The organism is Bacteroides sp. DH3716P (assembly GCF_025914115.1).
GTDB lineage: Bacteria > Bacteroidota > Bacteroidia > Bacteroidales > Bacteroidaceae > Bacteroides > Bacteroides ovatus.
Window position 1 is genome coordinate 4,405,064 of record NZ_CP083673.1, and the last position, 57,671, is coordinate 4,462,734.

Sequence of the window (57,671 nt, forward strand, 5' to 3'; positions counted from 1 at the left end):
CGATGGTACTGCGTAACAGTGGGAGAGTAGGTAGCCGCCGTTTTTAGAGAAGCCCCTTGATTCAGCAACGAATCAAGGGGCTTTCTGTTGTTTGGTACTTTGCAAAAAAAGTGTTATATTTGCGACCGACAATTATTTTATTAAACGTTTAAAGCAAATTTGAAAAGTATGAAAACTAAATTATTTTTGGCTGCTGTAGCAGTAACATTTTCTTTTGCAATGATGTCTTGTGCTGGTAACAAAACTACTAACGCTGCTTCTGAAGGTGAAGAAACAACCGTAGAAACTGTAGAAGCTGTTGTTGAATCTGATTCTTGCTGCCAGGCTAAAGATTCTTGTGCTACTGCTTGCGACAAAAAAGCAGATTGCGCAGAAAAGAAAGAATGTTGCGATAAGAAGTAATCTATTGATTTAGAACAATAAAGAAGAAGAGGGAGAGAATGCTGAAAAACATTCTGCTCCCTCTTTTCTTTTAATGAAATATAGACCTGTATTCGTGATATATTTTTGGTAAAAATCGGCTTTAACTTATGAAATGATATTTTTTTCGATAAAAAAGTAACGTATTATTTGGTGGAAAAGAAATAATCCATACCTTTGCACCGTCAAACTATAAAAGAGACAAGAAATGAACCAGATGTTTATACATATTCTACTATGCGGTATTATTATTCTACTATCAAAGGTTAGTGGAAGTGAGTGCTGCGCGTAAATGTGTATAAATGAAAATATACGAAAGCCTTTCTCACTTCCAAGTGTGAAAGGCTTTTTTAATGCTAATAATTATATAATATACATTGAATATGGACAATAGGTTATTTATTTTTGATACCACTCTTAGAGATGGTGAACAGGTTCCGGGATGCCAGTTGAATACAGTAGAGAAGATTCAGGTAGCAAAGGCATTGGAAGCGTTGGGAGTAGACGTGATTGAAGCCGGATTCCCCATTTCGAGCCCGGGAGATTTTAATTCAGTGATTGAGATTTCAAAAGCGGTGACTTGGCCTACTATCTGTGCTTTAACACGTGCAGTTCAAAAAGATATTGATGTTGCTGTAGATGCACTGAAATTTGCTAAACATAAACGTATTCATACCGGTATCGGTACTTCTGATTCGCACATTAAATATAAATTCAATTCGAATCGTGAAGAGATTATCGAACGTGCGGTAGCTGCCGTGAAATACGCCCGCCGTTTTGTGGACGATGTAGAGTTTTATGCAGAAGACGCAGGCCGTACGGATAACGAATATCTGGCACGTGTGGTGGAAGCCGTTATCAAAGCAGGAGCTACCGTAGTGAATATTCCTGATACAACGGGTTATTGCTTACCTTCAGAATATGGTGCTAAAATAAAATACCTGATCGACCATGTAGACGGCATCGATAATGCCATACTTTCTACTCACTGTCACAACGACTTGGGTATGGCTACTGCCAATACGATAGCCGGTGTTTTGAACGGCGCACGTCAGGTGGAAGTGACCATCAACGGTATCGGCGAACGTGCAGGAAATACTGCCCTCGAAGAAATCGCCATGATTATCAAAAGTCACCACGAAATAGATATTCAGACCAATATCAATACACAGAAGATTTATCCGACCAGCCGCATGGTATCCAGCTTAATGAATATGCCAGTACAGCCGAATAAAGCGATCGTTGGACGTAATGCTTTCGCACATTCTTCAGGTATCCATCAGGACGGTGTATTGAAGAATGTACAGACGTATGAGATTATTGATCCGCATGATGTGGGTATTGATGATAACTCTATCGTATTGACAGCCCGTAGCGGACGTGCCGCATTGAAAAATCGTCTTTCTATTTTGGGAGTTGACCTGGAGCAGGAAAAGCTGGATAAGGTATATGATGAGTTCTTGAAGTTGGCTGATAAGAAAAAAGATATTAATGATGACGATATTTTAGTATTGGCAGGCGCAGACCGTAGCCAGAATCATCGCATCAAACTGGATTATTTGCAGGTGACGAGTGGTGTCGGCGTTCGTTCGGTAGCTAGTTTGGGATTGAACATTGCCGGTGAGAAGTTTGAGGCTTGTGCTAGTGGTAACGGTCCGGTAGATGCAGCTATCAAGGCATTGAAGAAGATTGTAGAACGCCACATGACTTTGAAAGAGTTTACTATTCAGGCTATCAGCAAGGGAAGTGATGATGTAGGTAAAGTACACATGCAGGTAGAATACGATAACCAGATTTATTATGGTTTTGGAGCTAATACAGATATTATTGCCGCTTCCGTAGAAGCTTATATTGACTGTATTAATAAATTCAAATCATAAAAAAGAGACTGACAGTCGTATCGGCATTGTAGAGGTTGACTAAAATAGTAAATAGTAATTAGTAAAATAGTAAATAAACAGATGAATACATTATTTGATAAGATATGGGATGCCCACGTGGTGACTACTGTGGAAGATGGTCCTACACAGCTTTATATTGATCGCTTATATTGTCACGAAGTGACTAGTCCGCAAGCTTTTGCCGGATTGCGTGAACGTGGAATCGGAGTGTTGCGTCCGGAAAAGGTATTTTGTATGCCCGACCATAATACACCGACACACGATCAGGATAAGGAGATTGAGGATCCGATTTCTAAAACGCAGGTCGACACATTGACTAAGAATGCGAAGGATTTTGGTTTGACACACTACGGTATGATGCATCCGAAGAATGGAATTATCCATGTGGTAGGTCCCGAACGTGGTTTGACTTTGCCGGGAATGACGATTGTCTGCGGTGACTCTCACACTTCTACTCATGGTGCGATGGGAGCAATCGCTTTCGGCATCGGAACAAGTGAAGTGGAAATGGTATTGGCTTCGCAATGTATTCTTCAGTCAAGACCGAAAACAATGCGTATCACCGTAGACGGTGAACTGGGCAAAGGGGTGACTGCAAAAGATGTAGCTCTGTATATGATGTCCAAGATGACTACCAGCGGTGCTACCGGTTACTTCGTAGAATATGCAGGTTCGGCTATCCGCAATCTGACAATGGAGGGACGTCTTACCCTTTGTAACCTTTCTATCGAAATGGGTGCACGTGGAGGGATGGTTGCTCCGGACGAAGTGACTTTTGAATATATCAAGGGACGTGAAAGTGCTCCGCAAGGCGAAGCATGGGACAAGGCTTTGGCATATTGGAAGACATTGAAGAGTGATGACGATGCCGTATTCGACAAGGAAGTCCGTTTTGAAGCTGCTGATATTGAGCCGATGATTACTTACGGAACGAATCCGGGTATGGGTATGGGCATCACACAGCACATTCCTACGATGGAAGGAATGAGCGAAGCTGCACAGGTTTCATTCAAGAAATCAATGGACTACATGGGATTCCAACCGGGAGAATCTTTGTTGGGCAAAAAGATTGATTATGTATTCCTTGGAGCTTGTACAAACGGTCGTATCGAAGATTTCCGTGCATTTGCTTCCATCGTGAAAGGTCGCAAGAAAGCGGAAAATGTAATTGCATGGCTGGTTCCGGGTTCATGGATGGTAGACGCACAGATCCGTAAGGAAGGAATCGACAAGATTTTGACGGAAGCCGGATTTGCTATTCGTCAGCCGGGATGTTCTGCTTGTCTGGCGATGAACGATGATAAGATTCCTGCCGGAAAATATTCGGTATCTACCAGCAACCGTAACTTCGAAGGACGTCAGGGACCTGGTGCACGCACCTTGTTAGCTAGTCCTCTGGTGGCTGCTGCTGCTGCGGTGACAGGTGTGATTACCGATCCGAGAGAACTGATGTAATTTCAATCATAAATCATAATTTATAATTCATAAATAAGGCGATGGCTAAGACAAAATTTAATATAATCACAAGTACTTGTGTACCTCTTCCTTTAGAAAACGTAGATACCGACCAGATTATTCCGGCACGTTTCTTGAAAGCAACCACTCGTGAAGAGAAATTCTTCGGTGATAACCTTTTCCGTGACTGGCGTTACAATGCAGATGGTTCCCTGAACAAGGATTTTGTGTTGAACAACCCTACTTACAGCGGACAGATATTGGTGGCAGGTAAGAACTTCGGTTCGGGTTCCAGCCGTGAACACGCAGCCTGGGCAATTGCCGGCTATGGTTTCCGTGTGGTGGTATCCAGTTTTTTTGCCGATATTCATAAGAATAATGAGTTGAACAACTTTGTGCTTCCGGTGGTTGTAACCGAAGAGTTTCTGCAAGAATTGTTCGATTCGATAGAAGCAGACCCGAAGATGGAAGTGGAAGTGAATCTTCCCGAACAGACCATCACCAACAAGGCGACAGGTAAAAGTGAACATTTTGAAATCAATGCTTACAAGAAACTTTGTTTGATGAACGGATTGGACGATATCGATTTCTTGTTAAGCAATAAAGATAAAATAGAAGAATGGGAAAAGAAGGCGTGAAAATAGAAATCATGGACACAACGCTCCGTGATGGTGAACAAACCAGCGGAGTATCTTTCGTGCCTCATGAGAAACTAATGATCGCCCGTTTGCTGTTAGAAGATTTGAAGGTAGACCGGGTGGAGGTTGCTTCGGCGCGTGTGTCGGACGGTGAGTTTGAAGCCGTGAAGATGATTTGCGACTGGGCGGCCCGTCGTAATCTGCTCCATAAAGTGGAAGTGCTCGGCTTTGTTGACGGGCATACTTCTGTCGATTGGATTCAGCGTACTGGTTGTCGCGTGATTAATCTTCTTTGCAAAGGTTCACTGAAGCATTGTACGCAACAACTGAAAAAGACACCGGAAGAACATCTGGCAGATATCATTAATGTGGTGCATTATGCCGACGAGCAGGATATAACCGTCAATGTTTATCTGGAAGATTGGAGTAACGGTATCAAGGATTCTCCCGAATATGTATTCCAGTTGATGGATGGATTGCAAGAGACGAGTGTCAAGCGTTATATGTTGCCTGACACGTTGGGTATCTTGAATCCCTTGCAAGTGATAGAGTATATGCGGAAGATGAAGAAACGTTATCCGAATACTCATCTCGATTTCCATGCGCACAATGACTATGATTTGGCAGTGAGCAACGTTCTTGCAGCCGTATTAAGCGGTGTCAAAGGACTGCATACCACCATCAACGGACTGGGCGAACGGGCTGGAAATGCTCCCCTCGCAAGTGTGCAAGCCATCCTGAAAGATCATTTCAATGCGGCGACCAATATCGACGAGAGCCGTTTGAATGATGTCAGCCGGGTAGTGGAGTCTTATTCGGGCATTATGATACCTGCCAACAAACCGATTGTAGGTGAGAATGTCTTTACGCAAGTGGCAGGAGTACATGCCGACGGAGATAACAAAAATAATCTTTACTGTAATGATTTGCTTCCCGAACGCTTTGGCCGTAAACGTGAATATGCGTTGGGCAAGACAAGCGGCAAAGCCAATATCCGCAAAAATCTCGAAGACCTCGGATTGGAGCTGGATGAAGATGCTATGCGCAAGGTGACGGAGCGTATCATCGAACTGGGCGACAAGAAAGAATTGGTGACACAGGAAGATTTGCCGTACATCGTTTCTGATGTGTTGAAGCATGGAGCGATTGGTGAGAAGGTCAAACTGAAGAGCTATTTTGTGAATCTGGCTCATGGATTGAAACCGATGGCTACGTTGAAGATAGAAATCAACGGAAAAGAGTACGAAGAGAGTTCAGGCGGTGATGGCCAGTATGATGCTTTTGTTCGTGCATTGCGTAAGATATATAAGGTGACATTGGGACGCAAATTCCCGATGCTGACCAATTATGCGGTGACAATCCCTCCTGGTGGGCGCACGGATGCATTTGTGCAGACAGTAATCACATGGAGTTATGACGAGCAGGTGTTCCGTACCCGCGGACTTGATGCCGATCAGACGGAAGCTGCCATCAAAGCTACTATGAAGATGTTGAACCTCATCGAAGATGAATACGAGAAGAGCAAGTGAGAGATAACTTGCCCAAAGAATGTTTTTTATAAGAATATATAAATAGAAGAATAAACGATTATGGATTTTAAAATTGCTGTATTAGCAGGCGACGGCATCGGACCGGAGATCTCTGTGCAAGGTGTAGATGTGATGAGTGCTGTTTGCGAGAAGTTTGGCCACAAAGTAAGTTACGAATATGCAATCTGTGGAGCTGATGCGATTGATAAAGTAGGCGATCCGTTTCCGGAAGCAACCTATCAGGTTTGTAAAGATGCGGATGCTGTTTTATTCTCTGCCGTAGGCGATCCGAAATTTGATAACGACCCTACTGCTAAGGTACGTCCGGAACAAGGTTTGTTGGCGATGCGTAAGAAATTGGGACTTTTCGCTAATATCCGTCCGGTGCAGACATTCAAATGCCTGATTCACAAATCTCCGTTGCGTGCGGAACTGGTAGAGAACGCAGATTTTATCTGTATCCGTGAGTTGACCGGAGGTATGTATTTCGGTGAAAAGTATCAGGATAATGACAAAGCGTATGATACCAACTATTATACTCGCCCGGAAATCGAACGTATCTTGAAAGTGGCTTTTGAATATGCGATGAAGCGCAGAAAACACCTGACGGTGGTAGATAAGGCAAACGTGTTGGCTTCTTCCCGTCTGTGGCGTCAGATTGCACAGGAAATGGCTCCGAACTATCCGGAAGTGACAACAGATTATATGTTTGTGGACAATGCTGCAATGAAGATGATTCAGGAACCTGCTTTCTTCGATGTGATGGTAACGGAAAACACCTTCGGTGATATTCTGACTGACGAAGGTTCTGTAATCAGTGGTTCTATGGGCTTGCTTCCTTCTGCTTCCACAGGCGAGAGTACTCCGGTGTTTGAACCGATTCACGGTTCATGGCCGCAGGCTAAAGGATTGAATATTGCTAATCCGTTGGCACAAATTCTTTCCGTAGCTATGTTGTTCGAGTATTTCGATTGCAAAGAAGAAGGTGCGCTGATTCGTAAAGCAGTAGACGCTTCTTTGGATGAGAATGTACGTACACCGGAAATTCAGGTGGCTGACGGTGCTAAATACGGAACGAAAGAAGTAGGACAGTGGATTGTTGATTATATCAAGAAAGCTTGATATTCTACACCACAGATTACACCGATTCACACAGATTGCTGATGGAGCTGTATAACAGCCCTTTATAAATAATTTCACCCACGTTATAGCTATCTATAACGTGGGTGATTTTTAATATTCAGATTTTGTTTGATAACTCCACTTACTCTTCATTCTTCTTGTGGAATATCTTTTTTATCATTTGAAATCTGTGTGAATCTGTGCAATCTGTGGTGAACCTTACCAGCTTTTAATTATGGAATATATAATGATACCGAGCACTGTCAGCAATCCTACATAAATAGTGACTGGCCATTGTTTTATATCTTTTCTCTTCGTACGGGTGGAAGGTTCCAAATAAATGGCTATTTTGTGAGCGATAGTACAGAATAGCCAACCGCCGAATCCTCCGATAATACCTCCTACGAGTAAATCACCGGGATAATGTACACCCAAGTATATACGTGTATAGCAGTTAAGAATTGCCCAAGTTACGATGAAAATACTTAGCCAACGTTTACGGAACAGAAATACTACAAACATGGCAAGACCCAATGAATTGGCCGCATGGCACGATGGGAAACCATAACTTCCTCCACGATACCCGTTTACGATATATACCATATCCACAATAGGGTTGTCCGGATTGGCGGGACGCAGGCGTGCCACTACCGGGCGGATGATACTGCTGCACATTTGGTCGGCAAAGGTTATCGTGAGCGCGATAGCTGCCACATAACATACGACTACCTTCCAATGGAAATTTCTTAATAATATGTATAATATGGTGGCATACATGGGAACCCAGATTATTTTACCCGTAAAGGAACTCATGAAATAATCCCAGAAAGGGGAGTGTATACCATTGAAAGATAAGAAGATATTTGTATCTATCTCCGAAAGGAATTGCACGATTTCGCTATGTATCATCCGGCTTTATTGATCTATTTTTAACGTCGCAAATATACAATAAAGAATAGTAAATGTCCTATATTACCTTATAAATATTCCATATTTCTTAATAATTAGCGTTTGGCAAGATCATCGTAGAGCTTCTGTAAGAACGCTTTTCCTTTTTCCAGGTTAGCTCCTTTGGCGGTGCCTTCGTCCAGTTGTACGGTATTGGCGTCCAGATTGTACACCAATTGGTTATCGGCAGTAATCATTCCGAAATAATCCGGCCGGGTAAAGTATGCGAAATGAGGAGAACCCGGATTCAGGATATTCTTGCTGAAAGTAAATTCATCGTGCGGCAATCCTAATTGAGCGAGCAAAGTGGCGGCAATGTCAATTTGCGAAGCATAGGTATCTATTACGAGAGGTTGTTTAATTGCACCTCCGATTAAAATCAGCGGAATGGTTTGTCCGTCCAGCGGATTTTCTATCGGGTATGGGTATGCACCCTGATGATCGGGAACGAGAACAAACAGTGTGTTTTTCCATAACGGTGTTTCCTGATACTGTTTCACGAAATTTCCCACACAACTGTCGGCATACGCAAAGGAGTTGAGGACTTTATCATCCAGCCTGTGGAACGGAACTTCGAATGGTTCGTGGCTGCTTGATGTCTGAACCAGTTTCAGGAATGGCTCTTCTTGTTTTTCTTCTTTCAGGTCTTTCATCAGGCGTTGGAACAAAACGTGATCTTGTGCTCCCCATTTTCCGGTACGTTCGGACAGAGGGAAATCTTTATCGGAAATAATCTTCTCGATTCCGGAAGATACCAGGTAAGAGCGCATATTGGTGAAATCGGCATCTCCTCCATAGTAGTATTCGAGGCTGTATCCTGCATTTTTCAAGCTGCGGGGGATGGAAGGAAGTTTGTCCGTCTTTTCGGGATATTTCATGATGCTGGTGCTCGGCTGTCCGGGATATCCGCTGATGATAGATGCCAGTCCGCGGTCTGTGCGGAAACTGCTGCCGTAGAAGTTGCTGAATAATACGCCTTCTTTTGCGAATTTATCCATGTTGACAGCCACATTGGGTTGTCCTCCGAAAGTTTCCATCAAGTGTGTGGAGAAACTCTCAAGGATAATGAAAATAATGTTCGGGCGTTGTGTATTCAATAATTGGGGGATGCTGTCGGTTACTGCGACGGGTTTGTCTACCATCTCTGCAAATAATTCGTCGGCTATTTTCGGGTCCATGAAGCGATACTGCTTATCGAAATTATTCTGATGGGTGGCAGAATACATGAAGCTGAATGCCGGATTAATGGCTGCATGATTCATGCGTTGGTCCTGACTGAAATACACCTTGCTTAAATTCATGGTGGATACGCTGAATCCGCCCCGGATAGGGATGAAGAGTGCCGCTGTCAGCAAAAGCAGTGCAAGCGAGACATTCTGGCGTCGATAAGGTATTTTCAGAGGCTTTTTCTCCCGGATAAGGACACAATAGAAAATACAGTATAGAATTGCTGCATAGATCAATATAGCCAGAATTCCAAGTAGTACGAACCAAAAACTGACACTTGCCATGGCATCTTTGGGAGAAGAGAAAAAATAGAAAATAGGAGTGGCGTCCAGACGGAATCCCCAAAAGCCATACAATCCCAGGTCGATGATAAAAATGCAGGCCATGACAAAGGCTATTACTCCGAAATATCCTTGCCGGATGCGGCGGAGTATGGATGAATTTGTCCAGGCGGAAGCAATGAGCAGGATTCCGGGGATAGCGGTCAGGTAGCCCGCAAGAGATAAATCCAGTGGTAATCCGTGCCACATGACGCGGAAATAGTCACCCAAAGATACATTAGTATATAAGTCATGGTAGTAAACCATGAAGATTGGTTTCTGAAGAACGAATAAAAGAACAAATAAAAAATAGGTCGTGAGAAATTGTATAATTCTCTTTTTCATATATGTAAACTTAAAAAGATTGAACGGATACAAAGTTACTATACTTTTCCTTATCTTTCTCATGATGTGATGTAAAACATACCTTTTTTTCCATATCTTTGTCGTGTTTGTGACAAAAATGAAGTAATAAGATGGCAAAGATTGCAAAGAAACTAACAGATTTAGTGGGGAATACCCCTTTGATGGAACTTTCCGGTTATAGTGGAAAGTATGGTCTGGAACAAAATATTATTGCCAAACTGGAGGCTTTTAATCCGGCGGGAAGTGTAAAAGACAGAGTCGCTCTTTCGATGATTGAAGATGCGGAAGCTCGTGGAGCATTGAAACCCGGTGCAACGATTATTGAGCCGACAAGCGGAAATACAGGTGTAGGGTTGGCAATGGTGGCTACTATTAAAGGGTATCACCTGATATTGACCATGCCCGAAACGATGAGTCTGGAACGGCGGAATCTGTTGAAAGCGTTGGGTGCGCAGATTGTATTGACAGATGGGCTGGGAGGGATGGCAGCTTCCATTGCCAAAGCGCAGGAGTTGCGTGATAGTATTCCCGGTTCGGTGATTTTGCAACAATTTGAAAATCCCGCCAATGCTGCTGTTCATGAACGGACAACGGGTGAAGAAATTTGGAGGGATACAGACGGTGAAGTGGCCGTTTTTGTAGCCGGAGTTGGTACCGGGGGAACAGTCTGCGGGGTAGCTCGTGCTTTGAAGAAACATAATCCGAATATTTATATTGTTGCTGTGGAACCGGCATCGTCTCCAGTGTTGGCAGGCGGAGAGGCGGCCTCGCATCGTATTCAAGGTATTGGAGCGAATTTTATCCCGAAGCTTTATGATGCTTCGGTGGTGGATGAAGTAATAGGCGTGCCAGATGATGAAGCGATTCGTGCAGGACGTGAGTTAGCGGCAACAGAAGGTCTGTTGGCGGGTATTTCTTCGGGAGCAGCTGTGTATGCCGCCCGTCAACTGTCACAACGTCCGGAATTTAAGAACAAAAAAATAGTAGCGTTGTTACCTGATACGGGAGAGCGTTATTTGTCGACCGAACTGTTTGCTTTTGACGCATATCCATTGGATTAATTCATTCACTATAAAAAGATCTGAACCATGGTAAGAATAATTATAGCTTTGCTTTTTTGTTTTCCGGCTGTTACCTTTGCGCAAACCTATCAGCAATTGTCCGAGAGAGCCATTGAGTGTATCGAAAAAGACAGTCTTCCCCAGGCAGAGGAACTTTTGCTTCAGGCTTTGAAGTTGGAACCGAAAAACGCAAAGAATGCACTGCTTTTTTCTAACTTGGGATTGGTTCAGCGCCGTTTGGGCGAGTTTGATAAAGCATTGGAATCTTATTCTTTTGCACTGAACTTTGCTCCTTTGGCAGTCCCTATTTTGCTCGACCGTGCCGCCATTTATATGGAAATGGGAAAAACAGACCGTGCTTATACGGATTATTGCCAGGTGTTGGACGAGGATAAGCAGAACAAAGAAGCTTTGTTGATGCGTGCTTATATTTATGTGCTCCGCCGCGATTATCCGGCTGCGAGAATAGATTATAATCGTTTATTGGAACTCGATCCGCAGAGCTATAGCGGACGGCTGGGACTGGCTACTTTGGAGCAGAAAGAAGGAAAATTCCGGGAAGCTCTTGAAATATTGAATAAGATGCTTGCGGCCACTCCTGAAGATGCGACGCTCTATATTGCCCGTGCCGATGTGGAACGTGAGATGAAACATGAAGACTTGGCGTTGGTCGATTTGGAGGAAGCCATCCGGTTGGATGCTGCCTCGGCTGATGCTTATCTGTTGCGTGGAAATATCTACCTGGCACAGAAGAAGAAAGGATTGGCAAAAGCTGACTTTGAAAAAGCTATTTCATTGGGAGTGCCTCCGGCTGATTTGCACGAGCAATTGCGGCAATGCAAGTGAAGTTATTAATAAGCCAACTATATCTTTCCGGTTTACATAAGTGAGCGCCTTTTGCTATGGACATTAGTTCGTTCCACAGTTGTTTCCCTTTAGTTCTACCTATGTGGAACTAAAGGGAAACAACTGTGGAACGGAAAGATAACCTTAGTGGAACGAATAATCATTAGTCAGGTGACTCGTTAATATATACTATTCAAGAATTTCTTTTATTCTACGAACTGTCTAATCAGATTTACGAAATCCTTTCCATATTTCTTTTTCTTGTGTTCGCCGATACCACTGATTTCTCCAAACTCTTCGATGGTGGTGGGACGTGAGATGCAAAGCAGATGCAACACTTTGTCTGACAATACGATATAGGCGGGCAAAGCTTCCTGATCGGCAAGCTGTTTTCTTAATCCTCGCAATGCTTCGAACAAATCTTGGCTTTCGCCACCTGCCGCACCAAAGGGGAGTTCTTTGGCGATAACCACTTTTTTCTTTTTTCCTTTTCGGGTAACTGCTTCCTCATGCTGGATAACTACCAATGCCGCTTGTGTCCTTCCGAAGAGAACATCACTTCCGCTTGACGTTATTTTGAGATGATTATTCTCATTATAAGCTATTTCAAAGTAGCCGAGTTGCAGCATTTGAAGCAGATAGTCTTGCCAGTCACGAGGAGGAATGTCGCGTCCGGCACCGAACGTTTTAAGTTCCTGATACCCTTTTCCGGTTACTTCCGCAGAATAGTTTCCACGAAGAATATCAATCAACACTCCTGTGCTGATTTGTTGTTCTGTGCGTGCGATGGCACTTAATGCTTTTTGCACGATGACTGTACCGTCGAATCGTTGAGGGGGATTTTTACAAACATCGCAGTTACCGCAATCCTCTGTTGTTGTTTCTCCGAAGTAGCTTAATAAGATTCTTCGTCGGCAAATATCGGCCTCTGCGTATTGCTGCATACGTTGGAGCTTTTCCAGATTGATATTTTGCTGATTACTTTCCGAAGCGAATTTAGTTAGTAATATTAAGTCGCCTAATGAATAAAACAGGACAGTATTGCTGGGAAGCCCGTCACGTCCGGCACGTCCTATTTCCTGATAAAAGCTTTCTATACTTTTAGGCAGGTTATAATGTATCACCCAGCGGACATTTGATTTATCAATCCCCATTCCAAAAGCAATGGTGGCACATACCACTTGTATGCGGTCGTTAATAAAATCATTCTGTGTTTCGTCCCGGTGTTGAGTGGATAACCCGGCGTGATAAACACCGCAGCGGATACCCTGCTTCTGTAACATCTGTGCGACGGTTTCCGTCTTACTTCGACTCATGCAGTAAATAATCCCGCTTTCTTCCCCGTGGCGGTGGATAAATTCTAAGATAGCCTTGTTCTTTTCCTTCGCTTGAAATCCACGTTTCACAGTCAGGCTGATGTTGGGACGGTCGAACGAGGAAATGAAGGTACGCGGATGGTTCAGATGCAATTGCCGTACGATGTCTTCACGCGTGATTTTATCCGCGGTGGCAGTTAGTGCGACAATTGGTATTTGCGGAAATTGTTGGTGGAGCACTCCCATTTGTGTGTATTCCGGACGGAAATCATGTCCCCATTGCGAAATACAATGAGCTTCATCAATAGCAAACAGAGAGATGTTCATATCCCGCAACAAATAGTCCTTTTCAGCTAAAAGTTTTTCCGGTGAAATGTAAAGCAGCTTCAGGCGACCTTCAATGCATGCGCGGCGCAGATTAGCGTTTTCTGTTTCGTCATTACTGCTGTTCAGCGCTCCGGCAGCGATGCCGTTTGCCAGCAATGCTTCTACCTGATCTTTCATCAATGAGATGAGGGGAGAAACGACAACGGCAGTACCTTCGCAAAGCAGTGCGGGAAGTTGGTAACAGATTGATTTCCCCCCACCAGTGGGCATTAATACCAATGCATCCTGTTTGTTCAGGATGTGTCGGATGATTTCTTCTTGCAGAGGACGGAAATTATCGTACCCGAAATATGTCTTTAAAGTCTCTCTCATTGATGCTGATTTATCCATGCTGCAAAGGTACATTTTTCTTTGGCAATTTTTCATCATGTGTAGATTTCTGTTTCTGATATGAATTATAAATAAGTTAAAGTTTCTTATTATTCGGACTCATTCCTTCTTTTTCAAGGTTTTTGATTGTTTATTTAGAAAAAAAATGCACAAAATAATTGTGTGTTTAAAAAAAAAGTAAGACATTTGTAACATGTTACGTTGCAAATGAGCAATTATTAACAAATGAACAAACCCTAACCAGTTAATTCAATGAGCGATTTAGAGAACAAAAAAACGGAAGAAACTCCGAAAAAACGTCCCTACAATTTGAGGGAAAAGAAAGAAAAGAAGGCTGCATACAGGTCTTTGATTAGACCGGAATTGGCAGACGAGTTGTATGACAAGATCCTGAATATCATCGTTGTACAGAAGAAGTACAAGGATCCTGACTATTCAGCTAAGGACTTGGCGAAAGAATTGAAGACGAATACTCGTTACCTTTCTGCAGTAGTAAACTCACGCTTTGGCATGAACTATTCTTGCCTGTTGAATGAATACAGAGTAAAAGATGCTTTGCATTTATTGACTGACAAACGTTATGCCGACAAAAATGTGGAAGAAATTAGTGCCATGGTTGGCTTTGCAAATCGTCAATCTTTTTACGCTGCATTTTACAAAAACGTAGGTGAGACTCCTAATGGATATCGCAAAAAACATCTCGAAAATAAGAAATAATTGCGCGTTCCGAAATTAGTCAAAAGGAATTACCTCTAAATGAAAGATTTTGGAGATAATTCCTTTTCTCATTTTAATTAATCAATGCTAGCATTATGAAAAAACATCTGATTTTAATGACAGTGGCCGCTACGCTTTTAACATCGTGCGGAGGAAGTAAAACAACAACTGCTGAAGCAGACAAATTTGATTATACAGTGGAACAATTTGCTGATTTACAGATATTGCGTTATAAAGTTCCCGGATTTGAAGAACTGACGCTGAAACAGAAGGAACTGATTTATTACCTGACAGAGGCTGCTCTGGAGGGAAGGGATATTCTGTTTGACCAGAATGGAAAATATAATTTGAGAATCCGTCGGATGCTCGAAGCAGTATATACAAACTATCAGGGAGATAAAACAACGCCTGATTTTAAAAATATGGAGGTGTATCTGAAAAGGGTATGGTTCTCCAATGGTATTCATCACCACTATGGTACGGAGAAATTCGTGCCCAACTTCTCGCAGGAGTTCTTGAAACAGGCTGTACTCGGTATAGATGCCAAGTTGCTGCCGTTGGCGAAAGGACAGACTGCCGAACAACTTTGTGCCGAACTGTTTCCGGTGATTTTCGATCCGACTGTTATGCCGAAACGGGTAAACCAGGCAGATGGCGAAGATCTTGTGTTGACTTCTGCTTGTAACTATTATGACGGAGTGACGCAGAAAGAGGCAGAGAGTTTTTATAGCGCCCTGAAAGACCCGAAAGACGAAACACCGGTTTCTTACGGGCTGAACAGTCGGCTGGTCAAAGAAAACGGAAAGTTGGAGGAGAAAGTTTGGAAAGTAGGCGGACTCTATACACAGGCAATAGAGAAGATTGTTTATTGGCTGAAGAAAGCGGAAGGTGTAGCAGAGAATGAGGCACAAAAGGCCGTCATCACCAAACTGATTCAATTCTATGAAACAGGCAATCTGAAAGATTTCGATGAATATGCCATTCTTTGGGTGAAAGACCTTGATTCACGAATCGACTTTGTGAATGGATTTACTGAAAGTTACGGTGACCCGTTGGGTATGAAAGCGAGCTGGGAGTCTTTGGTGAATTTCAAAGATTTGGAATCAACGCACCGCACAGAGATAATCAGTAGCAATGCGCAGTGGTTTGAAGATCATTCTCCGGTAGATAAATCTTTCAAGAAAGAAAAGGTAAAAGGGGTATCGGCTAAAGTGATTACTGCCGCTATCCTTGCAGGTGATCTTTACCCGGCAACGGCTATCGGTATCAATCTGCCGAATGCAAACTGGATTCGTGCTCACCACGGCTCTAAATCGGTGACAATCGGAAATATAACAGATGCTTATAATAAAGCCGCTCACGGAAACGGATTCAACGAAGAATTTGTTTATAGCGATGCGGAAATACAACTGATCGATGCGTATTCTGATTTAACGGATGAGCTGCATACGGACTTGCACGAATGTTTAGGACACGGTTCCGGTAAGTTACTTCCGGAGGTAGATCCTGATGCTTTGAAAGCATACGGCTCTACCATCGAAGAGGCGCGTGCCGATTTGTTCGGATTGTATTATGTGGCTGACCCTAAGCTGGTGGAACTGGGACTTCTCTCTTCTCCCGATGCTTATAAAGCTCAATATTATACTTATCTGATGAACGGTCTGATGACGCAATTGGTACGTATCGAACCGGGAAATACTGTGGAAGAAGCTCACATGCGTAACCGCCAGTTGATAGCCCGTTGGGTATTTGAGAAGGGGGCTGCCGATAAAGTGGTGGAATTGGTGAAGAAAGACGGAAAGACTTATGTGGTTATCAATGACTATCAGAAAGTACGCGAGCTTTTCGGCGAATTGTTGGCTGAAATCCAGCGAATCAAATCGACAGGCGACTTTGAAGGTGCCCGTTCATTGGTAGAAAACTATGCCGTAAAAGTAGATCCGGCTTTACATGCAGAAGTTCTGGAACGTTATAAGAAGTTGAATCTGGCTCCTTATAAAGGTTTTGTGAATCCGAAATACGAACTGGTGACAGATGAAAACGGAAACGTTACGGATGTCACAGTTTCTTATGATGAAGGTTATGTAGAACAAATGTTGCGTTACAGCACTGATTATTCTCCGCTGCCTTCCATAAACAACTGATCTGAAATGGATATTAAAGAACAATTGAAAGATATCAAGACACAGCTCCGTCTCTCTATGAACGGGGCTGTGTCCCAAAGTATGCGCGAGAAAGGGCTGGTTTATAAACTCAATTTCGGAGTGGAACTGCCTCGTATCAAGATGATTGCCGAAGGTTACGAAAAGAATCATGACCTGGCGCAGGCTTTATGGAAAGAGGAAATTCGTGAGTGTAAGATTCTGGCGGGAATGCTTCAGCCGATCGAAACGTTTTATCCCGAGATAGCCGATATTTGGGTGGAAAACATCCGGAATATCGAAATAGCAGAACTGACTTGTATGAATCTCTTCCAGCATTTACCGTATGCTCCGGCCAAATCTTTTCACTGGATTGCCGACGAACAGGAGTACGTGCAGACTTGTGGTTTCCTGACTGCCGCCCGTCTTCTGATGAAGAAAGGGGATATGACCGAACGTGCCTCCGGCGAATTGCTCGACCAGGCGATTTGTGCGGTACATTCCGACAGCTATCATATTCGTAACGCAGCTTTGCTGGTTATCCGCAAATATATGCAGCATAGCGAGGAACATGCTTTTCAAGTATGCCGCCTGGTGGAAGGTATGGCTGATTCTACTTTGGAAGGAGAGCAGATGCTCTACAATATGGTGAAAGAAGAGCTTGCTGTAGACTAATCTTATTTTCATGGAGTAAGTCCTTTTATTAAATAACGGTTTAATTTTTTAGACGCGGATAACACGGATGACGCGTCTAAAAAATAAACCGTCTTGTTATTCGTTTATTATATAAGCCAATCTACAAAACGAATGATAGCCTCCATTTAATTTATAAAAAAACTGTCTAACTCTGTGATGAACTAAAAAAACTTCTCTTTATCATTTGCTTTCCGCAAAAAAGGCTTAACTTTGTTCGCGCTAATTTTGGCTGATGATGGAAACTCAAAACGTGAAAGATACAGTAAGGCAGATATTCACGGAATATCTCACGGCGAACGGGCATCGAAAGACTCCTGAACGCTACGCCATACTCGATACTATTTATTCTATCGACGGTCATTTCGATATTGACATGCTTTATTCACGAATGATGGACCAGGAGAATTTCCGGGTGAGCCGGGCGACTCTCTACAACACCATTATTCTTCTTATCAATGCACGGCTGGTCATTAAGCATCAGTTCGGTACTTCCTCCCAATACGAAAAATCATATAATCGCGAGACACATCATCATCAGATATGTACTCAATGTGGTAAAGTGACCGAGTTTCAGAACGAGGAACTGCAGCAAGCCATTGAAAATACGAAATTGAGCCGCTTCCAGCTTTCGCATTACTCCTTATATATATATGGAGTATGTAGTAAGTGCGACAGAGCTAACAAACGGAAAAAAGTAAATAACAACAATAAAAAAGAAAAATGAAAGTAGATGTTCTATTAGGATTACAATGGGGCGACGAAGGTAAAGGAAAAGTAGTCGACGTTTTAACACCTAAGTATGATGTGGTTGCTCGTTTTCAGGGCGGCCCGAATGCCGGTCACACGCTTGAGTTTGAAGGACAGAAATATGTGCTTCGCTCTATTCCTTCCGGTATTTTTCAAGGAAACAAGGTAAACATCATCGGTAACGGTGTGGTACTTGATCCGGCATTGTTTAAAGCAGAGGCAGAAGCACTTGAAGCATCGGGTCATCCGCTGAAAGAACGTTTGCACATTTCAAAGAAAGCTCATCTTATTCTTCCGACACACCGTATTCTGGATGCTGCATACGAAGCAGCCAAAGGTGATGCTAAAGTAGGAACTACTGGTAAGGGTATCGGCCCTACTTACACGGATAAAGTGAGCCGTAACGGTGTTCGTGTAGGTGATATTCTTCATAATTTCGATCAGAAGTATGCTGCCGCAAAAGCTCGTCACGAACAAATTCTGAAGAGCTTGAATTATGAATACGATCTTACTGAACTGGAAAAAGCATGGTTGGAAGGTATCGAATACCTGAAACAATTCCATTTCGTAGATAGCGAACATGAAGTGAATAACCTGTTGAAGGATGGTAAGAGCGTGCTTTGTGAAGGAGCGCAGGGTACTATGCTTGATATTGATTTCGGTTCATATCCGTTTGTGACTTCTTCCAATACCGTATGTGCGGGAGCCTGCACCGGACTTGGAGTGGCACCTAACCGTATCGGTGAAGTATATGGTATCTTCAAGGCATACTGTACTCGTGTAGGAGCAGGTCCGTTCCCATCAGAACTGTTTGACGAAACAGGCGACAAGATGTGTACGTTGGGACATGAATTCGGTTCTGTAACCGGTCGTAAACGTCGTTGCGGATGGATCGACCTGGTAGCGTTGAAGTATTCCGTTATGATAAACGGAGTTACCAAATTGATTATGATGAAGAGCGATGTACTCGATACTTTCGAAACAATCAAAGCGTGTGTTGCTTACAAAGTGAACGGTGAAGAGATCGACTACTTCCCGTATGACATCACAGAAGGCGTAGAACCTGTATATGCAGAGCTTCCGGGCTGGCAGACAGATATGACCAAGATGCAGAGCGAAGATGAATTCCCGGAAGAATTCAATGCTTACCTGACTTTCCTGGAAGAACAGCTTGGTGTAGAAATCAAGATTGTATCTGTAGGACCAGACAGAGCACAGACCATCGAGCGTTATACTGAAGAATAACAATTGATTTATTATATGGAGGAAAGGCGGAGATTGAAGAAAAACTCCGCCTTTCTTGTTCAATCCTTTGTATAGTCTATCCTAAACACACAAAAATAATGTATGCCTTATGAAAACACGTTTTATAACTTTCCTTTTGTTGTTCGTAATGAACTTGGGAGTATTTGCGCAATCCTCCTATCAGCCTACCGAAGAGAATCTGAAAGCACGGCAGGAATTTCAGGATAATAAGTTTGGTATTTTTCTTCATTGGGGGCTATACGCTATGCTCGCTACCGGTGAGTGGACTATGACAAACAATAATCTGAATTATAAAGAGTATGCCAAACTGGCAGGCGGATTTTATCCTTCCAAGTTTGACGCGGATAAATGGGTGGAGGCTATTAAAGCTTCGGGAGCCAAATATATCTGTTTTACTACCCGTCATCATGAAGGTTTTTCTATGTTTGACACTAAGTATTCGGATTATAACGTAGTCAAAGCTACTCCTTTTAAAAGAGATATTGTGAAAGAGCTGGCAGCAGCCTGTGCCAAGCAGGGCATCAAGCTCCATTTTTATTATTCACATCTTGACTGGGCGCGCGAGGACTATCCCTGGGGACGTACAGGACAGGGCACAGGTCGCTTGAACTCGAAAGGAGATTGGAAAAGTTATTATCAATTTATGAATAACCAGTTGACAGAATTGCTGACGAATTACGGTCCGATAGGTGCTATTTGGTTTGACGGATGGTGGGATCAGCCCAAAACTTTTAACTGGGAATTACCGGAACAGTATGCTCTGATTCACAAACTCCAACCGGGGTGTCTGGTGGGTAATAATCATCATCAGACGCCTTTTGATGGAGAAGATATTCAGATTTTCGAACGCGATCTGCCGGGTGAGAATGCTTCGGGACTTTCCGGACAGGAGGTGAGTCGTCTGCCGTTGGAAACTTGTGAAACAATGAATGGTATGTGGGGATATAAGATTACCGATCAGAATTATAAATCAACAAAGACATTGATTCACTATCTGGTGAAGGCAGCCGGTAAGAATGCCAATCTTTTGATGAATATCGGCCCTCAACCCGATGGGGAACTTCCTGCGGTAGCTGTACAACGCTTGGCAGAGATGGGAGAGTGGATGAAACAATATGGTGAAACGATTTATGGAACACGAAGCGGTGCAGTTGCTCCACATGATTGGGGAGTGACAACACAAAAAGGAAATAAACTCTATGTGCATATTCTCGACCTGAAAGATGCGGCTTTGTTCCTGCCGTTGTCAGATAAGAAGGTCAAGAAGGCAGTCTTGTTTAAAGACCAGTCTCCGGTTCGTTTCACAAAGACGAAAGCCGGTGTTTTGCTCGAATTCGCCGAGGTTCCGAAAGATATTGACTATGTGGTAGAACTGACAATTGACTAATTTTTAGCTAATTCTTCATAAAAGCAAGGGGAAACTATTCTGACATTGAACGTTTCCCCTTATTTTTGGCAAACAATTTGTTTATAAAGATATAGAGTAATAATTAAAATTGAAAAGTATATGATGTCTTATTGGGTATTATTTATAGGAATCGCTGTTGTAAGTTGGTTGGTACAGATGAATTTGCAAAACAAATTCAAGAAGTACTCTAAGATTCCTACAGGAAATGGAATGACAGGACGCGACGTTGCTTTAAAAATGTTGCATGACAATGGAATTTATGACGTACAGGTTACACATACGCCGGGACGGTTGACCGACCACTACAATCCTACTAACAAAACGGTGAATTTGAGTGAAGGGGTGTATGAAAGTAACAGTATAATGGCAGCTGCCGTAGCAGCCCATGAATGTGGACACGCTGTACAACATGCACGCATGTATGCTCCGTTGAAAATGCGTAGTGCGCTGGTTCCGGTGGTAAACTTTGCCTCTTCCATTATGACGTGGGTATTGTTGGGTGGTATCTTGTTGATAAACTCTTTCCCGCAGTTATTGCTGGCAGGTATTATCCTGTTTGCTATGACTACATTGTTCAGCTTTATCACGCTGCCGGTGGAAATCAATGCAAGTAAACGTGCGTTGGTCTGGTTGAGTTCATCCGGCATTACTAATTCGTACAATCATGCACAGGCTGAAGATGCTCTTCGTTCTGCTGCTTATACGTATGTAGTTGCTGCATTAGGCTCACTGGCTACATTGGTATACTACATCATGATCTTCATGGGTAGAAGAGACTAAGAAATGAAAAAGGGAGAAAAGTACGTTTATTAACTTCTCTCCATAGAATATAAAAAGATTCTCCGCAGTCTTTCCGAAGACTATGGAGGATTTTTTGTATTGTTTAGGGTCTTACTTGAGTGTTTCTTTACGATATTGATAGGGGATGGACACAATACGGGTGATTTTTTCAAATATATGTAAGTATTGCTCGGAAATTTGCAGTAAATTTGCGCAATTAAAATTATAAACAGTAATATTATGGCAGCAAAACCAAGTATTCCTAAAGGAACTCGTGACTTTTCGCCGGTAGAAATGGCGAAGCGTAATTATATATTCAATACGATTCGTGACGTATATCATTTGTATGGATTCCAGCAGATAGAGACTCCTTCGATGGAGATGCTTTCTACATTGATGGGAAAGTACGGCGATGAGGGAGATAAACTACTCTTTAAGATTCAGAACTCTGGAGATTACTTTTCCGGGATTACTGACGAAGAATTGTTAAGCCGTAATGCTGCCAAACTGGCAAGCAAATTCTGTGAGAAAGGTTTGCGTTACGACTTGACAGTGCCTTTTGCCCGTTATGTAGTGATGCATCGTGATGAGATCACTTTCCCGTTCAAACGCTATCAGATTCAACCGGTATGGCGTGCCGACCGCCCGCAGAAAGGACGTTATCGCGAATTTTATCAATGTGATGCCGATGTTGTAGGAAGCGATTCGTTATTGAACGAAGTGGAATTGATGCAGATTGTCGATACCGTTTTTAGTCGTTTCAATATTCGTGTATGTATTAAGATTAACAACCGCAAGATTCTTTCCGGTATTGCTGAAATTATAGGCGAATCGGATAAGATTGTAGATATTACCGTAGCAATTGACAAACTGGATAAAATCGGTCTGGATAATGTAAATGCCGAACTGAAAGAGAAGGGAATCAGTGATGAGGCTATTGCCAAGTTGCAGCCGATCATTCTTCTTAGTGGTACGAATGCGGAGAAATTGGCAACACTGAAGAATGTGTTATCAGCCAGTGAAGTAGGGCTGAAGGGAGTGGAAGAGAGTGAATTTATTCTGAATACATTGGAAACAATGGGCTTGAAGAATGAAATAGAGCTTGATCTTACTTTAGCTCGCGGACTGAACTATTATACAGGAGCTATCTTTGAAGTGAAAGCACTGGATGTACAGATTGGCAGTATCACTGGTGGTGGCCGTTATGATAACCTGACCGGAGTATTCGGTATGGCAGGAGTGTCCGGAGTGGGTATCTCTTTTGGTGCAGACCGTATCTTCGACGTATTGAACCAACTTGAACTTTATCCGAAAGAAGCTGTAAATGGAACAGAACTTCTATTCATCAACTTCGGCGAAAAGGAAGCTGCATTCTCTATGGGAATTCTGTCGAAAGTGCGTGCTGCCGGTATCCGTGCCGAGATTTTCCCGGATGCAGCCAAGATGAAGAAACAGATGAGCTATGCCAATACAAAGAATATTCCGTTTGTAGCTATTGTCGGTGAGAATGAAATGAACGAAGGCAAAGCAATGCTGAAGAATATGGAGACAGGAGAACAGAATCTTGTTTCAGCAGAGGAGCTGATTGCTACTGTGAAGAAATAAGCAGCGATGAATTGAAATTATAAAATTATTAACTGCATCCCAAAAGTTGAGCAGTTAATAATTTACTGTATATTGCGAGAGTTCGGTATTGCACCGGACTCTTTCTTTTTGACCGGGATTTAATACTTTATTTGATCTAGTATTCCATTGAGGAAAGCAATCGCTACTCCATAATTCGTCATAGGAATGTGTTGCTCCCGTGCACGTTCGATGCGGCTAAGTACGTATTTACGATTGAACATACATGCTCCGCAATGGATTACCAGCGAATAAGGAGTCAGATCTTGTGGAAAGTCAGTTCCGGCTACCATATCAATTTGCAGATTCTCTCCAATTCGTTTCCGTAACAAACGGGGGAGTTTCACTCTTCCTATATCTTCGGAAAGGGGAGCGTGCGTACAAGCCTCCGCTATCAGTACACGTGACGATTCCGTCAGCCTTTCAATCGCAGTTGCACTTTCTACATAATAGTGAATATCCCCCTTATAACCTGCGAAAAGTACAGAAAAAGAAGTCAGTTCACTTTCCTTTGGTTTCTGTTCATAGATCGCTTTGAAAACTTGTGAATCGGTGATGATTAACTTCGGAGGACGGGCAAGGGCTTGCAGGGTTGCCGGAAACTTGTCAGTGGTGCAAGTCACTACGAGACATTTTTTGTCCAACAATTCACGGATAGTCTGCACTTGTGGTAAAATCAGTCTGCCTTTTGGAGCTTGAATATCCTGCGGCATAACCAGAAGTACAAGGTCGTTTTCTGTCACAAGTTCCCCGGTGATACTCTGTTGACCGAAGTCCGAGGGTAGCTTTTCGAGAATGGCTTGCCGGATCTGTTCAATTCCTGTCTTTTCTTTGGCGCTGATAAGTAATGGGCGTATTTTACATTCTTCCTCAATATACGTGGCCAAGCTATCACTGTTCTCTCGTATATCTATTTTATTCAGTACCGGAATGACAGGGATATTCTTCTCTTTCAATAGTGCCAGCATCTCTTTTTCATGAGAAAAAGTATCTCCACATAGCAGCAATGCAATATCTGTTTTCTCAATAGCCTTTAAAGTCCGGCTGATACGCAGCTCTCCAAGTTCTCCCTCATCATCGAACCCCGGAGTATCTATAAACAAACACGGACCAATACCTTGAATTTCCATAGCTTTGGATACAAGGTCGGTAGTTGTTCCCGGAGTATCTGAAACGAGGGCGGTATCTTGTCCTGTCAATGCATTGATGAGAGAAGACTTACCACTGTTTCGTCTACCGAAAAAGGCTATATGAAGTCTGCTTGCACTTGGAGTATCTGTTAAGCTCATAATTACTAATTTATCAATTTGTTAATTCATGCGCAGCCAATTGGCACATCGACATATTAGCACATTGGCGTATGATTTAAAATCTAAAATCTCTTTGCCCTGCGGCTATGGCTTTGAGGTTTCGGATAGCTATTTCCCTGATTTTAGGGTTAGGGATTCGGTCTGTTTCTTTTAGAATCAATTCTAATCCTTTCTGGCGGGTATCTTCGGAAGCATAATCTTCCAGATACTCTTTCAGAGTCATCAGGGCATTCGGTCCGCAACAGTTGGCTATCTGACCGGATTTCACTAATGACATGAAACGGTCGCCTGTCCGTCCTTCCCGGTAACAGGCAGTACAGAAGCTGGGGATATATCCGAGTTCGAGCAACCAGTTGACCACTTCGTCTAATGTCCGGGTATCGCTTACGTCAAATTGCGCGGAATTATGATCGGGTAATTCCGTTTCAGCATATCCGCCTACACTGGTACGTGAGCCGCCGCTGATTTGTGAGATACCCAATTCGAGTACCTTCTTGCGTGATTCTTGTGATTCACGTGTGGAAATAATCATTCCAGTATAAGGAACGGCAATTCGGATAACAGCTACAATCTTACTGAATATCTCATCGGAAATTGAATTCGGAAAATCTCCGGCATTAATGTCATCCGCCGAACAGATACGCGGCACACTGATTGTATGAGGACCTACGCCAAATTTGGCTTCCAGATGTTCGGCATGCATTAACAATCCGATAAAATCATACCGATAAGTATTCAAACCGAAAAGCACACCAATACCTACATCATCGATTCCCCCTTCCATGGCACGGTCCATTGCTTCGGTGTGATAGGCATAATTGCTTTTCGGACCGGTGGGATGAAGTGCTTCGTAGTTGTTCTTGTGATAAGTCTCCTGGAATAAGATATACGTACCGATACCCGCTTCTTTTAATTGGCGATAATTTTCTACTGTAGTAGCTGCGATATTTACGTTTACCCGGCGGATTGCTCCATTTTTATGTTTGATACTGTAAATCGTCTGAATAGATTCAAGAATGTATTCTATCGGATTTAGTGACGGATGCTCACCCGCTTCAAGAGCGAGCCGCTTATGTCCCATGTCCTGCAAAGCAATCACTTCCCTGCGAATTTCCTCCTGCGTCAGTTTCTTGCGTACAATCGTCTTGTTTTTAGCATGATACGGACAATATACGCAACCATTTACGCAATAGTTCGACAAATAAAGCGGTGCGAACATGACGATACGGTTGCCATAAAACTTCTGTTTGATTTCTTTGGCGAGATGAAAGATACGTTCTATCAGGTCAGGTTGGTTACATTCCAGCAGAATAGCCGCTTCCCGGTGCGTCAGTCCCTTGCACAAAGCCGCTTTTTCAATCAGTTGTTCAATCAGGACACGGTTATCCTTATTGTTCTGCGCATATTCCAGCGTATCCAGAATCTCCTCATGATGGATAAACTCTTCTGCTTTTGATGAATCTTTTTGGTATATCATATATTCTCTGTAGTGTACTTAAAGTCGCCTCTTTCGGTAGAAATCTCGTAGCCGATGGTCTTCAATTGCTTTTGTAAGGCAGCCAGCCCTTCGGCAGATTCCGCTCCGAGTGAAGCTTTGTCATTATATAATTCATATTTTCTCCGTTCCTCTCGAGGAGACAAGTTAGGCATAACCACATTCGCACCTGCTAAAATACCCCGTTCCCTGCCATCAGGAATGAGAGTGGCAAGGGCTGTTGTTGCCGGAATCAATGCGGACGGATGCATCAGGCGGAAAATGGATAATAGAAGAATCGTCTGTTCCGCCGTTCCGCTGGGATATTCGGCAAAAGGTGTATCATGATGGGGCAGGAAAGGCCCGATGCCAATCATTTCCGGGCGTAGCTTTTCTATAAACAATAGATCCTCAATGATATGCTCTACTGTTTGTCCCGGACTGCCGACCATAATTCCGGTTCCTGTCTGATAACCGATCTCTTTCAAATCCGCTAAACATTGCAGGCGTCGTTTGCCGGACATTTCCGCTGGATGCAGTTGCCGGTAATGCAACTCATTATAAGTTTCGTGACGTAACAGATAACGGTTGGCTCCGGCACGGAAGAAACGTTCGTATGCCTCACGTGATTTTTCACCGAGTGACAGCGTAATAGCACAATCCGGATACTCCTGTCTGATACGGGCAACAGTCATTTCTATCTGATCGTTTGTTAGTGCAGGATCTTCTCCTCCTTGTAATACAAAGGTGCGGAATCCCAGTTCATAGCCCTGTTTGCAACAGTTCAGTATACTCTCTCGGCTTAACCGGTAACGTTCGATATTCGGATTCCCTTTTCGGATACCACAGTAATAACAGTTGTTCCGGCAGCAGTTACTGATTTCAATCAGTCCGCGGATATAAATCTTATTTCCGAAGTGGAGGAGTGCGACTTCCTGCGCCTGTTTATTGATGTAACGCAGAATTTCTGCGTCACATCCGGTCAACAGTTGCCGGAACTCTTCCGGTGTCAGTGTTCTTTCCTGTCGTAGTTTATCGATCCATTGTTTCATAGCTCTCTTTCCGTTTGAGCAGCTCTTGTGCCAGTTGGCGACGTCCCGAAACAATGTCGTTATGCGTACTCGGTCCGGTGATACATCCTCCTTCGCATGCCATCACTTCAATAAACTGTCCCGCAGCCTTTCCTGTCTTGGCGCAGGCACGCAGCAGAGCGATATTTTTTTTATTGATGTCCGACACTTGTATCGCATTAATTTTCTCCGCTTCCTCTTTCAGATAAGCTTTGACGGCTCCCATCACACCACCTGCCTGTGCAAATCCATGTGCTTCGCGAACAGACGTATGTAATACAGAGAACTCCTGTACCTGTTCCAGTTCAATACCCAGTCCATCGAGAATTGAACCGATTTCTTCGAACGTCAGAATATAATCCACCGCTTCGTCACGACGTACTTCTTTTCGTTTAGCTACACAAGGACCGACAAATACAACCTTAGCATCCGGATGCTTCTCTTTGGCAATCCGTGCAGCGTAGTACATCGGTGATCCGGTGGTAGAAACATAAGGTTTCATATCCGGAATATGTTTCTCTACCAGTTCGATATAAGAAGAGCAACAGGAAGTAGTCATAAACTTCTGTCCCTCTTCCAGTTTCTCCAGTAACTCGTGTGCTTCATTACTGGTGGTTGCCATAGCACCTTCGGCCACTTCGATCACATCAGTAAATCCAATTTCCTTGAAAGCACCGTACACTTGTCCGATAGAAGTCTTAAACTGTCCCAAAATAGACGGGGCGATGATGGCTACCATCTTTTCCCCTTTACGGATGCGTTGCAATACATCGAACGTTTGCGAGATTTCGAAGATAGCCCCGAACGGACAAGCATTCATGCATTTTCCACAGTAGATACACTTGCTTTCATCAATGTGCTCTATGCCGTGTTCATCTTTGCTGATAGCTTTTACCGGACAAGACTCTTCACAAGGTACGGGAATATATACAATAGCGTGATAAGGACAACTCTTGTGACAAATACCGCAACTGACACATGTGTCATGGTCAATCATTGCCTGACCGTTTTTCTTGAAACGTATCGCATCTTTAGGGCAGTTCATGTAACAACTACGTGCCACGCATCCGCGACAAAGGTTGGTTATTTCATAATTGATCTGTACACAGGAAGAACAGGCCTCGTCGATGACGCACATGATATTTTCCTTGTCTGGTTCGGGACGACTCAATGCCAATCGTGCATATTCGGAAAGTGGGGTAACTTCGTCGTGTTCGTCTGTCATATCCAGTCCCATCAGGGGAAAAGTCTTGTATCTCCACACTGCGCGTTCTTTATGTACGCAACACCGTCCTAGGGGTTTCGATTTTCGTGGACTCAACTCAATCGGAAGCCGGTCTATCTTTTCCACTAATTCGTCGTTTTTCCAGAGTCTAACAAGGTCTGCCAGCAGTTTATGCCGGACAATCATAATATTATTCGTAAATGCCATATTGTAATAAAGAGGTTGTTAGTTAGTTGGTGCAAAGATACGAACAGAATTTCAATATTTAAGTTTTTTGAAACATTCTTGTAACTTTTTTGTAGCCCTCGCGTGTTATCTTTGTAGTGGACAAAAAATAAGAGGAGGCAGAGTTATGAATAGCAGTATTTTTGAACAGCGCAGTCGTTTTGCCATGATTGGTGCATTGATGGTTATTATCAGCCTGATGTTTTTATTCTACATGGGAAGTTCTTTGGTAAGCTCTACCAAAAAATACTTGGAGCAGATACATGAGATAGAGATCACTTGTATCGACACAGACGAATAAAAACAAGCAACCGAAAGGTAGGATAATCCGGAGGAATTCGTATTTTTGCCGGGAGAAAAACAAATCTTATGGAAGAGAAGAATAAAGCCTGGAAAACGGTAAGTAGCAAATATCTATTTCGCCGTCCATGGCTGACTGTGCGTTGCGAAGATATGTTACTTCCCAATGGGAATCATATCCCCGAGTATTATATCCTTGAGTATCCCGACTGGGTAAATACCATTGCCATTACCAAAGATGGTCAATTCGTTTTTGTCCGCCAGTACCGTCCGGGAATCGAACGAACTTGTTATGAACTCTGTGCCGGTGTCTGCGAGAAGGAAGATGCTTCGCCGTTGGTGTCCGCCCAGCGTGAATTGTGGGAAGAAACGGGCTACGGAAAAGGAAACTGGCAAGAGTATATGGTGATTTCCGCTAATCCGAGCACTCATACCAATCTGACTTACTGCTTTCTTGCCACAGACGTGGAACTGATAGACCATCAGCATCTGGAAGCTACTGAAGATATCACCGTCCATCTGCTCACATTGGAAGAGGTGAGAAGTCTGCTCGATAAGAACGAAATTATGCAAGCGCTGAATGCTGCTCCATTATGGAAATATATCGCAAATCTGTAATTGTGTTTGGAATTCTGTAGAGAAACAATAACTTTGGAGAAAATTTAAATCATCTTATTATGAAAACAGTTTTATGGAGTATGCTTTGTTTGTTTCTCTCCGGATGGGGAAGTATGCAAGCGGTATTAGCACAGGACTTGAAAGAGATGGAAAAGAACTTGTCCGCCATCAACGAGGAATTGAGTCAAAAGACAAAAGAATATAGTTGGCAGCTTGCAGCTGCTTACGCAGATTATTGTGAAGCAAACAATAAATATATAAGTTGGAATGATTTGCCTTATCTGCAACAGGTTGTCGAATATGAGCGTCCTGCTTCTTTGGAGACTTATCGTCTGGAACATAAAGCCAGTAAAGAGGAACTGGATAAGTTTTTAAATACATACAAAGAATATAAAGATCTGGTGAAGAAGCAAAAGGAAGCGGTAACCAAGGAAGAGAAAGATGCTGTATCAACAGCCTTTTCCGCATTCTGGAAAAAGTTGAGAAGTGAAGAGAATGCTTATAAAGATTTGTACTATGCCGAACGAAAGGCTGTCTGCAAATATAGATCGGAAGCTTTGCGATATGCGATTGCCTATTATAAAGAAAAGAAGCAGGAGATTCCGACTTCTTATATAAAATATACTGAACGGTCTTATTTATTGCAGAAAGGTTCTGCCTTGGAGTTATTACAAAAAGAAATAAGTGCATTGGAAAGTGTACAGAGAGAGATAATTCAGAATATAACGAGGGCAAAGTATGGGTTGAGTGAAACCGGAGAAAATAAAAGAAAGAAGATATTTGATTGATAAGAGATCATCTGGGATAAAGAAATCCCTTTTTATAATTGGAGGTCTGGACTGAAGAGTTCGGACCTCTTTGTTTTCTCTCTCAAGTACGTATAGGTAAGTTTCTTTTCATCCTATGCCAACTTCTTTTGCATAGGGAGAAAACTTGTTTAGAGTATAAGATAAACTATAACCACAAGTTCTGATTATATAACTGAAACTTTTGATTACATAACTGAAAGTTGCAGTTTTATAACCGGAACTTGCAGTTATAGTTTGGGATAAGGGAAAAGCAACTTTTCCCAAGGAAGAAAGTAAGTTTCCTCCTTATAGAGAATATGTTTTCTAACCATATTTCATAAGATAGATAATAAGAATCAGGGAATGGCGATGCTGATTTGTTCAACGGTTATTCCAATACAAAAATAATAGTTTCATTTACGGGGGCCCAGTCATAGATAAACTTGGCATGGGAAGTTGCATTCCGCACGCACATGTGTGAGCGTGGAGTAGTTCCCAACGACGGACTATATTCTATCTGCGTCTTGCGGGGAGCATTGACCGGTACTCCGTGAATATAGGCCCCGTCCGTGAAACGACTCGCATAAGGAGCATAACCTCCCGTTTCTTTCGAGCCGTCTTTTAGAAATACCATTTTCACTTTCTTTTCTTGTAAAACAAACATTCCTAAAGGAGTTTCCTGTGCATACGGGGGCAGATGACGTCCCGTAGTGGAAGGATTCATACTGCGAACCACCCATTGCCCTTTTCCGCTACGTTCAAGAGAAGCGATATTCTGATTGTGGCGGTCTACGAAAACAGCTTTGTTAAAAACAATCGTATCTCCGATTACTTTGACATATTTTTTAGGAATCATCCATTCATCTCCGGTAAACATTGGCTCTGCTTTTATGAATTTCTCTCCATCTTCGATAAAACGGGTTAATTCCCCATCCTGTCCGTAACGTTCGGGTACTAATGTGTCAGTCAATAGATAAAGCGGAACGGATTGGTAACGTTCTATGCCAAGAGTATCTGCCACTCGTCCGTAAGCGTTTCTTTTGAAACTTCTCACAAGTGGTGCTTCTCCATTTCTGTTTTTGTAATTCTGGAGAATGGCCCAGGTGGAAGGCTGCAACTGTATATTTTCGAGTAATGCCAGCCGTTCTTTGATTTTATCCCACTGAAACTGCCGGGTAGTGTCTTTATAAGGATAGGTATCTTCCAATGTGTATTGGTCATACAATAAATCTTTGGAGATTTCTATCTGCTCTGCCGTGAGTTTTTTATTAACAGGTTTAACCTCGGGTTGAACTATTGTATCCTGTGACAGCGAGTCTGTTTGTTGTTCGTGTACAGGAGAAATCTCTCCTGTACGCGAAGTGCAGGAGTAGAAGACGCAAGAGGCGATGATGAGGCCGGATGCTATTCCATTCATATTATTTATACAGTGCATTTGATGGTTCGTTTACGAATATACGTCATTATAAGGAATAATCCTTTTGTTTTGTTTAAAAAGTAGGTGACAAATATACTTTTTTGCCATACAATGCAAGTTGTCAGTCATTTTGTCAGTCTATTTCTGACAAAGAATCATTTATTTACTTTGGCACGCTTTTCGCAATAACTTTAGCGTTCCGCCTGAAAAATGGCGGGTAACATCTACTATTAAATGTATAACTAAAATATAACAAGTAACTATGAACATTAAACCATTAGCAGACAGAGTGCTTATCCTCCCTGCACCTGCAGAAGAAAAAACAATTGGTGGTATCATTATCCCTGATACAGCAAAAGAAAAACCTTTGAAGGGTGAAGTTGTGGCAATAGGTCACGGTACGAAAGACGAAGAAATGGTATTGAAAGTAGGCGATACAGTTCTTTATGGTAAATATGCCGGAACAGAACTTGACGTTGAAGGTACTAAATATCTGATTATGCGTCAGAGCGATGTTCTCGCTGTTTTGGGTTAATTAATAATAGTAAATAGTAAATCTTTAAATAGTAAATAAAGAGATGGCAAAAGAAATATTATTCAATATCGATGCCCGTGACCAATTGAAAAAAGGTGTCGATGCTTTGGCAAATGCAGTAAAAGTAACTCTGGGCCCGAAAGGACGTAACGTTATCATTGAGAAGAAATTCGGTGCTCCGCACATCACAAAAGACGGTGTGACAGTAGCAAAAGAAATCGAATTGGCAGATGCTTACCAGAACACTGGTGCACAGTTGGTAAAAGAAGTTGCTTCTAAGACAGGTGACGATGCCGGTGACGGTACAACTACTGCAACCGTTCTTGCACAAGCTATCGTAGCTGAAGGTTTGAAGAACGTAACTGCCGGTGCTAGCCCGATGGATATCAAACGTGGTATCGACAAGGCCGTTGCCAAAGTGGTAGAATCAATCAAGGATCAGGCTGAAACTGTAGGTGACAACTATGACAAGATCGAACAGGTTGCCACTGTATCTGCAAACAATGATCCGGTAATCGGTAAATTGATTGCTGACGCTATGCGTAAAGTTTCTAAAGACGGTGTGATTACTATCGAAGAAGCAAAAGGAACAGACACTACTATCGGTGTAGTAGAAGGTATGCAGTTCGACCGTGGTTATTTGTCTGCTTACTTCGTGACAAATACGGAAAAGATGGAATGTGAGATGGAGAAACCTTACATCCTGATCTATGACAAGAAGATTTCTAACCTGAAAGATTTCTTGCCTATCCTCGAACCTGCTGTACAGACTGGTCGTCCTCTGTTGGTAATTGCAGAAGATGTAGATAGCGAAGCGTTGACTACATTGGTAGTAAACCGTCTGCGTTCTCAATTGAAGATCTGTGCTGTGAAAGCTCCGGGCTTCGGTGACCGTCGTAAAGAAATGCTGGAAGATATCGCTATCCTGACAGGTGGTGTTGTTATCAGCGAAGAAAAAGGTTTGAAACTGGAACAGGCTACCATCGAAATGTTGGGTACTGCTGACAAAGTTACAGTTACTAAAGACTATACAACTGTTGTAAACGGTGCAGGTAACAAAGATAGCATCAAGGAACGTTGCGAACAGATCAAAGCACAAATTGTAGCAACTAAGTCTGACTATGACCGTGAGAAATTGCAGGAACGTCTGGCTAAATTGTCAGGTGGTGTAGCTGTTCTCTATGTAGGTGCTGCTTCTGAAGTAGAAATGAAAGAAAAGAAAGACCGTGTGGACGATGCTTTGCGTGCAACTCGTGCTGCTATCGAAGAAGGTATCATCCCGGGTGGTGGTGTAGCTTATATCCGTGCTATTGATTCTTTGGAAGGAATGAAGGGTGATAATGCCGATGAAACAACTGGTATTGGTATCATCAAACGCGCCATCGAAGAACCGCTTCGCGAGATTGTTGCTAACGCTGGTAAAGAAGGTGCAGTAGTTGTTCAGAAAGTACGTGAAGGAAAAGGTGATTTCGGTTACAATGCCCGCACGGACGTTTACGAAAACTTGCACGCTGCCGGTGTAGTAGATCCTGCTAAGGTTGCTCGTGTAGCTTTGGAAAATGCAGCTTCTATCGCTGGTATGTTCCTGACTACTGAATGTGTAATTGTAGAAAAGAAGGAAGATAAGCCAGAAATGCCGATGGGCGCTCCCGGAATGGGGGGCATGGGCGGAATGATGTAATTCCGGCTTTCGCTGAATGAATATGAAAACGAGGGTGTCCGAAAAGGGTACCCTCGTTCTTTTTATTATCAATCTATTCTGCAAATTGATCTTTTCAAAACATCCTTGCTTTATATTTTGTTTGGTCAACGTATTCTTAGTAATGAGAATACTTCGTATATTTAGAATCAAATTTATTAATAAAAGTGAGATGTTGAAAGTATTAACATTTATGAAGCAGGTAGCTAACGGGCTACAGGTGGAGGGAAACTTCGGTACTGCGCACGTCTATCGTAGCAGTCTGAATGCCATCATTGCTTATAGTGGGAAAGTGGACTTCACCTTTGATGAAGTGAGTCCGGAGTGGTTAAAGGGATTTGAAGTATATCTTCGCAGTCGTGGTTGCAGTTGGAACACCGTTTCCACTTATTTGCGCACGTTTCGTGCGGTTTACAATCGTGCCGTTGATCTTCGGAAAGCTTCTTATGTACCTCATCTGTTCCGTTCTGTTTATACCGGTACTCGTGCCGACCATAAACGTGCATTGGGCGATGAAGATATGAAAAAGGTATTTGCAAAATTGTCTCGTACGTCCGGTGTGCCATTAGCGGTATATCAGGCGCAAGAGTTATTTATTCTGATGTTTTCGCTTCGTGGTATGCCATTTGTGGATCTCGCTTATTTGCGTAAGAGTGATTTGCGTGATAACGTAATAACGTATCGCAGACGTAAGACAGGACGGCCATTGTCAGTGACATTGACTCCCGAAGCGATGATCCTGGTGAAGAAGTATATGAATCGTGATCCTTCTTCTCCTTATTTGTTTCCATTGTTGAAAAGCCGTGAAGGAACCAAAGAGGCGTATCGCGAATATCAGTTGGCATTGCGCAGCTTTAACCAACAGTTGATGTTGCTAGGTGAATTATTGGGATTATCCGATAAGTTGAGCTCGTACACCGCCCGCCATACCTGGGCTACGACAGCTTATTATTGTGAAATCCATCCGGGCATTATCTCCGAAGCGATGGGACATTCGTCTATCACCGTCACTGAAACCTATCTGAAACCTTTCCGAAGTAAGAAAATTGATGAAGCAAATAAACAAGTTCTTGACTTCGTGAAACGCTCTGTTGTAGGTGTAAGCGCTTGAAAATTACTCTGTTACTTTGTAGGTAACGGGAATGAATATCGGTGCAAATATGAGCATATTTCTTAAAACAACCAAACGAAATCATACATTTTTTCTAATAAACTACNGAATATCGGTGCAAATATGAGCATATTTCTTAAAACAACCAAACGAAATCATACATTTTTTCTAATAAACTACTCAAAACAGGAATTAACCAAATAAAACACGCGGATTCTTTGTATTAGGGCTTTGTTAACTTCTAAATTTTTGCAAAAGATCTCCTTCCCTCTACTGCCTTTCAGAAGCAGGGGTAAAAAAGTTTCATTGCATATCGTATTATTTTTCAGTATTGACTACTCCCGAAGAGCAGGCGCAAAGGTTTCTCCGTTACCTACAAAGTAACGGGCAGTCTATTATTGAAACTTAGTGTTTAATAATATATTATTAATGTAATTTTTAAGTAGTTATGAAAAGAAAATTTGTAAAAGTGATGTTCTTCNTTGAAACTTAGTGTTTAATAATATATTATTAATGTAATTTTTAAGTAGTTATGAAAAGAAAATTTGTAAAAGTGATGTTCTTCGGGGCGCTGGCACTTTCTACTGTCACCTATGTAGGCTGTAAAGACTACGATGATGACATCGACAATCTGCAAACACAGATTGACGCAAACAAAGCTAGTATAGCCGAGTTGCAGAATTTTGTGAAAGAAGGTAAATGGGTTACCAATGTTGAACAAATTACCGATGGATTTAAGATAACTTTTAATGATAATAAAAGTTATTCTATTACAAGCGGTAAGGATGCTACACCAACGACTATTAAGATTGATCCGGTAACAAAGAACTGGATTGTCAATGATAATGATCTTGGTATTTGTGCAGAAGGAAAGAAAGGTGCTGATGGCAAACCGGGCGCTGCAGGATCTCCGGGTGGTAAAGGAGAAGACGGATATGCACCTCAAATTTCAGAAAATGGATTCTGGATGGTTTGGGATGCTGAAACTAAAAAACCTGTAGAGACAAAAATTAAAGCTGCTACTGATATTTATGTAGCTGCTGATGCTAGTAATCCATTGGTTTGGATATTGAATATTTTCAATAAGGAGACTAAAGAATGGGAAACGGTTTCTATGCCGAAATCGGCTCGTATCACTAGTATGAGTGTGCTTGGTATAAAAGGCGATGGTTCTGTTGATGTTGGTTCTACAGAGGCTGAAACTACTTTATATTATAGCATAGCTGGCAAAGATATTGTGTTTAATGGAAACAAAACTTTCAAGAAGAAAGGGGATTTGCTTGTTGCTAGAGGTGGCAGCAAGATTCATGCATTGATTAATCCTGTAAACTTGAAAGCAGCAGATATTCAAGCTTATGAAATAGGCTTGACGGACTCTAAGGGTAATACTAATTTTGCTGTTGCAAATATAGCAGATAATTTTAGTATAGATGCTTTGACTCGTGCAGCGGATCCGGAAAAAGAGCCTACAGCAAATAAAGGTGTATACGATTTGACTCTGAAGTTTGTAGACGGATTGACTAAGGACGAATTGACAGCTTTGGAAAGTGCTGAAACTGCTTATGCGCTTACAACAAAAGATGCATGGGGTAATGAAATCATTTCCCAGTATGGTGTGAAAATTAAGGCTAGCAGCCAAAATATACCGGATGTTAATTTTACTGCTCCTGAACCTATGCCTTACCAAACTACCTATAATTTGGATGAATTGTTTGGTAGTGAATTGGATAAGGTGGTAGCTTATTATTATGAGGTAACTGATGAAGAAGCTAAAAAAGCTGATGCAAAATTTGATAAAGAGAAGAATACAATTCTAGCAAATAAGGAGGGTCAGGTGAAAGTTAAGATTCACTGTCTTCTTGTTGATGGAAGTACTCAAGATCCTGAAGTTGAATTGACGTTTACTTATGTGTCTAAGAAAGCTGAAATCAAAGATATGACTTGGGTCGTAGATGCTAGCAATAAGACAGCTACTTCTGAAATAGTAGGTCCTTCAGTAGATGAGATTAAAGGACAAATTAAACTGTCAGACCCAATAGTTGCGACTATTGCTTATACTGATGATAAGGCAATGATCAATGGAAAGGTGGTTCAGTCTTATATGGATGGTAGTATTCAGTTAAAATTGGTAGGTCTGGATAAAGACGGAAAGCCTGTATCAGGAACAAGTGAAGCTGATATAGCTAAAATTACTAAATTTGTAATCCAAGCTACATTTGACGAAGAAAATGTGGCTGCCGTATCTCATACTGCTACAGTTAAATTCAAAAATAAGGATTCCCAAGCAGGTTTGGGTAATGACTTTTTGTATGAAACTACATTCAAGATTACTGTAGATCAGCAGAATGATAAATTGTTCACATTTAAACGTGCAACTGCTTACTTTGATGGTGATAATGCCAAGGCTTATGGTACAGTACCGACTACTGCAGTTCTTGCTGCTACTGCTGATACAAAGATTGGCTTCGATCTTTACACCCTATATAAAGAAGGTTCTATATCAGCGGATAAACAGAATACTATTACATTCACTGAAGAGAAACCTTCTAGAGTGGTAAGTGGTAAAAAGCAGTTTGCTCCTGCATGGTTGGATGAGACTCTCCCACAACCAACAAAGAATTCAAAAATTAAAGTTTTCCCTTATGTTTCTAAGCCAGCAACTGATGAAAATTGGGGTGGTGCTTATACTGGTCGTTATATTACTGTGTCTTATGCACCATTCGGAAATTCTCGTTTGAAAGCTATTACTGATAGATTCAATTTGACAATACTATCAGAAATCTTTGAAGGTACTTTCGAATATACCAAAGAAGTAGATAAGAAAATTATAGGAACAGAAGCAAATCCGTTCATAATCGAAGGAAATACTGTAGAAATATCAGCTAAAGATTTCAAGAGAATAGATGCTCGTGGTAATTCCTATGAATTCAGCGATAACAGAATAGAGTCTGTTTCAGTTGTATTAGCAGATGATGACGCTACAACTTATTTGGCGAAGAACGATGGTAATCTTACTGATGATCCAAAGAAAGTTGTTATATCTAAGAAGGAGGGTGCCGTAATCCTAACTCCTCCTACTTGTAAAGTAAATGTTAATATTCTTGATAAGTGGGGCAGAACTAAATCTGTATCAATCTACGTAAAAGTAAATAAGTAATCAGGATTAAAGGATTTGTAATTGAGGGCATCCTAATTCTTCTTAGACTTAAGATGCCTTCTCTTTACAAGTTGTAATATAGGATAATAAATCCTTTAAAAAGAAATATGCTAAGAGATAGACTGAAAATTATGCTTGTGAAAGTATGTTTTCTCAAATGTTTGTCTCTTGGAAGGGATACCTCCCTTATTTCCCACAGGTATCCCTTTTTTTTGTCTCATTACATCTTCTTATTTGCACTAGAACCAATTTGCTAGTCTCTTATTTCCCTATAGATTAAGGAGATGTTTTGAGAGTATAGAAAGCCCGGGCTTGTGAAAGTCCGGGCTTTTCGTGCTCTTTTGTCTTTGGAACATCTTAGCTATTTCCTTTGTTTGTTCATGCGGGGTATTTCCATTGATGGGATAATACTCGTATATTTATCGTCTAAATTATTAATAAATTATGAGATGTTGAAAGTACTAGCATTTATGAAGCAGGTAGCCACTGGGTTACAGATGGAGGGAAACTTTGGGACTGCACATGTCTATCGTAGTAGTCTGAATGCCATCATTGCTTATCGTGGGAAAAATGATTTTGTTTTTAGTGAGGTGACTTCGGAGTGGTTGAAAGGGTTCGAAGTATATCTTCGCAGTCGTGGATGTAGTTGGAACACCGTTTCCACCTATTTACGGACCTTTCGTGCGGTTTACAATCGTGCGGTCGATCTTCAGAAGGCTCCTTATGTTCCTCATTTATTTCGTTCTGTTTATACCGGAACGCGGGCTGACCATAAACGTGCGTTGGGTGATGACGATATGAAGAAGGTGTTTGCTAAATTATCTCGTGCATCGGGTGTACCATTAGCGGTATATCAGGCGCAGGAGCTATTCATCCTGATGTTTTCGCTTCGTGGTATGCCGTTTGTCGATCTTGCTTATTTGCGTAAGAGTGATTTGCGCGGTAATGTAATAACGTATCGCAGACGTAAAACCGGGCGACCATTGTCGGTGACATTGACTCCGGAAGCAATGGCTTTGGTAAAGAAATACATGAATCGTGATTCTTCTTCTCCTTATTTATTTCCATTGTTGAGAAGTCGGGAAGGAACTAAAGAAGCCTATCGCGAATATCAGCTTGCATTACGTAGTTTTAACCAACAGCTGATGTTATTGGGTGAATTGCTCGGATTGGGAGATAAACTTAGTTCATACACTGCCCGTCATACCTGGGCTACGACGGCTTATTATTGTGAAATCCATCCGGGTATTATTTCCGAAGCGATGGGACATTCGTCTATCACCGTCACTGAAACTTATCTGAAGCCTTTCAGGAATAAGAAAATTGATGAAGCAAATAAGCAAGTTCTCGATTTTGTAAAGCGTTCAGTGACAGGTGTAAGTGCTTGAAAATTATTCTGTTACTCTGTAGGTAACGGGAATGAATATCGATGCAAATATGAGCATATTTCTTAAAACAACCAAACGAAATCACACATTTTTTCTAATAAAGCATTCAAAAGTAGAACTAGGACAAATAAAACACGCGGATTCTTTGTATTAGGGCTTTGTTAACTTCTAAATTTTGCAAAAGATTTCCTTCCCCTCTACTGCCTTTCAGAAGCAGGGGTAAAAAAATTTCATCACATTTGGTATCATTTTTCAGTATCGACTACTCCAGAAGAGCAGGCACAAAGGTTTCTCTGTTACCTACAGAGTAACGGGTTGTGCTATTATTGAAACTTAGTGTTTAATAATATATTATTAATGTAATTTTTAAGTAGTTATGAAAAGAAAATTTGTAAAAGTGATGTTCTTCNTTGAAACTTAGTGTTTAATAATATATTATTAATGTAATTTTTAAGTAGTTATGAAAAGAAAATTTGTAAAAGTGATGTTCTTCGGGGCGTTGGCGCTTTCTACTGTCACCTATGTAGGTTGTAAGGACTATGATGATGACATAAAAAGTGTACAGGAACAAATTGACCAGATCAAGTCAAACAATCCTGTAAGCGTGGGAGACATGCAAACTGCCATTAATGTGGCTAAAAGTGCTTTGGAAAGTCAGTTGGCTGATTTAAAGACAAAATTGGAGAATAAGGATTCTCAAATTAAAGATTTGGGTCTGAAAATTACTGATTTGGAGGACAAATTGTCAAAGACTGCTGATAAGGCAACGGTCGACCAGCTGACAAAAGACTTGGCAACAGCTAAGAATGATTTAGAAGCACTGAAGAAACTTCAAAAGTCTGATATTGATGGTTTGACAGCAAGAATTGTAAAGCTGGAAGCCCTTAAAGAGGAATTGGATGGTTTAAAAGTCAATTTCGCTACAAAAGAAGAGCTGAAGAACTACGTTGAATCTGCAAAACTGTCAGGACTTATCAGTGATGAAATTGCCACAGCTTTGGGAGAAGATGGGGAGATTGCCGCTGCAATAAATGATGCTATTCAAACAAAGGTTCTTGCAGACTTTGGCAGTATGAAGGAAGTTGCTGCTCTTGCCGGAGAGGATGCAACTGTAGCAGATGTTATTAAAGAATTGTATGCTGCTATTAATGCTGATAAAACTGGTATCCTTGCTAAACTGACTGCGCTGGAAGACTATCAAACAGCATTGGAAGATAAAGCGGTAGAAAATGGTTTCGAGAGTGTAGAAGCCGTTATTGCAGAGGTGAAATCTCTTAAAACGACTCTTTCCGGTCTTTATGCAAGCGCAGAATTCAGTGAAAAAGTCAAGGCGATTGTTTCAGCAGAACTGACGACTGTAAATAGCCGTATAGATACGTTAGAAGATGACCTTGCAAAACTGGGTGTTGCTATTAAAGGTATGATTCAGAGTGTAGTATATATTCCTACAAGCATAGATCGTAGCGTAGATTTCTATACTTTGTATGCTAAGAAAACTTCAACCTCATCTTCTTATGTTGTTGCAGCGAAGAGTGCAGATGCAAAAGAATTGCAATTCCGTATTTCTCCGGCTTCTGCTGCTATGACATTGGAGGATTTCAATAAAAACTACGAAATCAAGTTAAATGCTGAAGAACGTAACTGGACTCGTGCTGCTGAACCGTTTGCCGTAGAAGTGAAGAACTGTGAAGCTGGTGTTCTTACAGTATCATTAACAACTTCAAGCGAAAAGAGCCATGCGATATCTTTGAATATTGTAAGCACAAAAGATGCGGAAGGTAAAGAAGGATTGACTCCGACAAATGTTAATTCTGATTATATCGCAGTGATACAGTCTAGTTATTATCTGAAGACTGCTTATTATGAGGTAGTAACAGAGAAAGCAGGCGAGATTATCTATGATGCTCCCCAACCGGTTGATTATTCAGGAGTTGGAACTTTGACGGTTTCATATACAACAACTGCAAGTGGAAGCACAGCATTTACAAAAACATTAGAAGAACTGAATGTAGAGAATATCTTTGCGACGACTTATAGCTTGACTGGAACAGATGCAAATCTATTTGAAGTTTCTACTGCAGGTAGCGTTAGTCTAAAAACATCCGGTCTGATTGCTTCTTTGGATAAAACTGCTAATGTTATGGCTAAAGTAACGGCTCCAGGTTTCTATTTGGAAACTAGTTCTGATAATCCTAAAAAGTTAGGAACTGTAAAAGTAACACGTACTATTGATGAACTTATACATGCGTATGCTTTGGTAGAACGTGACTGGACTAATGAAACAGCAGTTGCTGCAGAGGAGAGAGTAGTTCTAAATGTTGCTGACATTTATAACGATCCGGCTGTGAATATCCGCCCATCAGCTTATGAAAGTTTGAGTTTGGTTGAACTTCTTCCTACAACAGGTATACGCTTAGAAAATGGTGCAAATAATGCCTTGACTTTAATCATTCCTAAAAATACAGCTGCTGGTGATTATACCGCAACAGCTAAGTTCGAAGGAGATGGCTATACGCTTGTTGTAAATGTTCCAGTTAAGATTAAGCCTATCACTTTGGCTAAATTGGCTAGAGTGTCGGAAATGTGGTCTTCAGATCAAACTCGTACAGGCTTTACTCCGACAAAAGATTCTGAGACAGCGGCTACTGCTATTACTTCCGAATTTAAGCTTACTACTATATTCTCCAACTTTGATGCTGTTAAGACTGCTGTTTTGGCTAAGGGGGGGACTTTTGTAATCACTACTAATATTACAGAAAATAGTATTGCTGGTGTTAACTATGATGAAAACGAAGCTAAGTTTACGTTTGACAAAGACCTCTATACTGGTAAAATGACTGTTGGCGGTAAAACTGTACCTGCTGTAGTTAAGTTTACTATTAAAGCTAGCTATAATGGTAAAGTAGAGGATACGATTGAAGGTATTGTTGAAGTGAAAGATATTAGTGGAACTTGGGTTGCTCCGACTGCAACGACTCTTTCTTTATCTGACAAGTCAGTAGAATATAATGTTTCAACAGGCTTTGCTTGGAATGATTTAGCAGGCAAGACTATGTGGAAGGATGGTGCTGTGGTAGCAGGAACAGGAAGCAATGGATTTGCAAGTTCGGTTACTAATCCTCTTAATATCTATGGTCTGGTAGCTCCTACTTTTGCATTTAGAGAAGCAGCTGCGTCAACTTATCTGTCTCTTGATGCTTCTACAGGAAAGGTGACCTTTACAGCAGAAGGTAAATCTCACCATTTCTACGAAGCTGTAACTTATACTGTAGAAGTAAAAGCTACATCTAAGTGGGGTACAATTAAGAATTATGAAGGAAAGAATACAATTACTGTAACCATTCCTGCAGAATAAGAAGACAAATTGGAGAGTCGCTTCAAACTTCCTAATACTTCATACAAGCAAAGGATTGTATTACAGTTGAAGCTACTCCAAATAATAAAAATCAAACCCTTCTTCACCTTGTGTGAAGAATACGCCGAGAAGAAACAGAGTGAAGGATTTGGCTTGTGAAAGTCAATCCTTCCAATTCTGTTCTTCTTATAGAAAGGGATACCTCCCTTATTTCCCACAGGTATCCCTTTTCTTTATTTCATAATGTCTCCTTATTTGCACTAGAAACCAATTTGCTAGTCCCTTATTTCCCTATAGATTAAGGAGACGTTTTGAGAATATAGAAAACCCGGGCTTGCGAAAGTCCGGGTTTTCTTATTAGTCTTTATTTATCGGATTGAATAAGATGAAAGTCCTCATCATACAATCCCACGAGTAAGCTTTGCCCTTTATCATCTACTTTCAGTCCGCCATATACGGCTTTTTGATAAAGAGTATCCTGTCCTTCTTCAAAGAAGAAAGATTCGGCGCCGAGGAAGAGGCGTCTATTTATTATTTTATATCTGATGACTAGCTCATTGTCGTTTACAGGTTCCAACGTGTTTTGTAATCGTACAATTTCTCCTACCTGATTACTGTCCGTTCGGAGTATGGCATAACCGCGTGTGTCGGTTTGCTCATCTGGCAGATTTGATGAGGCTTCCTTGTAGTTAAGTCTCATATAGTCTCCTTGCATAAGAGAGCGGGGATCGACGGGGGCTAGCTGTAACAAAACCAACTGTCCGTCTTTCAAGGTTTGCTCTTTCTGATAAACCGACCAGTTGAAATACCCCAATAGCAGTATCAGGTTTGCGATAATCAATATTCGGTTATACTTTTTCATGTCTTGTTCTTTTTTGAGTGAAGAAATACCAGGCTGTAATACATGCAATTCCGATGAAGAAAAGCGTTATAGATTTGGTGAGCAAGCTCAAATTCAAATCATAATAGTATTTGGAAACAGCATAGATAAAGAGAAGGAGCGAGGCAGCACACTCCGCTTTGTAACCATAATAGAAACATATTAAAATCAGTAACAAACTACCGGATAAATAAGGAGCAAACACGGTGGGCAGACAGATAACAATACAAAGAATGTAGATACCAACCTGATTCACCGGATGATCCACTTTCATGACCTGCATGATTCGTTGAACCATGATAAGAATTCCGAACCATATACAAACAGACAGTATGCAGGACACAAGCCAACTATTTGTTTCTGATATCAGGTAATTGATTGATAATCCTCCCAGTGAGACGATACCGGATACGAATAATCCGAAATGAAATGGTTTGTATTTGGAAAGGTAATTCTCTGTTCCTATACACTCAAACAACTTGTTTTCAAAGATGTTGGTAAATAGAAATACTCCAAGGATAGGGACTACGGCTATTTGCAAGGGATAAAACGAAGAAAAGACATGGGCAGCTTCTCCGAAGAAAGATATATTAAACAGAATGATTGAAAGAAAGGGGAGAATAAATCCTCTTGATAATAAGAATGTGAGAATACTGATTCCCATAAGTGTAATGAAGAGGAGATTAATGCTGGCATTTATACCGAAGCCAATCAATACACATCCGGCTATGTATAAAGTGATGTTCATTGCATCCAGAAAAGACCGGACTACCATGCGGCTGATTGTTAGCGTAGTGAGAATTAATATACTTCCGGCAATCAAGCAAGAAATATCGGAGCGGAGGATTCTGGCAAGTGCCAGAAATCCCAAAAAGAAAATAGCCGTCAGGATTCCTCCGATAATGGATACGACTTGAATAGTGAGGTTATGCTTCTGTGCCATACCATTGCTTTTTTAGATGAAGAATGATGTAAATGAGCAAAGTTGTTCCGGTGATGACAATAACTCCTCCGTAGAAGAATATCTGAACATCCCTAAGATTGCTTTGTGATATGAATGTAGTCAATAGAATCATTAATGCGGCAAACGGAATGATAGCCAGATAGAACAGGCTTTTTACTTTCCATCCATACCAAAGTCCTGCAGAGAATAGAAGGACGGTGCTTATGAGGGGAACAGACAATATGGCGTTCTCTTCGCAGATTGCCATCATTAACAGAAAACTGGTGTGTATAATAGTAGCCAGTGAAAGAAGACTGACAAACCAACGATTGTTTCTGTTCAAATGACCTTTTGCGCTCATTCCTTCCGTGAGGATCGTTGCCAAGGCACATATCCAGGTTACTGCATTGGCCAACAAAGTCATTTCCCAAGAGTTGGCACTGGCTATCTGTATATTGTACAACCATATCGTAGTACAAAGTAATCCGATGAACGTCAGCCACAACGGAGCGAAACGGATAGCAACCGCCCAGAGAATGGTGAAAAGAGTCCATCCCAGGAAAAGATCGTAAGCATCGGCTCCCGTTTGGTAGATTTGTCCGAAGACGGCGAAAAGCGTACCTATCAAGAACGTAGCTCCGGTCAGGAGAATCTGTTTGACGAGCTTATTCCAACGGGTGAATGTAGCGAGCAGGACAGAAGCTACTAATAACACCTCTACTATTCCTAACTTTGCAAATTTAGGTAATTCATCCCAGTTGTAGGCAAAAAAGAAGATAATGCCTGCCACTGTAAAACCAACGCCCACTGCCAATAAAAAAACAGAAAGAAATTGATTCCATTGTTTTTTATCAGCGTACAGTGCTTGTCGGGATAAAGGCGAAGAGTCGGTCTTTTCCATGTGTTTTTACTTTTTGATGATTACAAACATAAGAAAATAAAATGATTATCACCTCAAGATAGACTATAAAAAGGTATGACTTACCTTATTGCAATAGACAATAATAGCAAGTCATACTTTGAGAGAGGTAATGAAAATATTAAAAATAGAATAACTTAAAATACCTCCCGTATATGTTTAAAGTTAGAATTGATCGTATCAATCACTTCTTGTGAACGGCCGTTGATTAACAACTTATACATTGACTGCGCAAAGCCCACCATTTGCCCGAATTCAATTTTAGGAGGCATGGCTAGTGCGTTCGGATCGGTCATGATATTAACAAGTACCGGACCATCCAACTCGAATGCATTCAATAAAGTAGTCAACACTTCTTCCGGATCGCTGACATTAAACCCGGTCATTCCCATTGCTTCGGCCACTTGGGCGAAGTCAGGATTCAACATATTCGTTTGCCAGTCCGGCAATCCGTCTACTTCCATTTCCAACTTCACCATTCCCAATGAACGGTTGTTGAATACGATGATTTTAATCGGCAACTTATATTGTACAACGGTTTCCAAGTCTCCTAAAGTCATCGATAATCCGCCATCTCCGCAAAGCGCAACCACCTGACGATCCGGATAAGCCAACGCGGCACCGATAGCTTGCGGCAATGCATTTGCCATCGAACCATGATTGAAAGAACCCAGCATGTGGCGTTTGCCCGTTGCTTGCAGATAACGTGCTCCCCATACACAAGTCATTCCCGTATCTACCGTAAACACAGCATCGTCCGAACTTAGTTTGTCTATTTCAGACATCACATATTCGGGATGAATCTTATTTACGCCCCCTTTATCTTCTGTGTAAGCGGCCAAGTCCTTCTTTACTCCCTCGTATCTTTTGAGTTGTTTCAGTAAGAAAGAATCATCCGTTTTCGGATTCAGCATACGCAATAAAGACTGGATGCTAAGTTTGACGTCTCCACAAAGTCCGATATCCACCTTTGCGCGACGTCCCAGACGTTCGGGCTTTATGTCAATCTGGGCTATCTTGATATCATCCGGCAGGAAAGCAGAATATGGAAAGTCAGTGCCGAGCATGAGAAGCACTTCAGCTTCGTGCATACTGTAATATCCCGAAGGCATTCCCAACAATCCCGTCATACCCACTTCATACGGATTCTCATATTGCACCTCCATCTTTCCTTTGAAAGTATATACCACCGGAGCATTCAGCTTCTCGGAAAGCGCGATCACTTCCTCGTGAGCTCCCCGGCAACCGATGCCGCAGAAAAGAGTGATACGTGTATGTTTGTTTAACATGTCAGCTAATTGAGCCAGATCTTCTTCCGACGGACAAACTTCCGGTGGGGCAGGATAGTTGATAACCGACGAGTCGACAGCAACGGCAGAAGCCTTTGCCAAGTCACCCGGAAGCCCGATAACGGACACCCCTTTGCGGGTGACAGCCGTTTGTATGGCCGACTGGAGCATACGTGGAAATTGTGTGGGAGTAGTGGCTACTTCATTATAATAACTGCAATCGTTAAAAAGTTTGATGGTATTCGTCTCCTGAAAATATTCCGTACCGAACTCTCCGGTGGGAATTGTAGAGGCGATGGCGATTACCGGTGCGCCGGACCGGTGTGCGTCATACAAGCCGTTAATCAGATGAACATGTCCCGGCCCGCTACTTCCCGCGCAGCATCCCGGGCGACCGGTCAGTTGTGCTTCTGCCGCAGCGGCATACGCCCCTGTTTCTTCGTGGCGCACATGTATCCATTTTATTTGATCGTTTTTTCTGACTGCTTCGTTTACTTCATTCAGACTGTCGCCTGTTACGGCGTAGATGCGTTCAACTCCGGATTTTACCAGAGTATCTATCAACTGTTCTGCTATTTTTTTTGCCATAGCTGTAATTGGTTTAGGATTGATTTTTATGTAATAACAGATGGCTGCAAAGAAAAGTTCTGATTTAACATATGCTAATAACGCCTTTGTGTCGGGACACATCACCACTTTTATGTTAAAATTAATTCTGTAACAACTTTTTAGTAAAGATGTATAAACAATTGCAATATCCTTTTGTTATCTTTATAGGCGAAATCTTAACCTAATGTATTAAACCTCTTAATTACTCTAGAAAAATGAACAGAAATGAAATCGGTGTGAATGCCGGTAAGGTTTGGCAACTGCTTAGTAATAATGAGAAGTGGAGCTATGGACTTTTGAAGAGAAAATCCGGGCTGAAAGATAAAGAGCTGGGTGCCGCTTTGGGGTGGTTGTCAAGAGAGAGCAAAATAGAGTTCGATCAGTGCGATGAAGAGCTTTATGTATATCTCTGTGTGAATGTTTATATTGGCTGAAAGAGTTTGACGCTTTAACGAGAACAGAAGAATCTCCAGAGGAATGACAGCATAGTCAGCACTTCGGAGATTCTTGTTTTTTTATCCTTTTTCTGCTTTATGTTTCTTCCTTTCAATGGATTTCCGGAAATAATTCTGTTACTTTGCATCACGAATTAAAATGTAAGAAACAATGAGAAGTTTTGCCTCCGACAATAATTCCGGTGTGCATCCGTTGGTAATGGAAGCATTGAACCGGGCTAATATAGACCATTCTTTAGGATATGGCGATGATAAATGGACAGAAGAAGCCGTAGCGAAGATAAAGGAAACCTTTACGCCCAACTGTGTCCCCTTGTTTGTATTTAACGGAACAGGTAGCAACGTGGTAGCATTGCAGCTGATGACCCGTCCGTATCATTCCATCTTTTGTGCGGAAACGGCTCATATCTATGTAGATGAATGCGGCTCTCCTGTGAAAATGACAGGTTGTCAGATTTGTCCGATTGCTACTCCCGACGGTAAGCTTACCCCGGAATTGATGCAACCCTATCTGCATGGTTTCGGCGATCAGCACCATTCGCAACCCAGAGCTCTCTATATTTCCCAATGTACCGAACTTGGCACCATCTATACTCCCGAAGAGTTAAAACGTCTGACTGACTTTGCCCATCTGAATGGTATGTATGTACACATGGACGGAGCCAGAATAGCCAATGCCTGTGCCGCTTTGAATCTTTCCTTAAAGGAACTGACAGTAGACTGCGGAGTCGATATTCTTAGTTTTGGCGGAACGAAGAACGGACTGATGATGGGAGAGTGCGTGATTGTATTTAATAAAGACCTGCAACCGGAAGCCCGCTTCATCCGTAAGCAATCCGCCCAGCTCGCTTCGAAGATGCGTTACCTCTCTTGCCAGTTTACGGCATACCTCACAGATAACCTCTGGCTGAAGAATGCCAACCATGCCAATGCAATGGCTGCCAAACTTTACACTGAATTGAAGAAACTGCCCGAAGTAACTTTCACTCAAAAAGCCGAAAGTAACCAGTTATTCCTCACCATGCCCCGCCCGGTTATCGACCGCATGCTGGAGTCTTATTTCTTTTATTTCTGGAACGAAGAGAGGAATGAAATCCGTCTGGTAACTTCTTTTGATACGACAGAAGAAGATGTAGACGAGTTTATAAGACTTTTAAAACGTTAAAAAGGAAATCCGGAACAACAAAAGCGCCTGAATATCTGTTTTTATAGGAAGTTTGAAACTAACTTTGTCCGCAAAGTTTTCTACTTCTTATGATTATGAATACTAGACAGAACAGGCTAATCATATTCGCGCTTTTGTTGTTGACACAAACCCCGTTGGGCGCACAGCTGCATTCTACTAAAATTGAACTGCCGGAGGATTCTATATCTGCAACCATGGAAGATTCCATTCCGGCAAAGCGCAGTTTCTTTAAAAAGTTTCTTGATTACTTCAATGACGCCAATAAGGAAAAAAAGAATAAAAAGTTTGATTTCAGTGTGATAGGCGGCCCACATTATTCCAGTGACACCAAGTTCGGACTCGGACTGGTGGCAGCCGGACTATATCGAACCGATCGGATTGATACGCTTCTTCCTCCCTCCAATGTCTCTCTTTACGGAGATGTGTCGACTGTCGGCTTCTATCTGTTGGGAGTCCGCGGAAATCATCTGTTTCCAAAAGATAAATACCGCTTGAATTACAATCTCTATTTCTATTCTTTTCCCAGTCTGTATTGGGGACGGGGATATGACAATGGAGCGAACTCTGATAACGAAAGCGATTATAAACGTTTTCAGGCACAGGTGAAAGTCGATTTTATGTTTCGGCTGGCAAAGAACTTCTACATCGGCCCGATGGCCGTATTCGATTATATCGACGGACGGAACTTTGAGAAACCGGAACTATGGGAAGGAATGGCCGCGCGAACCACTAATACCAGCCTGGGACTTTCCCTCCTTTACGATTCACGTGATTTCCTGACAAATGCATATCATGGCTATTATTTGCGGATAGACCAGCGGTTCAGTCCGGCTTTTCTCGGCAATAAATATGCGTTTAGCAGTACAGAACTGACTACCAGTTATTATCAGCCGGTATGGAAAGGTGGAGTGCTGGCAGGGCAATTCCACACATTGCTTACCTATGGCGATACCCCTTGGGGATTGATGGCAACATTGGGAAGTTCTTACTCCATGCGCGGATATTACGAAGGACGCTATCGGGACAAGGGAGCAATGGACGCGCAAATAGAACTCCGGCAACACGTCTGGAAACGGAATGGAGTAGCTGTATGGGTAGGAGCGGGAACGATTTTTCCACGACTTTCCGAGTTCACCCCGAAACACATTCTGCCTAATTATGGCTTCGGGTATCGTTGGGAATTTAAGAAGAGAGTAAATGTACGTTTGGATTTAGGGTTTGGCAAACACCAGACCGGATTTATTTTTAACATCAATGAAGCTTTTTAAAAATATAAAGAATTGGTTGGAAAATCAGGAACATCTGTTTTATCTGTTCCTGTTTATCTTGATAGTACCTAATATGGTACTCTGTTTTACAGAACCTTTACCATTTATGGCAAAAGTCGCCAATGTGTTGTTACCTTTCGGTTGCTATTACCTGTTGATGACTTTGTCGAGGAATTGCGGCAAGATGCTGTGGATTTTATTCCTGTTCCTGTTCTTCGGAGCCTTTCAGATCGTGTTGCTTTATTTATTCGGCCAGTCCATTATCGCTGTCGATATGTTTCTGAATCTGGTCACCACCAATTCGAGTGAGGCATTGGAACTGCTCGATAATCTCACACCTGCCATTATTGCTGTAATCATACTCTATGTACCTGCCCTGATATTAGGGACGATTTCAATTATACGTAAACGGAAACTTACGGTAGAGTTCATTCGCAGGGAACGGAAGAGAGCCTTCCTGGTCTTTGGAATCTCCCTCCTTAGTCTTGTCGGAGCCTATGTGCAGGATTCGGGATATGAGTTGAAATCTGATTTATACCCGCTAAACGTATGCTACAACGTAGGTCTTGCCTTTCAAAGAACAGCTCTGACACAGGATTACCACCGTACATCCAAAGACTTTACTTTCCATGCCCGGCCTACTCATCCGGAGGGAAAACGGGAAGTATATGTAATGGTCATAGGAGAAACCTCTCGTGCCCTAAACTGGCAATTGTATGGTTACGAACGTGAAACGAACCCGCTCTTATCCCGGCAAACGGGTCTGATTGCTTTCCCAAAAGTGTTGACAGAGTCGAATACGACACATAAAAGTGTCCCCATGCTGATGTCGGGTGCTACTGCCTGCAACTACGACTCTATCTACCATCAAAAAGGAATCATCACCGCTTTCAAAGAGGCAGGATTCCGGACGGCTTTTTTCTCCAACCAACGTTACAACCATTCATTTATCGACTTCTTCGGAATGGAAGCCGATACGTATGATTTTATAAAAGAAGATTCGGTCAGTTCTACCTATAATCCTTCTGACGACGAACTTCTGAAATTGGTGGAGGAGGAACTGGCGAAAGGTGCAACGAAACAATTCATCGTACTTCACACCTACGGTTCCCACTTTAACTATCGCGAACGTTACCCGTCGGAAGATGCTTTCTTTACGCCCGATTATCCGATGGAAGCAGAGAGAAAATACCGGGATAACCTGGTGAATGCCTATGACAACTCTATTCGTTACACGGATGATTTTCTGTCACGACTTATCCGTATGTTGGAAAAACAGCAGGTAGATGCCGCCATGCTCTACACTTCCGATCATGGAGAGGACATTTTCGACGATTCCCGTCATCTGTTCCTCCACGCTTCTCCCGTACCTTCTTATTATCAGCTTCATGTGCCATTCCTGATTTGGATGTCCGATGACTACCGCGAAACGTATCCCGAACGTTGGAATACCGCTATTGAAAATAAGGATAAGAATGTTTCTTCCAGCAGCTCTTTCTTCCCGACCATGCTGTCTTTAGGCGGAATAGAAACTCCTTACCGGGATGATTCTCAGGCTGTGACGGCTTCGTACTACGTCCTGAAACCGAGGGTTTATCTGAACGATCACAATGATCCCCGTCCGTTGGATGATTTGGGCATGAAGAAGCAAGACTTCCAGATGCTGGAAAAGAGGAATATCAAGTATTAAGTATTAGGTATTAATCCTTGTTAATTTTTGCATCCAAAAATGGGATTGGCGTGTTATTTGCCGTATGATGTATGAACGATTAAATTCATAAAACATGGCCTATATAGATTATTACAAGATTCTTGGAGTAGACAAAAGTGCTTCTCAGGATGATATCAAAAAGGCTTTTCGTAAGTTGGCCCGGAAATATCACCCTGATTTGAATCCTAATGACCCTAGTGCAAAGGATAAATTTCAGGAAATCAACGAAGCCAATGAAGTACTGAGTGACCCCGAGAAACGTAAAAAGTATGATGAGTACGGAGAACATTGGAAGCATGCCGATGAATTCGAAGCGCAGAAACGTGCACAGCAACAAGCCGGAGGCTTTGGCGGTGCAGGAGGTTTCGGCGGATTCGGCGGTGCGGGTCAGGGTTTCTCCGACGGTAACGGAACCTATTGGTATAGTTCCGATGGAGAAGGATTTTCCGGTGGCAACGCTAGTGGATTTTCCGATTTCTTCGAATCAATGTTCGGACATCGGGGAGGAAGAGGACAAGGTTCTGCGGGATTCCGCGGACAGGACTTTAATGCCGAACTTCATCTTTCCCTTCGTGATGCTGCTCAAACGCATAAGCAGATATTGACTGTAAATGGTAAACAGGTACGTATCACTATCCCTGCCGGTGTAGCCGACGGACAGGTTATTAAACTGAAAGGCTACGGAGCCGAAGGTGTCAACGGAGGACCTGCGGGCGACTTGTACATTACGTTCGTTATAGCCGAAGACCCGGTGTTCAAACGCCTGGGCGACGATCTGTACATAGATGTGGAGGTAGATCTTTACTCTGCCGTATTGGGAGGCGAGAAAGTAGTCGACACGCTGGACGGTAAAGTGAAACTGAAGATAAAACCGGAAACGCAGAACGGTACGAAAGTCCGTCTGAAAGGTAAAGGATTCCCGGTTTATAAGAAGGAAGGACAATTCGGTGACTTGATTGTGACCTATTCTGTCAAGATTCCTACGAACTTGACCGACAAACAGAAAGAGTTGTTCCGTCAATTACAGAGTATGAACTAAAATGAATGAGTACTATGCAGACCGAATTAATAATTGTCAGTGAATACTGTCACAAATGTCATATTGAGCCTTCATTCATCGAAATGTTGGAAGAGGGCGGTTTGATTAACGTGCATACCGAAGGCGGTGAACATTATCTGCTTTTGTCGGAACTCCCGAACGTGGAACGTTATAGCAGAATGTACTATGACTTATCCATCAACATGGAAGGTATCGATGCCATTCATCATTTGCTGGAAAGGATGGAAGATATGAGGCACGAAATGCGTTCGCTTCGCAAACAACTTTTGCTGTACCGGGAACGGGAAATAGAAGATATGGACTGGTAAAAAAATAGAGCCTCTGTTTGATTCGAACAGAGGCTCTATTTATAGTAAACGGAGGCTCTGATTCATTCAATCAGAGCCTCTGTTTTTTCAGGATGTTTATGCCGTTATTTTATAATACAATATACGTGCAAATCTCTTCCAGATAGCGTGCGTCGATAGTGTCGAAGCTATCCAATGTATCACTGTCGATATCCAGCACCCCGGCAACTTTCCCCTGCTTGAGGATCGGTACTACTATTTCCGATTTCGAGTCCGAACTACAGGCTATGTGTCCGGGAAACTGCTCTACATCAGGAACAATCAGTGTACGGGCTTCTTTCCAAGCGGTTCCGCAAACTCCTCTGCCAAAGCGGATGCGAGTGCAGGCAATGGGGCCTTGAAACGGACCCAGTACGAGTTCTTCCTCTTTCACAAGGTAAAAGCCTACCCAGAAGAAACCGAAAGTCTGCTTTAAGGCTGCTGCCATGTTGGCAAGATTGGCAATGAGATCTGCTTCCGTACTTACCAAAGCATGCAGTTGCGGAAGTAACTCCCGATACTTTTCTTCCTTGCTTCCTGTGTGGATGATTAAATTTTCTGCCATCTCTTTACTATTTGATTTGGTTCAGAATGCTCGGATCTTTTATCTTATCGTCTTCTGCAAAGAAGATAATCTTAGTCAGTATCTCGGCAGTCTTCGGATCTTCATCTACGAAAGGCAGGAACAGGCGTCCGCGATTTTGCGAATGTACCGGAAGAACGGCTATCTGTGCACCACCTTCCTGATGGATCACACCGCTGCCCAGATGAATATTGTACTTACCCAGTTTACCTTCGATGTGAGCAAAACTTCCTTTTATTGTCACGTTCTTGAAATGAAACAACGGCATCGTCAGTTCCACCAGTACGCTGCGCATCTCGATGGTAGAGTGGCTGGTTTCCGGGTCAACGCTTCCGGCATGGGCTACGCTTACTGCCAGGTCTACGTCTCTCATTACTTCGGAGAAGATGACAGGAGGAATCTCCGAGATTTTCATTAACTTGTAGTCTTTGCGGTTGTGGAAGCAGACATATTCTAATGTCGGAGCTTCGATGTCGGCAGGAGAGAACCAGTCTGCCATCGCATAGATGGTGGCGATGATGTTCTCTTTGTAATAGATCTTTTGGAGACCGTCTTCATAGTCGGCTACCCAGCGACGGCCTTTCAGTACGGCAACCGTTTTCTGCGGTTGGATCTGGTTGCCGGCATAGCGGCGGGATTGAGTGGCTTCTATTTCTTCCGGAGTCGGAACGTAAAGTTCGCGGAATACCTGTTTGAAAGGTTGGCGGATTGATTTATCGAACAGGAATTTTTGATAAGCATGCCAGTCTCCGCTTGTATACAGGTCTGTGGGGTGCGCGATGCGTAACTCGTCTTTCGGTTTTAACGGGAGGCAAACGGCATTTACTGTAATCAGCAATCCATCGGTGTAGAAGCCCGTCTGTCCGTTGCAGATGAAGACGAGATGTTTCAGTAATGGCCAGATAACAGGATTCTGCATCAGCTTGCGCAATTCGTTTTCTTCAAAATGAGTGCAGTCTTCCATCGCCTGTTCCAGCATGATGCGCGAACGGGTGTACTGGTCTTTCAGCTTTTTGTGTACTGCTTTCAGTTCTTCTATATACGGATGCTTTTTCAGCTTGGCAGGCATGCTGTTGAGCTCTTTGCCGTCTTTGATTTGCTTAATCTCCGATTTACCTTCCTCGTTGATTTGTACATACACTTCTACGCCGTCTATCTCTTTGGGGGACAGGTAGGGAAGAAGTTCTTTAATCAGTTCGGTTTCCATGCTCCAGGTCAGGCGGGTAACGTCTCCGTAACCGGAGTTGCGTGCCAGGTTTTGCAGAGCGATGTTTACCGCTTTCTTTTCGCTTTCCTGTCTTTGAGCACCGAATTCCTTGCTCTCTTTCAGGAACTTTTGCAGGTATTGATAACGATCCAGCAGTTCTTTATCCGGCTTCCGTCCCAATGGGATGAGGCCGTAGCTCATCAATAAGTCTTTGTTGCGCTTGGCTATTATTTCTTTCTTTATATCTGCCGCCTTCACTGCACCGTTGGTAGCATCGGCAAACTTACGGGCACGGGTATGGCTGTTGCTGCATGAAATATATTTGGCGGCATTGTAGACCACTTCGAAGCGTTGCTTGCCAATTGTCTTAAATGCATCTTTGAACCAGTCGATGTCAAAAGCACCTTCCCGCAGGTCATCTACGTCGATGGGGGTGTAGCGGGCGATAATCGCTTTCTTCTTGTCGTCACACGTTTCATTGGTGTGGGCGTGGAAATAATAGGCTGCACTTGTCAGTCCTTTCCAGCCTATTGCCTTTTCAGTCAGTTCAATCCATTGTGGGGCGAACATGGCGGCTTCTACCAGTCGCTCGTCGCTGATTTCGGCTTGTTTCGCCAGTTTCTTCAGATTCTCGCTGGTGTCCGTAGGCAGGGGATGACAAGCATGGAGCAGACTGCTCAATACACCCCGTTTGGTGCTGCCCCAGTTGTAACTGTCACGTATGAAAGTATCTTTGCCGAATGCTTGCAGAATACGGATAAATGTTTCAGCTCCATAGACGTAGCTTAGTTCTTCTGCAAGGGAGGTGACTTGTGTCTCGGAGTCTCCACGTTTTAATTCAATTTCAAGAATCCGGTCTACCACCTTTTGGACGAGGGAACGGAAGAGGGAGAAGTCGATGTTTTTGATATCGGCGTATCTTTCTTTTTCCTTGTTGAAACGAACGTTGTCGTTCAATACCATAGTGATTGCTTTGATCTGGCTGGGAGAGCTGATGCGTCCCATCATTTCACGGTATACTTCCTCTGTCGGGATGATTCCCATCATCCAGGCACGGGCGAAGTCTGTGGCATGAAGATAAGAGTCTGTTTCCTCTAGTTCGGGGGTGTGCTCCATGTAGTTGGTGAGCTTATAAAGCTGATAGCGCACTGTGAAGTAACGGATAAATAGATCATCATTCATGGGCTTTTGAGGCATTTCGAGCCAGAAGTTCACGAATTTGTTGTTATGTATCGGATAAACGACCTGTTTTTCTCCGTATTCCAGTTTGTCCCGAAGCCATGCATGCTTACTGGTGTACTGGCGGAAGATGTTTTTGGTATTTAGCAAAGGCAATAGTTGGAGCAGCATATTGACGGCCAGTCGTTGATAGACGGCTTCATCTTTGTATTCGTATGCCAGTGCTTCGATGATGTCACTCATCTGTTCATAGTACGGCATCTTGCGGAGGTCTTTTTGCAATCCGCGGTAAGTGATGCCGGCATACATCCGGTTGACAAGCGGCTCAAAAGTATTACTTGATTTCTGGTCTGCCTTGATGTCTTCTTCATCTTCCTCGTCGGAGTCGTCTTCGTCTTTAGCGGTACCTGTCGATGCAAGCATGAAACTCATCATCAGCAATTTGTCGTAGCTTCCTATTTCTTCTTCGTAGAAGGCTTTCCACAATTCCGGGAATCCGAGTCCGCTCAATCCTCCGTAGTTGCTCCAGTTTATCAGGACACTGTTACCTACCAGACGTGCTTCTCCGTAACCATTTTTGAATTCTTCATTCTTGTAGGTTTCGATGTATTTGCTTAGTTTTTTGAAAACGAGTTTGGCCCTTCCAAAACAGATGAATTCGAATGCTTTTTTAACGTTGAATCCTTTGTCCTGGGTAATTTCCGGCAGACTGACTTCAAGAGACGGATCGTACAGACCGAAACCGTTATCTTTGGTATAATGTTGTGTGACGCTCTCTTCTGTTCCATCGCCAATCAGAGATTCTATCAATACTTTTTCTTTCGGGTTCGGCTTCTGAATCTCTTTAACTGTCGGGATCAATTCCTGATAGATATCTTGCAGGAATTCTACATTGTGTATGGTCTTCATCATGTCCAATCCTGCCAGGCGGCGTTCGGCAACCTTGTCTGTTAGCAAGCGGCGGATGCTGTCGGCTAGCTGTTCTTTGGGCTGTTTCATCAGCAGATTGATAGCATGGATACGCATTTCGCTGTATTTGAAGCGCAGTAACTCTTCTACTTTCTGGTTTTGTTCGGGCGATAAGGTCATCTCGGACAATGCTTTATATGCTTCTTCACGCACATCTTGCGAACGGTCTCC

General features: G+C 42.4%; 45 protein-coding genes (1 of these 45 cut by a window edge). 31 read left to right on the forward strand and 14 right to left on the reverse strand.

The window, feature by feature from the left end; translation table 11 throughout:
• Window positions 1-168: 168 nt before the first annotated feature.
• The 6 genes from KQP79_RS16465 (at window position 169) to leuB (ending at window position 7,065) form a co-directional block, all read left to right on the forward strand.
• Complete coding sequence (locus tag KQP79_RS16465; RefSeq protein ID WP_004311794.1) at window positions 169-402, forward strand: hypothetical protein; 234 nt, start codon at window positions 169-171, stop codon at window positions 400-402.
• A gap of 401 nt (window positions 403-803) precedes the next feature.
• On the forward strand, window positions 804-2,300 hold the full coding sequence (locus tag KQP79_RS16470; protein WP_004315472.1) for a 2-isopropylmalate synthase: 1,497 nt from the start codon (window positions 804-806) through the stop codon (window positions 2,298-2,300).
• Window positions 2,301-2,381: 81 nt separating this feature from the next.
• Window positions 2,382-3,776: a 3-isopropylmalate dehydratase large subunit gene (leuC, locus tag KQP79_RS16475; RefSeq protein ID WP_004311792.1), complete on the forward strand. Its 1,395-nt coding sequence runs from the start codon at window positions 2,382-2,384 to the stop codon at window positions 3,774-3,776.
• 41 nt (window positions 3,777-3,817) lie between these two features.
• Entirely contained in the window at window positions 3,818-4,414 is a 597-nt protein-coding gene (gene leuD, locus KQP79_RS16480; RefSeq protein WP_004307192.1) for a 3-isopropylmalate dehydratase small subunit, read from the forward strand.
• Window positions 4,396-5,943 (forward strand): alpha-isopropylmalate synthase regulatory domain-containing protein, encoded by a 1,548-nt coding sequence (locus tag KQP79_RS16485; RefSeq protein WP_004315473.1) that lies wholly within the window; start codon window positions 4,396-4,398, stop codon window positions 5,941-5,943. The genes leuD and KQP79_RS16485 overlap by 19 nt, the downstream gene beginning before the upstream one ends.
• Before the next feature lie 60 nt (window positions 5,944-6,003).
• Window positions 6,004-7,065 (forward strand): 3-isopropylmalate dehydrogenase, encoded by a 1,062-nt coding sequence (leuB, locus tag KQP79_RS16490; protein ID WP_004311790.1) that lies wholly within the window; start codon window positions 6,004-6,006, stop codon window positions 7,063-7,065.
• A 219-nt stretch (window positions 7,066-7,284) separates the two neighbouring features.
• Here leuB and KQP79_RS16495 read toward each other — a convergent pair whose 3' ends face one another.
• Window positions 7,285-7,974: a phosphatase PAP2 family protein gene (locus tag KQP79_RS16495; protein WP_004311789.1), complete on the reverse strand. Its 690-nt coding sequence runs from the start codon at window positions 7,972-7,974 to the stop codon at window positions 7,285-7,287.
• A gap of 95 nt (window positions 7,975-8,069) precedes the next feature.
• Window positions 8,070-9,905, reverse strand: a complete 1,836-nt coding sequence (locus tag KQP79_RS16500) for an LTA synthase family protein (RefSeq protein ID WP_008644767.1) — start codon at window positions 9,903-9,905, stop codon at window positions 8,070-8,072.
• 131 nt (window positions 9,906-10,036) lie between these two features.
• Between KQP79_RS16500 and cysK the strand changes: the two genes are divergently transcribed.
• On the forward strand, window positions 10,037-10,987 hold the full coding sequence (gene cysK, locus KQP79_RS16505) for a cysteine synthase A (protein ID WP_004311787.1): 951 nt from the start codon (window positions 10,037-10,039) through the stop codon (window positions 10,985-10,987).
• Between the two features lie 27 nt (window positions 10,988-11,014).
• Window positions 11,015-11,833, forward strand: coding sequence for a tetratricopeptide repeat protein (locus tag KQP79_RS16510; RefSeq protein WP_004311786.1), 819 nt, complete (start codon window positions 11,015-11,017; stop codon window positions 11,831-11,833).
• 206 nt (window positions 11,834-12,039) lie between these two features.
• Here the strand turns inward: KQP79_RS16510 and recQ are convergent, their stop codons facing one another.
• Window positions 12,040-13,848, reverse strand: coding sequence for a DNA helicase RecQ (gene recQ, locus KQP79_RS16515; protein ID WP_008025863.1), 1,809 nt, complete (start codon window positions 13,846-13,848; stop codon window positions 12,040-12,042).
• Window positions 13,849-14,118: 270 nt separating this feature from the next.
• On the opposite strand from recQ, the gene KQP79_RS16520 reads away from it, so the two are divergent.
• From KQP79_RS16520 to hisS, 8 genes are all read left to right on the forward strand, one after another.
• Window positions 14,119-14,583, forward strand: a complete 465-nt coding sequence (locus KQP79_RS16520) for a helix-turn-helix domain-containing protein (protein WP_004301101.1) — start codon at window positions 14,119-14,121, stop codon at window positions 14,581-14,583.
• A gap of 95 nt (window positions 14,584-14,678) precedes the next feature.
• The gene (locus tag KQP79_RS16525; RefSeq protein WP_008644768.1) at window positions 14,679-16,727 is read left to right on the forward strand and encodes a dipeptidyl-peptidase 3 family protein; all 2,049 of its coding nucleotides are present in this window, start codon (window positions 14,679-14,681) and stop codon (window positions 16,725-16,727) included.
• A gap of 6 nt (window positions 16,728-16,733) precedes the next feature.
• Window positions 16,734-17,399 carry a DNA alkylation repair protein gene (locus tag KQP79_RS16530; protein ID WP_004314019.1) on the forward strand — a complete coding sequence of 222 codons (666 nt, stop codon included), beginning with the start codon at window positions 16,734-16,736 and terminating at the stop codon, window positions 17,397-17,399.
• A 256-nt stretch (window positions 17,400-17,655) separates the two neighbouring features.
• Entirely contained in the window at window positions 17,656-18,144 is a 489-nt protein-coding gene (locus KQP79_RS16535) for a Fur family transcriptional regulator (RefSeq protein ID WP_008025868.1), read from the forward strand.
• The gene (locus KQP79_RS16540; protein WP_004301093.1) at window positions 18,141-19,412 is read left to right on the forward strand and encodes an adenylosuccinate synthase; all 1,272 of its coding nucleotides are present in this window, start codon (window positions 18,141-18,143) and stop codon (window positions 19,410-19,412) included. The genes KQP79_RS16535 and KQP79_RS16540 overlap by 4 nt, the downstream gene beginning before the upstream one ends.
• A 109-nt stretch (window positions 19,413-19,521) precedes the next feature.
• Window positions 19,522-20,820, forward strand: coding sequence for an alpha-L-fucosidase (locus tag KQP79_RS16545; protein WP_008644769.1), 1,299 nt, complete (start codon window positions 19,522-19,524; stop codon window positions 20,818-20,820).
• Window positions 20,821-20,940: 120 nt separating this feature from the next.
• A complete protein-coding gene (locus KQP79_RS16550) occupies window positions 20,941-21,621 on the forward strand; it encodes a zinc metallopeptidase (protein ID WP_004301089.1) in 681 nt (226 codons plus the stop codon).
• A gap of 240 nt (window positions 21,622-21,861) precedes the next feature.
• On the forward strand, window positions 21,862-23,226 hold the full coding sequence (hisS, locus tag KQP79_RS16555; RefSeq protein WP_008644770.1) for a histidine--tRNA ligase: 1,365 nt from the start codon (window positions 21,862-21,864) through the stop codon (window positions 23,224-23,226).
• A 119-nt stretch (window positions 23,227-23,345) separates the two neighbouring features.
• Here hisS and hydF read toward each other — a convergent pair whose 3' ends face one another.
• From hydF to KQP79_RS16575, 4 genes are all read right to left on the reverse strand, one after another.
• Window positions 23,346-24,533 carry a [FeFe] hydrogenase H-cluster maturation GTPase HydF gene (gene hydF / locus KQP79_RS16560; RefSeq protein ID WP_004311778.1) on the reverse strand — a complete coding sequence of 396 codons (1,188 nt, stop codon included), beginning with the start codon at window positions 24,531-24,533 and terminating at the stop codon, window positions 23,346-23,348.
• 76 nt (window positions 24,534-24,609) lie between these two features.
• On the reverse strand, window positions 24,610-26,031 hold the full coding sequence (gene hydG, locus KQP79_RS16565; protein ID WP_004311777.1) for a [FeFe] hydrogenase H-cluster radical SAM maturase HydG: 1,422 nt from the start codon (window positions 26,029-26,031) through the stop codon (window positions 24,610-24,612).
• Entirely contained in the window at window positions 26,028-27,080 is a 1,053-nt protein-coding gene (gene hydE, locus KQP79_RS16570; RefSeq protein WP_004311776.1) for a [FeFe] hydrogenase H-cluster radical SAM maturase HydE, read from the reverse strand. Before hydE ends, hydG begins: the two co-directional genes overlap by 4 nt.
• Window positions 27,061-28,530 carry a 4Fe-4S dicluster domain-containing protein gene (locus tag KQP79_RS16575; protein ID WP_032842246.1) on the reverse strand — a complete coding sequence of 490 codons (1,470 nt, stop codon included), beginning with the start codon at window positions 28,528-28,530 and terminating at the stop codon, window positions 27,061-27,063. Before KQP79_RS16575 ends, hydE begins: the two co-directional genes overlap by 20 nt.
• A 145-nt stretch (window positions 28,531-28,675) precedes the next feature.
• On the opposite strand from KQP79_RS16575, the gene KQP79_RS16580 reads away from it, so the two are divergent.
• The 3 genes from KQP79_RS16580 (at window position 28,676) to KQP79_RS16590 (ending at window position 30,254) form a co-directional block, all read left to right on the forward strand.
• The gene (locus KQP79_RS16580; RefSeq protein ID WP_004301069.1) at window positions 28,676-28,849 is read left to right on the forward strand and encodes a hypothetical protein; all 174 of its coding nucleotides are present in this window, start codon (window positions 28,676-28,678) and stop codon (window positions 28,847-28,849) included.
• 68 nt (window positions 28,850-28,917) lie between these two features.
• Window positions 28,918-29,466, forward strand: a complete 549-nt coding sequence (locus KQP79_RS16585) for an NUDIX hydrolase (RefSeq protein ID WP_004301068.1) — start codon at window positions 28,918-28,920, stop codon at window positions 29,464-29,466.
• Between the two features lie 59 nt (window positions 29,467-29,525).
• Complete coding sequence (locus KQP79_RS16590; RefSeq protein WP_004321648.1) at window positions 29,526-30,254, forward strand: DUF5039 family protein; 729 nt, start codon at window positions 29,526-29,528, stop codon at window positions 30,252-30,254.
• A 388-nt stretch (window positions 30,255-30,642) separates the two neighbouring features.
• Here KQP79_RS16590 and KQP79_RS16595 read toward each other — a convergent pair whose 3' ends face one another.
• Entirely contained in the window at window positions 30,643-31,689 is a 1,047-nt protein-coding gene (locus KQP79_RS16595) for a L,D-transpeptidase (protein ID WP_004307170.1), read from the reverse strand.
• A gap of 244 nt (window positions 31,690-31,933) precedes the next feature.
• On the opposite strand from KQP79_RS16595, the gene KQP79_RS16600 reads away from it, so the two are divergent.
• From KQP79_RS16600 to KQP79_RS16625, 6 genes are all read left to right on the forward strand, one after another.
• Window positions 31,934-32,206, forward strand: a complete 273-nt coding sequence (locus KQP79_RS16600) for a co-chaperone GroES (protein ID WP_004301062.1) — start codon at window positions 31,934-31,936, stop codon at window positions 32,204-32,206.
• Between the two features lie 43 nt (window positions 32,207-32,249).
• Entirely contained in the window at window positions 32,250-33,887 is a 1,638-nt protein-coding gene (gene groL / locus KQP79_RS16605) for a chaperonin GroEL (RefSeq protein WP_004301061.1), read from the forward strand.
• 190 nt (window positions 33,888-34,077) lie between these two features.
• A complete protein-coding gene (locus tag KQP79_RS16610) occupies window positions 34,078-35,016 on the forward strand; it encodes a tyrosine-type recombinase/integrase (protein WP_004307167.1) in 939 nt (312 codons plus the stop codon).
• Window positions 35,017-35,548: 532 nt separating this feature from the next.
• Entirely contained in the window at window positions 35,549-38,173 is a 2,625-nt protein-coding gene (locus KQP79_RS16615) for a PL29 family lyase N-terminal domain-containing protein (protein WP_004321643.1), read from the forward strand.
• Between the two features lie 449 nt (window positions 38,174-38,622).
• Complete coding sequence (locus KQP79_RS16620) at window positions 38,623-39,561, forward strand: tyrosine-type recombinase/integrase (protein WP_008644775.1); 939 nt, start codon at window positions 38,623-38,625, stop codon at window positions 39,559-39,561.
• A gap of 460 nt (window positions 39,562-40,021) precedes the next feature.
• Entirely contained in the window at window positions 40,022-42,916 is a 2,895-nt protein-coding gene (locus tag KQP79_RS16625) for a hypothetical protein (protein ID WP_008644776.1), read from the forward strand.
• A 364-nt stretch (window positions 42,917-43,280) separates the two neighbouring features.
• Here KQP79_RS16625 and KQP79_RS16630 read toward each other — a convergent pair whose 3' ends face one another.
• The 4 genes from KQP79_RS16630 to KQP79_RS16645 all read right to left on the reverse strand — a co-directional run bounded on the left by KQP79_RS16630 (window position 43,281) and on the right by KQP79_RS16645 (window position 47,535).
• The gene (locus KQP79_RS16630; RefSeq protein WP_138343119.1) at window positions 43,281-43,778 is read right to left on the reverse strand and encodes a GDYXXLXY domain-containing protein; all 498 of its coding nucleotides are present in this window, start codon (window positions 43,776-43,778) and stop codon (window positions 43,281-43,283) included.
• Complete coding sequence (locus KQP79_RS16635; protein WP_118196398.1) at window positions 43,765-44,739, reverse strand: DUF4401 domain-containing protein; 975 nt, start codon at window positions 44,737-44,739, stop codon at window positions 43,765-43,767. Before KQP79_RS16635 ends, KQP79_RS16630 begins: the two co-directional genes overlap by 14 nt.
• Window positions 44,723-45,640, reverse strand: coding sequence for a DUF2157 domain-containing protein (locus KQP79_RS16640; RefSeq protein WP_138343120.1), 918 nt, complete (start codon window positions 45,638-45,640; stop codon window positions 44,723-44,725). Before KQP79_RS16640 ends, KQP79_RS16635 begins: the two co-directional genes overlap by 17 nt.
• A gap of 155 nt (window positions 45,641-45,795) precedes the next feature.
• Window positions 45,796-47,535, reverse strand: a complete 1,740-nt coding sequence (locus KQP79_RS16645; protein ID WP_138343121.1) for a thiamine pyrophosphate-dependent enzyme — start codon at window positions 47,533-47,535, stop codon at window positions 45,796-45,798.
• A 236-nt stretch (window positions 47,536-47,771) separates the two neighbouring features.
• On the opposite strand from KQP79_RS16645, the gene KQP79_RS16650 reads away from it, so the two are divergent.
• The 6 genes from KQP79_RS16650 (at window position 47,772) to KQP79_RS16675 (ending at window position 53,544) form a co-directional block, all read left to right on the forward strand.
• Window positions 47,772-47,990, forward strand: a complete 219-nt coding sequence (locus tag KQP79_RS16650; protein WP_004301053.1) for a winged helix-turn-helix domain-containing protein — start codon at window positions 47,772-47,774, stop codon at window positions 47,988-47,990.
• Window positions 47,991-48,162: 172 nt separating this feature from the next.
• Entirely contained in the window at window positions 48,163-49,176 is a 1,014-nt protein-coding gene (locus KQP79_RS16655) for a threonine aldolase family protein (RefSeq protein WP_117683556.1), read from the forward strand.
• Window positions 49,177-49,265: 89 nt separating this feature from the next.
• Complete coding sequence (locus KQP79_RS16660; protein WP_004301038.1) at window positions 49,266-50,465, forward strand: BamA/TamA family outer membrane protein; 1,200 nt, start codon at window positions 49,266-49,268, stop codon at window positions 50,463-50,465.
• Window positions 50,452-52,155 carry a phosphoethanolamine transferase gene (locus tag KQP79_RS16665; RefSeq protein WP_008644785.1) on the forward strand — a complete coding sequence of 568 codons (1,704 nt, stop codon included), beginning with the start codon at window positions 50,452-50,454 and terminating at the stop codon, window positions 52,153-52,155. The genes KQP79_RS16660 and KQP79_RS16665 overlap by 14 nt, the downstream gene beginning before the upstream one ends.
• Window positions 52,156-52,249: 94 nt before the next feature.
• Window positions 52,250-53,215, forward strand: a complete 966-nt coding sequence (locus KQP79_RS16670; protein ID WP_004301036.1) for a DnaJ C-terminal domain-containing protein — start codon at window positions 52,250-52,252, stop codon at window positions 53,213-53,215.
• Between the two features lie 14 nt (window positions 53,216-53,229).
• On the forward strand, window positions 53,230-53,544 hold the full coding sequence (locus tag KQP79_RS16675; RefSeq protein WP_004307142.1) for a chaperone modulator CbpM: 315 nt from the start codon (window positions 53,230-53,232) through the stop codon (window positions 53,542-53,544).
• Window positions 53,545-53,653: 109 nt separating this feature from the next.
• On the opposite strand, the gene KQP79_RS16680 is transcribed toward KQP79_RS16675, so the two are convergent.
• Together KQP79_RS16680 and KQP79_RS16685 are read right to left on the reverse strand one after the other, a co-directional pair.
• Window positions 53,654-54,127 (reverse strand): GAF domain-containing protein, encoded by a 474-nt coding sequence (locus tag KQP79_RS16680; protein WP_004307141.1) that lies wholly within the window; start codon window positions 54,125-54,127, stop codon window positions 53,654-53,656.
• 7 nt (window positions 54,128-54,134) lie between these two features.
• On the reverse strand, window positions 54,135-57,671 hold the 3' portion of the coding sequence (locus KQP79_RS16685) for a DUF4132 domain-containing protein (RefSeq protein WP_138343122.1). 1,524 nt of this gene lie beyond the right edge of the window; only the last 3,537 of its 5,061 coding nucleotides appear in the window; the start codon falls outside the window, past its right edge; it ends in the stop codon at window positions 54,135-54,137.

Bases quoted from the DNA above. Each gene is read 5' to 3' on its own strand.
- KQP79_RS16465 (WP_004311794.1), top strand. From the start codon at position 169: ATGAAAACTAAATTATTTTTGGCTGCTGTAGCAGTAACATTTTCTTTT.
- KQP79_RS16470 (WP_004315472.1), top strand. From the start codon at position 804: ATGGACAATAGGTTATTTATTTTTGATACCACTCTTAGAGATGGTGAA.
- leuC (WP_004311792.1), top strand. From the start codon at position 2,382: ATGAATACATTATTTGATAAGATATGGGATGCCCACGTGGTGACTACT.
- leuD (WP_004307192.1), top strand. From the start codon at position 3,818: ATGGCTAAGACAAAATTTAATATAATCACAAGTACTTGTGTACCTCTT.
- KQP79_RS16485 (WP_004315473.1), top strand. From the start codon at position 4,396: ATGGGAAAAGAAGGCGTGAAAATAGAAATCATGGACACAACGCTCCGT.
- leuB (WP_004311790.1), top strand. From the start codon at position 6,004: ATGGATTTTAAAATTGCTGTATTAGCAGGCGACGGCATCGGACCGGAG.
- KQP79_RS16495 (WP_004311789.1), bottom strand. From the start codon at position 7,974: ATGATACATAGCGAAATCGTGCAATTCCTTTCGGAGATAGATACAAAT.
- KQP79_RS16500 (WP_008644767.1), bottom strand. From the start codon at position 9,905: ATGAAAAAGAGAATTATACAATTTCTCACGACCTATTTTTTATTTGTT.
- cysK (WP_004311787.1), top strand. From the start codon at position 10,037: ATGGCAAAGATTGCAAAGAAACTAACAGATTTAGTGGGGAATACCCCT.
- KQP79_RS16510 (WP_004311786.1), top strand. From the start codon at position 11,015: ATGGTAAGAATAATTATAGCTTTGCTTTTTTGTTTTCCGGCTGTTACC.
- recQ (WP_008025863.1), bottom strand. From the start codon at position 13,848: ATGAGAGAGACTTTAAAGACATATTTCGGGTACGATAATTTCCGTCCT.
- KQP79_RS16520 (WP_004301101.1), top strand. From the start codon at position 14,119: ATGAGCGATTTAGAGAACAAAAAAACGGAAGAAACTCCGAAAAAACGT.
- KQP79_RS16525 (WP_008644768.1), top strand. From the start codon at position 14,679: ATGAAAAAACATCTGATTTTAATGACAGTGGCCGCTACGCTTTTAACA.
- KQP79_RS16530 (WP_004314019.1), top strand. From the start codon at position 16,734: ATGGATATTAAAGAACAATTGAAAGATATCAAGACACAGCTCCGTCTC.
- KQP79_RS16535 (WP_008025868.1), top strand. From the start codon at position 17,656: ATGGAAACTCAAAACGTGAAAGATACAGTAAGGCAGATATTCACGGAA.
- KQP79_RS16540 (WP_004301093.1), top strand. From the start codon at position 18,141: ATGAAAGTAGATGTTCTATTAGGATTACAATGGGGCGACGAAGGTAAA.
- KQP79_RS16545 (WP_008644769.1), top strand. From the start codon at position 19,522: ATGAAAACACGTTTTATAACTTTCCTTTTGTTGTTCGTAATGAACTTG.
- KQP79_RS16550 (WP_004301089.1), top strand. From the start codon at position 20,941: ATGATGTCTTATTGGGTATTATTTATAGGAATCGCTGTTGTAAGTTGG.
- hisS (WP_008644770.1), top strand. From the start codon at position 21,862: ATGGCAGCAAAACCAAGTATTCCTAAAGGAACTCGTGACTTTTCGCCG.
- hydF (WP_004311778.1), bottom strand. From the start codon at position 24,533: ATGAGCTTAACAGATACTCCAAGTGCAAGCAGACTTCATATAGCCTTT.
- hydG (WP_004311777.1), bottom strand. From the start codon at position 26,031: ATGATATACCAAAAAGATTCATCAAAAGCAGAAGAGTTTATCCATCAT.
- hydE (WP_004311776.1), bottom strand. From the start codon at position 27,080: ATGAAACAATGGATCGATAAACTACGACAGGAAAGAACACTGACACCG.
- KQP79_RS16575 (WP_032842246.1), bottom strand. From the start codon at position 28,530: ATGGCATTTACGAATAATATTATGATTGTCCGGCATAAACTGCTGGCA.
- KQP79_RS16580 (WP_004301069.1), top strand. From the start codon at position 28,676: ATGAATAGCAGTATTTTTGAACAGCGCAGTCGTTTTGCCATGATTGGT.
- KQP79_RS16585 (WP_004301068.1), top strand. From the start codon at position 28,918: ATGGAAGAGAAGAATAAAGCCTGGAAAACGGTAAGTAGCAAATATCTA.
- KQP79_RS16590 (WP_004321648.1), top strand. From the start codon at position 29,526: ATGAAAACAGTTTTATGGAGTATGCTTTGTTTGTTTCTCTCCGGATGG.
- KQP79_RS16595 (WP_004307170.1), bottom strand. From the start codon at position 31,689: ATGCACTGTATAAATAATATGAATGGAATAGCATCCGGCCTCATCATC.
- KQP79_RS16600 (WP_004301062.1), top strand. From the start codon at position 31,934: ATGAACATTAAACCATTAGCAGACAGAGTGCTTATCCTCCCTGCACCT.
- groL (WP_004301061.1), top strand. From the start codon at position 32,250: ATGGCAAAAGAAATATTATTCAATATCGATGCCCGTGACCAATTGAAA.
- KQP79_RS16610 (WP_004307167.1), top strand. From the start codon at position 34,078: ATGTTGAAAGTATTAACATTTATGAAGCAGGTAGCTAACGGGCTACAG.
- KQP79_RS16615 (WP_004321643.1), top strand. From the start codon at position 35,549: ATGAAAAGAAAATTTGTAAAAGTGATGTTCTTCGGGGCGCTGGCACTT.
- KQP79_RS16620 (WP_008644775.1), top strand. From the start codon at position 38,623: ATGTTGAAAGTACTAGCATTTATGAAGCAGGTAGCCACTGGGTTACAG.
- KQP79_RS16625 (WP_008644776.1), top strand. From the start codon at position 40,022: ATGAAAAGAAAATTTGTAAAAGTGATGTTCTTCGGGGCGTTGGCGCTT.
- KQP79_RS16630 (WP_138343119.1), bottom strand. From the start codon at position 43,778: ATGAAAAAGTATAACCGAATATTGATTATCGCAAACCTGATACTGCTA.
- KQP79_RS16635 (WP_118196398.1), bottom strand. From the start codon at position 44,739: ATGGCACAGAAGCATAACCTCACTATTCAAGTCGTATCCATTATCGGA.
- KQP79_RS16640 (WP_138343120.1), bottom strand. From the start codon at position 45,640: ATGGAAAAGACCGACTCTTCGCCTTTATCCCGACAAGCACTGTACGCT.
- KQP79_RS16645 (WP_138343121.1), bottom strand. From the start codon at position 47,535: ATGGCAAAAAAAATAGCAGAACAGTTGATAGATACTCTGGTAAAATCC.
- KQP79_RS16650 (WP_004301053.1), top strand. From the start codon at position 47,772: ATGAACAGAAATGAAATCGGTGTGAATGCCGGTAAGGTTTGGCAACTG.
- KQP79_RS16655 (WP_117683556.1), top strand. From the start codon at position 48,163: ATGAGAAGTTTTGCCTCCGACAATAATTCCGGTGTGCATCCGTTGGTA.
- KQP79_RS16660 (WP_004301038.1), top strand. From the start codon at position 49,266: ATGATTATGAATACTAGACAGAACAGGCTAATCATATTCGCGCTTTTG.
- KQP79_RS16665 (WP_008644785.1), top strand. From the start codon at position 50,452: ATGAAGCTTTTTAAAAATATAAAGAATTGGTTGGAAAATCAGGAACAT.
- KQP79_RS16670 (WP_004301036.1), top strand. From the start codon at position 52,250: ATGGCCTATATAGATTATTACAAGATTCTTGGAGTAGACAAAAGTGCT.
- KQP79_RS16675 (WP_004307142.1), top strand. From the start codon at position 53,230: ATGCAGACCGAATTAATAATTGTCAGTGAATACTGTCACAAATGTCAT.
- KQP79_RS16680 (WP_004307141.1), bottom strand. From the start codon at position 54,127: ATGGCAGAAAATTTAATCATCCACACAGGAAGCAAGGAAGAAAAGTAT.